This window comes from Rossellomorea sp. NPDC071047 (assembly GCF_050270195.1).
Taxonomy (GTDB): domain Bacteria; phylum Bacillota; class Bacilli; order Bacillales; family Bacillaceae_B; genus Rossellomorea.
The window spans coordinates 230,686-287,920 of sequence record NZ_JBNNJT010000005.1 but is presented as its reverse complement, the minus strand read 5'-3'; the positions used below and the strand labels follow the sequence as shown (position 1 = coordinate 287,920).

Annotated in this window: 60 protein-coding genes and 1 other annotated feature (2 of these 61 running past the window's edge); of the genes, 24 read left to right on the top strand and 36 right to left on the bottom strand. The window is 40.7% G+C overall.

What is annotated here, in order from left to right; translation table 11 throughout:
* Positions 1-528, bottom strand: partial view of a magnesium transporter gene (gene mgtE, locus ACQKFO_RS18030; protein ID WP_427600304.1) — the 5' portion only. The gene continues 816 nt to the left of window position 1, outside the view; only the first 528 of its 1,344 coding nucleotides appear in the window; its start codon is at positions 526-528; its stop codon lies off the left edge, out of view.
* A 284-nt stretch (positions 529-812) separates the two neighbouring features.
* Between mgtE and prpE the strand changes: the two genes are divergently transcribed.
* The gene (gene prpE / locus ACQKFO_RS18025) at positions 813-1,550 is read left to right on the top strand and encodes a bis(5'-nucleosyl)-tetraphosphatase PrpE (RefSeq protein WP_427600223.1); all 738 of its coding nucleotides are present in this window, start codon (positions 813-815) and stop codon (positions 1,548-1,550) included.
* A gap of 74 nt (positions 1,551-1,624) precedes the next feature.
* Here prpE and ACQKFO_RS18020 read toward each other — a convergent pair whose 3' ends face one another.
* From ACQKFO_RS18020 to ACQKFO_RS18005, 4 genes are read right to left on the bottom strand one after another with little or no spacing between them, the layout of a single operon-like run.
* Entirely contained in the window at positions 1,625-2,521 is an 897-nt protein-coding gene (locus ACQKFO_RS18020; protein WP_427600222.1) for an RluA family pseudouridine synthase, read from the bottom strand.
* An 18-nt stretch (positions 2,522-2,539) separates the two neighbouring features.
* Positions 2,540-3,337 (bottom strand): NAD kinase, encoded by a 798-nt coding sequence (locus ACQKFO_RS18015; protein ID WP_034763479.1) that lies wholly within the window; start codon positions 3,335-3,337, stop codon positions 2,540-2,542.
* An 18-nt stretch (positions 3,338-3,355) separates the two neighbouring features.
* On the bottom strand, positions 3,356-4,012 hold the full coding sequence (locus ACQKFO_RS18010) for a GTP pyrophosphokinase (RefSeq protein WP_149155210.1): 657 nt from the start codon (positions 4,010-4,012) through the stop codon (positions 3,356-3,358).
* A gap of 19 nt (positions 4,013-4,031) precedes the next feature.
* Positions 4,032-4,406 (bottom strand): hypothetical protein, encoded by a 375-nt coding sequence (locus ACQKFO_RS18005; protein WP_427600221.1) that lies wholly within the window; start codon positions 4,404-4,406, stop codon positions 4,032-4,034.
* A gap of 128 nt (positions 4,407-4,534) precedes the next feature.
* Between ACQKFO_RS18005 and ACQKFO_RS18000 the strand changes: the two genes are divergently transcribed.
* From ACQKFO_RS18000 to ACQKFO_RS17980, 5 genes are all read left to right on the top strand, one after another.
* Complete coding sequence (locus ACQKFO_RS18000; protein ID WP_427600220.1) at positions 4,535-5,116, top strand: CYTH domain-containing protein; 582 nt, start codon at positions 4,535-4,537, stop codon at positions 5,114-5,116.
* 52 nt (positions 5,117-5,168) lie between these two features.
* Entirely contained in the window at positions 5,169-5,810 is a 642-nt protein-coding gene (locus ACQKFO_RS17995; RefSeq protein ID WP_427600219.1) for a lytic transglycosylase domain-containing protein, read from the top strand.
* Between the two features lie 271 nt (positions 5,811-6,081).
* Positions 6,082-6,483, top strand: a complete 402-nt coding sequence (locus tag ACQKFO_RS17990; protein ID WP_427600218.1) for a globin — start codon at positions 6,082-6,084, stop codon at positions 6,481-6,483.
* Positions 6,476-7,342, top strand: a complete 867-nt coding sequence (locus tag ACQKFO_RS17985; protein WP_427600217.1) for a ClpXP adapter SpxH family protein — start codon at positions 6,476-6,478, stop codon at positions 7,340-7,342. The genes ACQKFO_RS17990 and ACQKFO_RS17985 overlap by 8 nt, the downstream gene beginning before the upstream one ends.
* Before the next feature lie 284 nt (positions 7,343-7,626).
* On the top strand, positions 7,627-7,815 hold the full coding sequence (locus ACQKFO_RS17980) for a hypothetical protein (RefSeq protein ID WP_324747834.1): 189 nt from the start codon (positions 7,627-7,629) through the stop codon (positions 7,813-7,815).
* Positions 7,816-7,919: 104 nt separating this feature from the next.
* Here ACQKFO_RS17980 and pepF read toward each other — a convergent pair whose 3' ends face one another.
* The 12 genes from pepF to ACQKFO_RS17920 form a co-directional block, all read right to left on the bottom strand.
* The gene (gene pepF / locus ACQKFO_RS17975) at positions 7,920-9,743 is read right to left on the bottom strand and encodes an oligoendopeptidase F (RefSeq protein WP_427600216.1); all 1,824 of its coding nucleotides are present in this window, start codon (positions 9,741-9,743) and stop codon (positions 7,920-7,922) included.
* 88 nt (positions 9,744-9,831) lie between these two features.
* Entirely contained in the window at positions 9,832-11,025 is a 1,194-nt protein-coding gene (locus tag ACQKFO_RS17970; RefSeq protein ID WP_427600215.1) for a competence protein CoiA, read from the bottom strand.
* A gap of 90 nt (positions 11,026-11,115) precedes the next feature.
* A complete protein-coding gene (gene cls / locus ACQKFO_RS17965; protein ID WP_427600214.1) occupies positions 11,116-12,621 on the bottom strand; it encodes a cardiolipin synthase in 1,506 nt (501 codons plus the stop codon).
* A 75-nt stretch (positions 12,622-12,696) separates the two neighbouring features.
* On the bottom strand, positions 12,697-13,368 hold the full coding sequence (gene mecA / locus ACQKFO_RS17960; protein WP_427600213.1) for an adaptor protein MecA: 672 nt from the start codon (positions 13,366-13,368) through the stop codon (positions 12,697-12,699).
* A gap of 360 nt (positions 13,369-13,728) precedes the next feature.
* The gene (gene spxA, locus ACQKFO_RS17955; RefSeq protein WP_032089161.1) at positions 13,729-14,124 is read right to left on the bottom strand and encodes a transcriptional regulator SpxA; all 396 of its coding nucleotides are present in this window, start codon (positions 14,122-14,124) and stop codon (positions 13,729-13,731) included.
* A gap of 299 nt (positions 14,125-14,423) precedes the next feature.
* Positions 14,424-14,996: a GNAT family N-acetyltransferase gene (locus ACQKFO_RS17950; protein ID WP_113969958.1), complete on the bottom strand. Its 573-nt coding sequence runs from the start codon at positions 14,994-14,996 to the stop codon at positions 14,424-14,426.
* A 273-nt stretch (positions 14,997-15,269) separates the two neighbouring features.
* Entirely contained in the window at positions 15,270-16,421 is a 1,152-nt protein-coding gene (locus ACQKFO_RS17945; protein WP_427600303.1) for a putative glycoside hydrolase, read from the bottom strand.
* A 284-nt stretch (positions 16,422-16,705) separates the two neighbouring features.
* Positions 16,706-17,641 (bottom strand): ABC transporter ATP-binding protein, encoded by a 936-nt coding sequence (locus tag ACQKFO_RS17940; protein WP_427600212.1) that lies wholly within the window; start codon positions 17,639-17,641, stop codon positions 16,706-16,708.
* Positions 17,641-18,711, bottom strand: a complete 1,071-nt coding sequence (locus ACQKFO_RS17935) for an ABC transporter ATP-binding protein (RefSeq protein WP_427600211.1) — start codon at positions 18,709-18,711, stop codon at positions 17,641-17,643. Before ACQKFO_RS17935 ends, ACQKFO_RS17940 begins: the two co-directional genes overlap by 1 nt.
* A gap of 19 nt (positions 18,712-18,730) precedes the next feature.
* Positions 18,731-19,756 carry an oligopeptide ABC transporter permease gene (gene opp3C / locus ACQKFO_RS17930; protein WP_299740259.1) on the bottom strand — a complete coding sequence of 342 codons (1,026 nt, stop codon included), beginning with the start codon at positions 19,754-19,756 and terminating at the stop codon, positions 18,731-18,733.
* Entirely contained in the window at positions 19,756-20,685 is a 930-nt protein-coding gene (gene opp3b, locus ACQKFO_RS17925) for an oligopeptide ABC transporter permease (RefSeq protein ID WP_427600210.1), read from the bottom strand. Before opp3b ends, opp3C begins: the two co-directional genes overlap by 1 nt.
* Before the next feature lie 169 nt (positions 20,686-20,854).
* Positions 20,855-22,510 carry a peptide ABC transporter substrate-binding protein gene (locus ACQKFO_RS17920; RefSeq protein ID WP_427600209.1) on the bottom strand — a complete coding sequence of 552 codons (1,656 nt, stop codon included), beginning with the start codon at positions 22,508-22,510 and terminating at the stop codon, positions 20,855-20,857.
* A 507-nt stretch (positions 22,511-23,017) separates the two neighbouring features.
* Here ACQKFO_RS17920 and ACQKFO_RS17915 point away from each other — a divergent pair.
* Both ACQKFO_RS17915 and trpS read left to right on the top strand, forming a co-directional pair.
* The gene (locus ACQKFO_RS17915) at positions 23,018-23,401 is read left to right on the top strand and encodes a DUF3899 domain-containing protein (RefSeq protein WP_427600208.1); all 384 of its coding nucleotides are present in this window, start codon (positions 23,018-23,020) and stop codon (positions 23,399-23,401) included.
* Between the two features lie 44 nt (positions 23,402-23,445).
* Positions 23,446-23,678 (top strand) — a binding site (T-box leader).
* A 50-nt stretch (positions 23,679-23,728) separates the two neighbouring features.
* A complete protein-coding gene (gene trpS / locus ACQKFO_RS17910) occupies positions 23,729-24,727 on the top strand; it encodes a tryptophan--tRNA ligase (protein ID WP_427600207.1) in 999 nt (332 codons plus the stop codon).
* A 121-nt stretch (positions 24,728-24,848) separates the two neighbouring features.
* Here the strand turns inward: trpS and ACQKFO_RS17905 are convergent, their stop codons facing one another.
* From ACQKFO_RS17905 to ACQKFO_RS17890, 4 genes are all read right to left on the bottom strand, one after another.
* Positions 24,849-25,598 carry a YjbA family protein gene (locus tag ACQKFO_RS17905; protein WP_427600206.1) on the bottom strand — a complete coding sequence of 250 codons (750 nt, stop codon included), beginning with the start codon at positions 25,596-25,598 and terminating at the stop codon, positions 24,849-24,851.
* A gap of 460 nt (positions 25,599-26,058) precedes the next feature.
* Positions 26,059-26,826 (bottom strand): DUF2268 domain-containing protein, encoded by a 768-nt coding sequence (locus ACQKFO_RS17900; protein WP_427600205.1) that lies wholly within the window; start codon positions 26,824-26,826, stop codon positions 26,059-26,061.
* A 99-nt stretch (positions 26,827-26,925) separates the two neighbouring features.
* Positions 26,926-28,170 (bottom strand): beta-ketoacyl-ACP synthase II, encoded by a 1,245-nt coding sequence (fabF, locus tag ACQKFO_RS17895; RefSeq protein WP_427600204.1) that lies wholly within the window; start codon positions 28,168-28,170, stop codon positions 26,926-26,928.
* Between the two features lie 44 nt (positions 28,171-28,214).
* Entirely contained in the window at positions 28,215-29,147 is a 933-nt protein-coding gene (locus tag ACQKFO_RS17890; protein ID WP_427600203.1) for a beta-ketoacyl-ACP synthase III, read from the bottom strand.
* Between the two features lie 201 nt (positions 29,148-29,348).
* On the opposite strand from ACQKFO_RS17890, the gene ACQKFO_RS17885 reads away from it, so the two are divergent.
* The gene (locus tag ACQKFO_RS17885; protein ID WP_148993388.1) at positions 29,349-29,564 is read left to right on the top strand and encodes a hypothetical protein; all 216 of its coding nucleotides are present in this window, start codon (positions 29,349-29,351) and stop codon (positions 29,562-29,564) included.
* Between the two features lie 46 nt (positions 29,565-29,610).
* Here ACQKFO_RS17885 and ACQKFO_RS17880 read toward each other — a convergent pair whose 3' ends face one another.
* The 4 genes from ACQKFO_RS17880 to ACQKFO_RS17865 form a co-directional block, all read right to left on the bottom strand.
* Entirely contained in the window at positions 29,611-29,799 is a 189-nt protein-coding gene (locus ACQKFO_RS17880; RefSeq protein WP_427600202.1) for a ComZ family protein, read from the bottom strand.
* Positions 29,796-30,764, bottom strand: a complete 969-nt coding sequence (locus tag ACQKFO_RS17875; RefSeq protein WP_427600201.1) for a BMP family ABC transporter substrate-binding protein — start codon at positions 30,762-30,764, stop codon at positions 29,796-29,798. The genes ACQKFO_RS17880 and ACQKFO_RS17875 overlap by 4 nt, the downstream gene beginning before the upstream one ends.
* A gap of 114 nt (positions 30,765-30,878) precedes the next feature.
* A complete protein-coding gene (locus ACQKFO_RS17870; protein ID WP_427600200.1) occupies positions 30,879-31,595 on the bottom strand; it encodes a hypothetical protein in 717 nt (238 codons plus the stop codon).
* Between the two features lie 22 nt (positions 31,596-31,617).
* Positions 31,618-32,361, bottom strand: coding sequence for a hydrolase (locus ACQKFO_RS17865; RefSeq protein WP_427600199.1), 744 nt, complete (start codon positions 32,359-32,361; stop codon positions 31,618-31,620).
* Between the two features lie 271 nt (positions 32,362-32,632).
* Here ACQKFO_RS17865 and ACQKFO_RS17860 point away from each other — a divergent pair, with 271 nt between their 5' ends.
* Positions 32,633-32,815, top strand: coding sequence for a DUF2929 family protein (locus ACQKFO_RS17860; protein ID WP_148968450.1), 183 nt, complete (start codon positions 32,633-32,635; stop codon positions 32,813-32,815).
* A gap of 28 nt (positions 32,816-32,843) precedes the next feature.
* On the opposite strand, the gene clpB is transcribed toward ACQKFO_RS17860, so the two are convergent.
* A complete protein-coding gene (gene clpB / locus ACQKFO_RS17855; protein WP_427600198.1) occupies positions 32,844-35,444 on the bottom strand; it encodes an ATP-dependent chaperone ClpB in 2,601 nt (866 codons plus the stop codon).
* A 160-nt stretch (positions 35,445-35,604) separates the two neighbouring features.
* A complete protein-coding gene (locus ACQKFO_RS17850) occupies positions 35,605-35,784 on the bottom strand; it encodes a YjzC family protein (protein ID WP_427600197.1) in 180 nt (59 codons plus the stop codon).
* A 204-nt stretch (positions 35,785-35,988) separates the two neighbouring features.
* Between ACQKFO_RS17850 and ACQKFO_RS17845 the strand changes: the two genes are divergently transcribed.
* Positions 35,989-36,798 (top strand): undecaprenyl-diphosphate phosphatase, encoded by an 810-nt coding sequence (locus tag ACQKFO_RS17845; RefSeq protein ID WP_427600196.1) that lies wholly within the window; start codon positions 35,989-35,991, stop codon positions 36,796-36,798.
* A 73-nt stretch (positions 36,799-36,871) separates the two neighbouring features.
* Positions 36,872-37,564: a Crp/Fnr family transcriptional regulator gene (locus tag ACQKFO_RS17840; RefSeq protein WP_427600195.1), complete on the top strand. Its 693-nt coding sequence runs from the start codon at positions 36,872-36,874 to the stop codon at positions 37,562-37,564.
* Between the two features lie 256 nt (positions 37,565-37,820).
* Here ACQKFO_RS17840 and ACQKFO_RS17835 read toward each other — a convergent pair whose 3' ends face one another.
* Together ACQKFO_RS17835 and ACQKFO_RS17830 are read right to left on the bottom strand one after the other, a co-directional pair.
* Positions 37,821-38,129, bottom strand: a complete 309-nt coding sequence (locus ACQKFO_RS17835) for a metal-sulfur cluster assembly factor (protein ID WP_044337705.1) — start codon at positions 38,127-38,129, stop codon at positions 37,821-37,823.
* 84 nt (positions 38,130-38,213) lie between these two features.
* On the bottom strand, positions 38,214-38,987 hold the full coding sequence (locus tag ACQKFO_RS17830; protein WP_427600194.1) for a prolyl oligopeptidase family serine peptidase: 774 nt from the start codon (positions 38,985-38,987) through the stop codon (positions 38,214-38,216).
* A 184-nt stretch (positions 38,988-39,171) separates the two neighbouring features.
* On the opposite strand from ACQKFO_RS17830, the gene ACQKFO_RS17825 reads away from it, so the two are divergent.
* The 3 genes from ACQKFO_RS17825 to ACQKFO_RS17815 all read left to right on the top strand — a co-directional run bounded on the left by ACQKFO_RS17825 (position 39,172) and on the right by ACQKFO_RS17815 (position 40,442).
* Entirely contained in the window at positions 39,172-39,987 is an 816-nt protein-coding gene (locus ACQKFO_RS17825; RefSeq protein WP_427600193.1) for a Cof-type HAD-IIB family hydrolase, read from the top strand.
* Positions 39,988-40,101: 114 nt separating this feature from the next.
* The gene (locus ACQKFO_RS17820) at positions 40,102-40,251 is read left to right on the top strand and encodes a hypothetical protein (RefSeq protein WP_187443328.1); all 150 of its coding nucleotides are present in this window, start codon (positions 40,102-40,104) and stop codon (positions 40,249-40,251) included.
* A complete protein-coding gene (locus ACQKFO_RS17815) occupies positions 40,251-40,442 on the top strand; it encodes a DUF3813 domain-containing protein (protein ID WP_427600192.1) in 192 nt (63 codons plus the stop codon). Before ACQKFO_RS17820 ends, ACQKFO_RS17815 begins: the two co-directional genes overlap by 1 nt.
* A 42-nt stretch (positions 40,443-40,484) precedes the next feature.
* Here ACQKFO_RS17815 and ACQKFO_RS17810 read toward each other — a convergent pair whose 3' ends face one another.
* The gene (locus tag ACQKFO_RS17810) at positions 40,485-41,222 is read right to left on the bottom strand and encodes a BsuPI-related putative proteinase inhibitor (protein ID WP_427600191.1); all 738 of its coding nucleotides are present in this window, start codon (positions 41,220-41,222) and stop codon (positions 40,485-40,487) included.
* A gap of 54 nt (positions 41,223-41,276) precedes the next feature.
* Positions 41,277-42,131: a YitT family protein gene (locus ACQKFO_RS17805; RefSeq protein ID WP_427600190.1), complete on the bottom strand. Its 855-nt coding sequence runs from the start codon at positions 42,129-42,131 to the stop codon at positions 41,277-41,279.
* Between the two features lie 187 nt (positions 42,132-42,318).
* Here ACQKFO_RS17805 and ACQKFO_RS17800 point away from each other — a divergent pair, with 187 nt between their 5' ends.
* The 5 genes from ACQKFO_RS17800 to ACQKFO_RS17780 all read left to right on the top strand — a co-directional run bounded on the left by ACQKFO_RS17800 (position 42,319) and on the right by ACQKFO_RS17780 (position 46,629).
* Positions 42,319-43,176: a DegV family protein gene (locus ACQKFO_RS17800; protein WP_427600189.1), complete on the top strand. Its 858-nt coding sequence runs from the start codon at positions 42,319-42,321 to the stop codon at positions 43,174-43,176.
* 57 nt (positions 43,177-43,233) lie between these two features.
* Positions 43,234-43,365, top strand: coding sequence for a DUF3941 domain-containing protein (locus ACQKFO_RS17795; protein WP_148968441.1), 132 nt, complete (start codon positions 43,234-43,236; stop codon positions 43,363-43,365).
* 167 nt (positions 43,366-43,532) lie between these two features.
* Positions 43,533-44,024, top strand: coding sequence for a YajQ family cyclic di-GMP-binding protein (locus tag ACQKFO_RS17790; protein ID WP_044337711.1), 492 nt, complete (start codon positions 43,533-43,535; stop codon positions 44,022-44,024).
* 69 nt (positions 44,025-44,093) lie between these two features.
* Positions 44,094-45,446 carry a CoA-disulfide reductase gene (locus tag ACQKFO_RS17785; RefSeq protein WP_427600188.1) on the top strand — a complete coding sequence of 451 codons (1,353 nt, stop codon included), beginning with the start codon at positions 44,094-44,096 and terminating at the stop codon, positions 45,444-45,446.
* 313 nt (positions 45,447-45,759) lie between these two features.
* Positions 45,760-46,629: an SDR family oxidoreductase gene (locus tag ACQKFO_RS17780; RefSeq protein ID WP_427600187.1), complete on the top strand. Its 870-nt coding sequence runs from the start codon at positions 45,760-45,762 to the stop codon at positions 46,627-46,629.
* A gap of 66 nt (positions 46,630-46,695) precedes the next feature.
* Here ACQKFO_RS17780 and ACQKFO_RS17775 read toward each other — a convergent pair whose 3' ends face one another.
* From ACQKFO_RS17775 to ACQKFO_RS17755, 5 genes are all read right to left on the bottom strand, one after another.
* Entirely contained in the window at positions 46,696-47,727 is a 1,032-nt protein-coding gene (locus tag ACQKFO_RS17775; RefSeq protein WP_427600186.1) for a LacI family DNA-binding transcriptional regulator, read from the bottom strand.
* A 146-nt stretch (positions 47,728-47,873) separates the two neighbouring features.
* Positions 47,874-49,412 (bottom strand): alpha-amylase family glycosyl hydrolase, encoded by a 1,539-nt coding sequence (locus ACQKFO_RS17770; protein WP_427600185.1) that lies wholly within the window; start codon positions 49,410-49,412, stop codon positions 47,874-47,876.
* Positions 49,413-49,450: 38 nt separating this feature from the next.
* Positions 49,451-50,293 carry a sugar ABC transporter permease gene (locus ACQKFO_RS17765; protein WP_427600184.1) on the bottom strand — a complete coding sequence of 281 codons (843 nt, stop codon included), beginning with the start codon at positions 50,291-50,293 and terminating at the stop codon, positions 49,451-49,453.
* A gap of 1 nt (position 50,294) precedes the next feature.
* Positions 50,295-51,581: a carbohydrate ABC transporter permease gene (locus ACQKFO_RS17760; RefSeq protein WP_427600183.1), complete on the bottom strand. Its 1,287-nt coding sequence runs from the start codon at positions 51,579-51,581 to the stop codon at positions 50,295-50,297.
* Positions 51,582-51,732: 151 nt separating this feature from the next.
* Positions 51,733-53,013: an extracellular solute-binding protein gene (locus ACQKFO_RS17755; RefSeq protein ID WP_427600182.1), complete on the bottom strand. Its 1,281-nt coding sequence runs from the start codon at positions 53,011-53,013 to the stop codon at positions 51,733-51,735.
* A gap of 289 nt (positions 53,014-53,302) precedes the next feature.
* Between ACQKFO_RS17755 and ACQKFO_RS17750 the strand changes: the two genes are divergently transcribed.
* The 4 genes from ACQKFO_RS17750 to ACQKFO_RS17735 form a co-directional block, all read left to right on the top strand.
* Positions 53,303-55,063, top strand: a complete 1,761-nt coding sequence (locus ACQKFO_RS17750) for an alpha-glycosidase (RefSeq protein ID WP_427600181.1) — start codon at positions 53,303-53,305, stop codon at positions 55,061-55,063.
* Between the two features lie 113 nt (positions 55,064-55,176).
* Positions 55,177-56,532 carry an MATE family efflux transporter gene (locus ACQKFO_RS17745; RefSeq protein WP_427600180.1) on the top strand — a complete coding sequence of 452 codons (1,356 nt, stop codon included), beginning with the start codon at positions 55,177-55,179 and terminating at the stop codon, positions 56,530-56,532.
* A 310-nt stretch (positions 56,533-56,842) separates the two neighbouring features.
* Positions 56,843-57,184: a P-II family nitrogen regulator gene (locus ACQKFO_RS17740; RefSeq protein WP_427600179.1), complete on the top strand. Its 342-nt coding sequence runs from the start codon at positions 56,843-56,845 to the stop codon at positions 57,182-57,184.
* Between the two features lie 39 nt (positions 57,185-57,223).
* Positions 57,224-57,235: the 5' end (the start) of an ammonium transporter gene (locus tag ACQKFO_RS17735; protein ID WP_427600178.1), read on the top strand. 1,377 nt of this gene lie beyond the right edge of the window; only the first 12 of its 1,389 coding nucleotides appear in the window; the start codon lies at positions 57,224-57,226; its stop codon lies beyond the right edge, outside the window.

Here is a 57,235-nt window from a genome sequence, read left to right as displayed (position 1 = left end):
CTTTTTATCATCATCCACTACATAAATGTAGTAAATCGTTTCAGCATTAGGCGCTTCATTCTTTAGTATATACATGGCTGATCGGACGGTCTGATTCTTGGATATGGCCACAAACTCAGTAGTCATGATACTACCGGCTGTATACTCTTCATAATGCAATAATTCTTTTATTTCTTTAGCTGATTCATCATCCATGATCGTTAAATAACTAACTACCTGGTCCTTATCAAGCTCATTTAAGACATCCACCGCGTCATCGGCATACATATTCGATAGCATTTCAGCGGCATAAGTAGGATTCATTTCCGCCAAAATATCCTGATAATCCTCTTCATCTATATCCAGACTTTCAAAAAGCTCCGCCATCTCTTCCGGAGACAGATAATGATACAGGCGGCTTCGCAGGGCTTCATCTATTTTCGAAAAAAACTTTGCTTGGTCATAAGAGTGTAAATGGACGAATTCTGAGCGAAATAAATCCAGATCTTCTTCTTGAAGGGCTCTAATGAGAAGGTCTTCATCATACATTTCTTTCTCTTGTTTATCTCTTTCTTTTGATTGATCCTGGGTTATTTCAGACATCATATACACCCTCCTTCTTATCATGAATTGTATATAGTCGTAATAATACTAGCAAATCTTATGACGAATGTCTCTTATGAAATGATAACCATCTTTAATATGGTCTGGGTTATGTACGATGGTATATTTAAATATGAATAAACATCCGCTCGATATGAAAGACTGAATCATTAATATGGCATAAAATAAGCGAAAAGAAAAGAAAAATGCCACAGGAAAGTAGGTGTCTTATGAAAATAGATATAATCGGAGACATTCATGGCTGTTATAAAGAGTTCAAAAAATTAACCAAAAAGTTAGGCTACGATTGGTCTTCCGGTCTCCCCGTTCATCCACATGGAAGGCTGCTCGGCTTCGTGGGGGATTTAACTGACCGCGGTCATCACTCGCTTCAGACCATATCAACGGTCTATAATCTGTTTGAAAAGGGAGCTCTTTACTATGTCCCTGGAAACCATTGTAATAAACTCTACCGCTACTTCCTCGGGAATAATGTAAAAATCCTGCACGGGCTTGAAACGACAGTAGCGGAACTGAGTGCCCTTCCCCGGAGTGAAAGGGACCGTTACCGGGATATGTTTCTCTCCTTGTATGAACAGTCCCCTTTATATCACGTGCTGGATGATGGAAAGCTGATCATAGCCCATGCCGGTATTAAAGAAGAACTGATCGGCAAGCAGAGTAATCAGGTAAAAACTTTTGTTCTTTATGGTGACATCACAGGTGAGAAAAATGAAGACGGTACGCCTGTCAGAAAAGATTGGGCTTCATATTATAAAGGTGACGCTTGGATCATTTATGGCCACACCCCGGTAAAAGAGGCCCGAATCGTTAATAAAACTGCGAATATCGATACAGGGGCCGTGTTTGGCGGGAAGTTGACTGCTTTTAGATACCCTGAGATCGAAGTGGTTAGTGTGGGGTCGAGCATGCCTTTTGTAGAGGAGAAGTTTCGGAGGTTTGAATGAGATGTGGAAGTGCTTGTTCCCGCACCACAAGAAAAAGAGATTCTTTTCAGTTCAACCGAAAAGAATCTCTTTTTTCATTGTCTTTCAAGCAAAATCTGCATATCCCGAGGCATCACAGCCACCAAATGCACCCATTCTTTTTTAACAGGATGAAAAAAATCCAGATTCTTACAATGAAGTGCCTGCCTTCCTATCAACGCCACGCTGCCTCCATACAAATCATCCCCTGCCAGTGGGTGTCCGATAAAAGACATGTGAACCCTGATTTGGTGAGTTCTCCCTGTTTCCAATCTCAGTTCAATATGATCGAAATCCTGGAAACGCTTTTTCACTCTATAGTGTGTCAGGGCATATCGGCCATCCTGCCTCACTTCTCTTTCAATGATACTAACCGGTTTCCGGCCGATAGGCTCTTCGATCGTGCCGATGTCCGAGTCCAGCCGACCTTCTGCAAAGGCTTCATACGTTCTCTTAATTTCCCGCCCCTTCTGCTGAAGGCTGAATAAATGATGAACATGGCGGTGTTTTGCTATTAGAACAAGCCCCGATGTATCCTTATCTAATCGAGTAACGATATGAACCGTTGAACAAATACCCGTCCTCTCATAATAACCGGCTATGGCATTGGCGAGGCTTCCTGTCGGCTCATTCTTAGTCGGAATGGATTTCATCCCCCACGGCTTATCTACTACGAGAACATCCCCATCCTCATAAATGATTGACAATGGAATCTCTTCAGCAACTAATGATCCACTCCCTTTTTCTGCAGGGAACTTCATCTCAAGAATATCTCCTTCTATAAGGTGATATCGGACATCTTCTTCTTTTCCATTAACGGTTATAGTTCCCCCATCAAACTTCACAGCAGTCAGTGTACGCTTTGAAATGTGCTGATCGATTAGAAACTCTCTCATCAGCTTCCCGTCATAGGAAGAAGGAATAACCCATTTCAATATATAGAATTTCATCATACACTTCCCAGCCTTGAATCATTCATCCGCCACAAAGGAATCGTGCACCCTCTTCCAGAACGGAAACGGACGAAAGCGGGCAAAACGGATCTTCTCATCAGCGACACGATATTGAATGCTCTTCACATCTTTATGAAGAAGGGATAGATGGTCGATGGTAACCAGGAAATCCGGCCCATTCACTGGCTTTAGCATGCATGTATGATGTGCAGGTAAAATCAAAGGTGATCCGATGGTACGGAATACACGATTATTAATGGAAGCCATCTCCGCAAATTGAATGGCTGGAAGAGACGGGTGAATGATTGCCCCGCCAAGTGCTTTATTGTAAGCCGTACTACCAGATGGGGTCGATAAGCAGAGTCCATCTCCCCTAAAACGTTCAAAATGCTGGCCTCTGATTTCCACGTCCATGACCAGGGTTCCTTCAACACTTTTGACCGTCGATTCATTTAACGCTAAGTAACGGGTTTCTTTCCCTCCATGCTGATACCGGATGATCGTTTCTAATAATGGGTATTCGATAATTTGATAAGGTGTCTTCGCTATGGCGATCACGAGCTTCTCGATCTCTTCCGGTACCCAATCGGCATAAAAGCCGAGATGTCCTGTATGTACTCCTACAAATGCTGTCTTATCCAACCGGGATCTGTAGCGATGAAAGGCATAAAGCAGCGTCCCATCTCCTCCAACCGATATGACGATATCCGGTTGATCATCATCATAGGTTAAATTAAAATCTTGGAGATAAGTCCTCATTTTGTGCATTAATGTATTGGACTTCGAATCACCTTTTGATGTAATCGCAAACTTCATTCATGTACCCCCTTCAAGTCACTGCTGATTTGGTTTAGAGCTTTTACCCCGTTGATCCTTTTCCTTTTTATTAGTAAAAATGACTTGGGCTTCCTGAATTTCTTCACGAATCAAGCTCATTTCTTCATCCAGTCTGAATGCTGCTTCAGCAGCGCTTTGAATGCGAAGACGAACTTGCTCGGGAATCTGCCCGCTGTACTTATAATTCAAAGAATGCTCTATCGTAGCCCAAAAATTCATCGAAAGTGTCCGGATTTGGATTTCTACCAGAATGTTTTTTTCTCCGTGAATCGTTTGTACCGGGTAGTCAATGACAATATGATAGGAACGGTATCCGCTTTGTTTCTTATGGGTCACGTAATCTCTTTCTTCTATAATTGTAAAGTCATTCCGCCCACGCAGCTTTTCCACAACCACATGAATATCCTCCACGAATTGACACATCATCCTGAGTCCGGCGATATCTTGCATTTCTGTTTCAATATTCGATAGCTTGATCCCTTTTTGATTTGCTTTATCAAGGATACTTGCAATCGGCTTCACTCTTCCAGTCACAAATTCAATGGGAGAATGTGTGTTATGAAGTTCATATTCTCCCCTCATCCCTTTAAGCTTAATCTTCAATTCGTCAACTGCTTGCTTGTAGGGAGCTAAAAATTGTTCCCAGTGATTCATTCTCCTCACCTCTACGCGACTACTTATCAAGAAATACGCTTTCTACCTTTTTAACCATTTCGTCACCGTAGTTCCCATTTCCTTCTATATTGGTCACAAGATAATCAAGCTCTTCAGTGAATTGATCCAATTCCAAAGAATAATCATGGCTTTTCGCAATGACTGCACTCTTTTCTTGAAGTGCTTTTTTCAATTCATCCCACATCGACTCTTCCAGGTATAAGTAAACATATTCCTCTTCATTTTCTGCTAAGTATACGAAAGCATAGCGATCGGAGTCTGCAATGATTTGACCAGCTGCCGTTGTCCCTTGCAGGAGCTCTGCTTGGTCGGTATGTAAGTATAATGTACCATTTTCAAATGTTGTGTGTTTAAATTGAACTATTTTCCTCATGCTTTTCTTCATCCTTCCATTAAACAATCAGTATCATTTTAACATAAGACAACCATTTCATCTAAACATTGAAGTTCTCTTTTATTAAAGAGATAATAGAAGAAGTATGTAATGAAAGGATGCTTGTTATGGCACAGGAAATTGAAATAGAATTCAAGAATTTACTAACCGAAGATGAATTTACGCTACTAACCTCACATTTTCATATAAAAGATGAGGATTTCTCATCTCAAGACAATCACTATTTTGATACGCCGGACTATCAATTAAAGGATAATCAATCTGCATTAAGAATCAGGGAGAAGAATGGGACTTATACGTTAACCTTGAAAACCCCTTTGAATGAAGATCTACTGGAAACGAACCAAAGGTTAACAAAGGAAGAGTCTGAATCACTCTTACATCAAGGGGCATTTCCTGAGGGTGAAGTCAAAAATGTTCTGATTTCCCTTCAAATCCCCACTGGGTCCCTTCATTATTTCGGAACACTGACGACAAGCCGGGCTGAAATCGACTATAAAGACGGGCTCCTGGTCTTCGATAAGAGTACATATTTACAAAAGGTAGACTATGAGCTGGAATATGAAGTGAAAGAGCGCAAATCAGGTGAAGTTTTATTCCTGAATTTACTGGAGGACCTAAACATTCCACTTCGGAAAACGGATAATAAAATCAAGCGTTTTTATCTGGAAAAATTAAAAAAGGATTGACGATTACCGATATAGTATATAAATATTAGTCTTCCAGAAGAGGAGTTATCTCATGAATGTTCAGCAGTTGAGAACGATGATGGAGTTGCAAGCTCTAAACAGCTTGGGTTCAGTATCTTCTGTTCAGCAAAACACTGGCGGGTCCCGTGATCTATTTCAAAAACTATTAAATCAGGCACTTAACACTAACCGGAACCATTTTAATATGAACCAAACATTAGGGGCCGTTAAAGAGGCAATGGAAACCAAAACAGGTTTCTCTGTTTCACCCCCTTCTCCCGGACTACCCGCTTTGAATAAACCGAGCCGGAATGCTCCCGAGGAGATTGATGAAATCGTCTCCCGAGCGGCCGATCACTATGGCATCCCCTTAAAACTGATTCAGGCGGTCATTAAACAGGAGTCCAACTTCAACCCAAATGCAGTCAGTCATGCAGGTGCATCCGGATTAATGCAGCTCATGCCCAGTACTGCAAGGGGGCTTGGCGTAAACAACATCTTTGATCCGGAAGAAAACGTATTCGCCGGAACGAAATACTTAAAGCAGATGCTCGATAAGTACAACGGGGACGTTAAACTGGCTCTCGCAGCCTATAACGCAGGTCCCGGAAATGTTGATAAATACAACGGCATCCCACCTTTTAAAGAAACCACTGCTTATGTAAAAAAAGTGACCGACCGCTATTTTGCATGACCCCCTCAAGCAGGCTGACCTTTACTACCTGGTCAGCCTTTTCTTATGTGTTTTCCTATTAAGACGTAAGACAAAAACTATAGTCTTATAGACCTGTATCTTTCCAATCCATCTTCATCATCCCCCGCAAGGTTCCTGAAATCGGGATAGAGATTAGAAAAAAGGCTACACTAAATTAGGAATAATAAGTTGATGTAAGGCGATTTGTTTGAGATATAAATAAATGCTTGCTAGAATAAACATACAATCTAAGTAAAAAGGAGTCATTCTTATGGTCGAGAAACCACAAATGCCTTATAATCTTATCGGCGAAAAGAAACTCTCAATGCTCGTTGAAGCTTTTTATAATAAAGTAGCCAATCATCCCGAGTTAGCACCAATATTCCCTGATGATTTAACCGAGACAGCCCGCAAACAAAAACAATTTCTTACTCAATATTTAGGAGGTCCTGCGCTTTACACAGAGGAGCATGGTCACCCCATGCTGCGCGCAAGGCATCTGCCATTTCCCATCACGGAGGAACGGGCAAAGGCTTGGTTAAGCTGTATGGATGAGGCAATGGATGAAGTCAATCTAGAGGGTCCAGTAAGAGATGACTTTTTTCACAGACTCGTATTAACCGCCCATCATATGGTCAATACAGAAACATCAAAGGGTAATAGCATTGACTAGAACAAATAGCTGGCATCACCTTAAAGGGTGTGGACGTGATAAGAAACCTCTGGAAATATATATGTTTGTTGACCCTCTTTGCCCGGAATGCTGGGCGCTTGAACCAATCTTAAAGAAATTGCACATTGAATACGGACAATACTTTCGTATTCGTTACATTTTGAGCGGCCAACTAGCATCTTTAAACATAGCGACCAAACGTAAGCAGGAAGATTTAGCCCAGCAATGGGATAAAACAGCCAGCCGTTCGGGAATGTCATGCGACGGAAGCTTATGGATAGATAACCCAATTGATTCACCTTATCTTGCTTCCTTCGCCATTAAAGCTGCGGAGCTTCAAGGAAAGCATTCGGGTATCCGGTTTCTAAGATTTTTACAGGAAAGATTATTCTTACAGAAACAGGACATTTCCAATATCGAGGTACTCAAGGAGTGTGCTCAAGCCGCCAAGCTTGATTTGAGCGAATTTATGAATGATATCAATTCATCATCTGCTTCCAAAGCATTTCAGTGTGACGTAAAGATCACATCTGAAATGGAAGTAGAAGAAATTCCTACATTGGTCTTCTTTAATGAAAATATTGAAGATGAAGGCTTAAAGATCACGGGTTTGTATTCCTACGAGGTATATGTTCATATTATTGAAGAAATGCTTGGGGAGAAACCTGATAAGCAACCTTTGCCTCCACTGGAAGTATTCATGAAATATTATCGTGTAGTGGCATCGAAGGAAATAGCGGTTGTCTATGATTTATCCATTGAAGAAGTAGAAAAGCAAATGAAAAAATGGACACTTCAGCAAAGAGTAAAGAGGCTCCCTGCAAAGCACGGAACTTTCTGGAAATATTTAAGCGATTAATTATTTCAATATATTAAAAAAAGCCTATAAACAAGAAAAGCCGATGTTGTTTCCAACATCGGTTTTTCAATACGAACAAAGGGGATGGGAGAAATTTTTCACGGTCAAACAAAGGGGTATATGTTTGCTTGTGATCAACTTCACACTGATAATATATCACGCATACACTTGTATTGGCAAGTTGTTTGTATGGTATTTCACAATATTGTCAAAAACCATTCATGTTCCCCTCCCCTCCTTCATATACATGTGAATAAGACAACTTATCACCGGAGGGAAATGATATGGCACTAAAAATAAAATACGGAATCCTCCTGCTGTTAATCCTGATCAGCTTCTTCATAAACATCCTCGGACTCATGCGCCTTGTTCCGATCTATATCACATCCCCGATCCTCTTTCTCTCGCTCCTGCTCTTCTTCCACTCCCTCGGAAACCGCAACCGCTTCAAGGGATTCAAATCAATGAAATGAGGGACGGACCTATCTTTCGAATACTTCCCCCATAATAAAACTCCCCTTAGATTTTTTCCTCTAAGGGGAGTTTATTTTTAAACCAGTAGTCTCCTGATCTTTATTTACTGTAATTTTTCAAGGAGTTCTTCCATTTCATTCAATTTTTCTTCAAAAACTTTGCATGCGTCTTCTACCGGCTTGGAGGTTGTCATATCCACTCCCGCTTTTTTCAATACTTCAATCGGATAATCAGAGCTGCCAGCTTTCAGGAAATCGATGTATCGTTCTACGGCCGGCTCTCCTTCTTCAAGAATTTGCTGACTGAGAGCGGTCGCAGCCGAGAAGCCGGTAGCATATTGATAAACATAGTAATTGTAATAGAAGTGAGGAATTCTAGCCCATTCCAATCCAATCTCTTCATCAATCGATATGTCTTCTCCGAAGTACTTCTTATTCAATTCATAATATTCTTTTGTTAAGAATTCAGAAGTAAGAGCTTCCCCTTCTTGGGCTTTCTTATGAATGAGGTGTTCAAACTCTGCGAACATGGTTTGACGGAAAACGGTTCCTCTGAAACCTTCCAGGTAATGATTTAATAGGTACAGACGTTTTTTCTCGTCATCAATTGTATTTAATAAATAATCATTCAATAAAGCTTCATTACACGTAGAAGCCACCTCGGCAACAAAGATCGAATAGTGTCCGTAAGTGTACGGCTGAGCACTGCGCGTATAATAACTGTGAACACTATGTCCGAACTCATGAGCAAGTGTAAATAGATTGTTCACATTATCCTGCCAGTTCATGAGGATATAAGGGTTGGTGCCGTATGCCCCTGAAGAGTATGCACCACTTCTTTTCCCTTTGTTCTCGACAACATCCACCCAACGGTTTTCAAAGCCTTCTTTCAGGACATTGGCATATTCTTCGCCTAAAGGCTTTAAGCCATCCAGGATCATGTTCTGTGCTTCATCATAGCTGATGTCCATCTTGACTTCCTTTACTAACGGTGTATATAAGTCATACATATGAACTTCATCCAAGCCTAATACTTTCTTACGAAGCTTTACATAGCGCTGCAGCAAATGAAGGTTCTTATTGACCGTATCAACCAGGTTATCATACACCTGTTCAGGAATATTGTTATTTGATAATGCCGCATGTCTTGCCGAATCGTAATGTCTTACGTTAGCGACGAAGTTATCTTTCTTCACTGCTCCACTTAATGTAGAGGCAAACGTATTTTCGAATTTGCCGTATGTTTCATACACTTTTTTAAACGCTTCTTCCCTTACCCGTCGATCACTGCTCTCCAGGAAACGTATGAAACGGCCATGTGTGATGTCCACTTCTTCGCCGTTCTCATCTTTAATGCTCGGAAACTCCAAGTCTGCATTGTTCAGCATACCAAACGTGTTACTAGCCGCACTGAATACTTCTGAAGCTTGAGCAAGTAGGGCTTCTTCCTCCACTGATAGAACATGAGGACGCTGGAGATTAATTTCTTCTAAAGCATGCCTGTATTTCTTCAGCTCTTCCTTTTCCTCAAGAAATCCTTGAAGCTTACTTTCATCAATAGAAAGCACTTCAGGTACTAAGTAGGCAAATTTACTCCCTAACTGTGTATAAAGACTTTTGGCACGGTCATCGAGTCCTTGATAGTATGAATTGGTAGTGTCCTGGTCATAGCGCATATGAGAATATGTATAAACCCTACCCATACGTTCCATAATTTCATCCTGGAAGGCAAATGCTTTATAAAGCTGATCTGCACTCTCTCCTAAAGATCCTTTAAACTCGTCTGCTTTACCCGTTAACTCTTTAATTGCTTTGTACTCTCTTTCCCAAGCTTCATCACTTTCAAAAATATCTTCTAATCTCCACGTTAACTTCTCCTCTACCTCTTTCCTGCCAGGCAGACTTTTCGTAGCTGTATCTTTTGACATATACATCCTCCATTCTGAAATCTACAGAAAATTCCTTATAGTTACATTCTCTCTTATCTAAGATTTTCCTGCAACAAAACAATCTTTGTTAGACCTTTTTTAATATATGCTTCCATTTATGAAAAAAATCATGCTGATGCTGTTCAAAATCCGGAAAATTGTCTGGACAATTCCATGGCTCAGAGAGCTGATATTGCCCATCCTCCTTCCTTCTGACCACCTGAATATCCTTCAAGAGAGACAAATAACCTTTTACTACTTCCTTTAGCAGTTGTTCCCCACATACAAAAGGAAGCGTACGGAATTCTAAATATCCCCTGTCCATCCTTCTTTTTATCACCTCGACTACTTTTTCCTCAGAGAAAAATGGATCTTTCTTCATACAATCCTTCCACATATAGTATTGCCACTCGATCACATGATTCTTAAAATGAATACCATGAGGGAATACAGGCATTCCAACAAATAAAGGTAAATATAAAAATGTATCCCCTTCTCTATACACTTCCCGTAAAAACAAATCGCTTTTCGCTTTATTGTAATGAAGTTTGTTATAGATCCACTTCATACGGAATTGATTCCAGTTTTTTAATAGATATGGGTGATTGACTGTAGGATGTGGAATGGACAAAGGAAGAGTGAATTGCTCGATGGGGATCCTGACAGGGGCTGCACTAATAAAAGCTGAGACTGAAACAGGTATGAGATGAGTAAATAATGTAAAGTTTCTATCTTCAGGTGAAAAATACAGAAGAAAATAATGTAATTGGGGTGAATATCGGATAAATGCTTGCTGAAATGACGGTAATTGCAGTAAGCCATTTTGCTTTACTGACACAGGTTGGGTGAGCAACCAGAATGGAGTGATGTTTTGACTTTGATATCCGCCGGTTCTGGAAAGGATGTCAGGGATGGGAATGGAAGAACATTGAATCTCAATGGCAATTTTTTTCGTTTTCGTTTTTACATAAACATCCGCGATTTGCTGAAGCTCTTTTACGTAATATTCAACCTTTACCTCTGTAAAATGATCTCTTAACCTTTCATATAGCAGTTGCTTACTAAGCAGATGTCGCGGTGACTCATGCTGCTTTCCGATCACACAATGGAACTGTGATCGATGAGCAAAATGTGGAACGTTTTGGCTTCCGACGCGAAGGTTCAATTCGGATGAACAATGAGGACAGAGAAATATATTACGTTTACTTCGTAAATTCTTTAATTCTTCTCTTGAGTAGTGGATGGTTGAAAACACTTTCTCTTGAAACAAAGCTGTTAACATAGAACACCTCCTTCAATAGTCATTCGCCAAAAATCGTGAAAATCCTTCAAAAAAAAACCTTCAAGCAAAATATCACTTGAAGGCTTCTTCTTATAATAGAGGTGACATTAAACGTGAAGTGGATTCCAATAACCGGTAGCCAAAATGTCTCTTTTGAAACTCTTCCAGCTGCAGTTCTTCCGCATCCTCTAAGTCATGTAAATATTCCTTCACAAGAGAGTCGGTACTTTCAGTTTTATATAGAAATGCATTGACTTCAAAGTTTAAGTGAAAACTTCTCATATCCATATTTGATGTCCCTATCGATGCCATTTCTTCATCGACAATGACAATCTTACTATGCATAAAGCCCTTTTGATACTCAAAGATTCGGGCCCCTGCTTCGAGAAGATCGGGGAAATAAGATCGTGAAGCGTGAAATACAATTCGTTTATCAGGCTTATGGGGAACCAGTAGCCTTACATCCACTCCACTTAAAGCAGCAATTTTAAGTGCTGAGAAAATATCTTCATCCGGTATGAAATATGGTGATGCAACCCATACGCTTTTTCTTGCCGAAGTGATCATCGAGAAGAATATATTCTTCAAAACGCTCAACTCATTGTCAGGTCCCCCTGCAATCATTTGAACCCCACCATCGTTTGAATTTTCCAATGGATCAGGGCTTAAATACCCTGGAGTCAAGAAATCGTCATTCGTCATATAATACCAATCTTGAAGAAAGATGAGCTGCAGTGTACGAACTGCTTCCCCCCTTACAAATAGGTGGGTATCCCTCCAGAAGCCAAAATGTGGGTTTTTCCCTAAATACTCATCGCCAATATTAAGTCCCCCAACAAATCCAATACTTCCATCAATAACGATGATCTTGCGATGATTTCTGAAGTTGAACTTATTATTTAGAACAGGAATTTTAACGGGACCAAACGGAACCACTTCAATCCCTGCATCTTTTAATTCAGCAATATAATCCTTTGATAATTGCCAGGCTCCAACTGCGTCATAAAGAAAGCGAATTTTCACACCATTATTAGCTCGTTCAATAAGGATATCTTTAATCTGATTTCCAATCTCATCATGACGGACAATGTAATATTCCATATGAATGTGATGCTTGGCAGTTTTTAACCATCGCAGGATTTCACCGAATGTCTCATTACCATTGGTTAGAAGCTTCGTTTCACTGGAAAAAGAAATGGCACTGTTTCCTATTCTCTGAGCAAGCTGAAAGTGCTTTTCCTGAAACAATTCGAACATTTCAGCGTTCATTTCCTTAGGGCCAGGCTCAAATTTATTGTAGGTCTCCTTGTCCAATATGTACTTCTTCTTATACATTTTCTCTTTCCGGTAGTTCCGCCCAAACAATAAGTAGAAGATAAAACCAAGGAATGGAAAAGCACCTAAAACAACTAACCATGTTAAGGTTTGAGTGGGATGACGATTCTCAAAGAAGATAAGAAATCCTATCACAATTACAGAGAAAGTAAAAACCAGGCTAATATATTTGACCATACCCGAAAGGTACTGATCAAAATAAAAAATATAACTTAACACAAGAACAGCAATAAATAAGAGGAGTCTCACTGTATTTTTCATACCTCTAACACCTTCCACTGGCTTAATGAGCTAAACAAAAAAAATACCGATTTCTAAATGAAACCGGTATGATCCTTAAGAAAAGTGTTCACTTAATGTCCCAAACACATGTTCATTAATGACTACTTTTCCATACTCTTCTAGGCGATGAACGGTCATTCGTGACTCATCCGCATATTCAAGTAGTATACTTAACATATTGTCGATATCTTCTTCCGAGAAGTGCTCTTCTGAAAATTTAACGTAAATAAAATATCTATTTTCGAATGAAAGCAGCTTTGTTTCCAAATGATCTAAAGGCATGTCTTTCATCCGATGGGATAAAGAAATAGCATCTTCAAAATCATTGAACTTCAAAGTGAAATCCAGTGCCACTTCTGCTTCTCCATCTTGCTCCTGCTTGATTTGGAAATGCTGATCCAGAAGCTCCTCTATCCGTTCATCTACAGGAAGTTCCTTGAGTTTATCCTCTGGAATAGGCAACTCAAAACGCTGACCATCCTTTGAAACCTGAGCTCTTGTAACCAGTACTTCAAGCCCTTTATCTAACGCCTGAACTTGAATCCATAGCGGTCCTTCAATTCCGAAGTCTTCTTCTTGATGAACTTCATCCATCATTTCCCAGAAGAGTTCTTCACTTCTTTCACGATTATACCAGATCTCCTCGCGGTCAAAGCCGCGATCTTCTATATCTCCGTAAGATATATAGAACTTGACCGTATTTTCATTAATGCGTTCGATTTCCAATTAACACCTCTCCCTTCTTGCATGATGTTGGTGAAGGGACTACACCCTCTGAGCAATTTTGCTCGATTGCTGGTGAAGATAGAAGATACATTTAGGTTAGTTTGTACCTTGTACTTCTATTTTATGATATAAACACTGAAAATGGAATAAAAATAACACCCATTTTTTTCTTCACAAATCCCACTATTTAACGTGTTTTTGACATTCTAGCGAATATTTGCAGAAAATTCAAGTGTTAATACTTATACTAATAAAAAAAGGGGTTGACCCGAAAGGATACGCAACGTACCTTAAAGGGTCAGCCCCTTTTTCCTTATATATTCTCAAACATTGATAATATGATGAGAATGTAAGAATCCTTTAGTTTACCATTCTTTGAGCTTCAAGAAGTTGGAACGTACGGACCTTTCTAGGTAGGAATCGTCTGATTTCGTCTTCATTGTATCCTACCTGAAGACGTTTCTCATCCAAGATGATCGGACGTCTTAAAAGACCAGGATTTTTCTGAATAAGCTCGAACAGTTCTTGAAGTGGTAAAGTTTCTAAATCTACATTAAGCTTTTGGAATGTCTTAGAGCGGGTTGAAATAATTTCATCCGTTCCGTCCTCAGTCATACGCAGGATTTCCTTTATTTCATCAATGCTTAATGGCTCAGAAAATACGTTACGCTCTGTATATGGAATCTCATGCTCTTCTAACCAAGCTTTTGCCTTACGACAAGATGTACAACTAGGTGAAGTGAATAATGTAACCACGAATCATTCACACTCCCTTAAGGAATTTTTTATATAGAGTATTTCATTTTAAACATCGCTGTTAATTAAAATAAGTTTAAATAAGAAATCTCTATTATGTATTATACATGAATTACTGTCCCTTGAACATAGTTTTAACCAATTTGTCAAATTTCCTATACATAGGTTTAACATACGCTATATTATCTCTTTCTACTAAGGGTTTACCCGGTTCAAAAAGAGCATAAACATAATATAGAACATTTTCATTTTTTCATTTAGAAAACCTTATTGCGAATAGACAATAAGGTTATTTTGGTTTAGAGATTTTTCAGTACATCTCCATCACGGTCTTTGTCTTTCTTCAAGACTTCTTCAACCGGCTGGTAAGACGCACCATAAAACTTCTTATCATTATAAGTGTGGATTAATTCGTATGTTTTCTTCATAGAATTGAAAATCAGATCTTCTGATTCGTTATTTGGAGCCCAATAAAGGATTTCCATTTCATTGATTTCATTTGTAGCGAGAGATCGACGTGCATATCCGATACTGACAGCATGTTCAAACCCTTCACGCTTGTAGAACTTTAAGCGCTTTTCAGTGTCAGTGTCATCATAATCAACTGGCTCTACTTCTAAAATAATCGCTTTGTTCTTTTCTTTTAACTTCTCGAGCAGCTTATGACCTAATCCTTGTCCGCGGGCATCCTTTGAGACGAAAAGATAATCGATAAAGATAAAATCGTCAAGTTCGGCATACATAAGTACGTGGTATTGCCCCTCATCTTTATGATAGATGTCGCTTCTTTCTTTGAGTAATGACTCAAGGTGTTCTTTTGATTTCATTTCCTCTACCGGGAAATACTGATTTAACTTTTCATACCAATGCATGGATCTACTCCTTTAAAAGAATTTTGGGTGACATTGACTAACGGGATACAATTATTTTTCTCAGAAAAAAAATGTTTATGTTAGATGTTAGTCTCATCCGTGGGATAATAAATACGGAATCACAGGCTTGATGTACCTATGAAGAGGGTAAAGTGGTTGAAAGCGGTTAATCTTACCAATACTTTAATGATAACAATGTTTGAGTATTTTTTCAAATCGAAAAGCCCCATTAAGAAAAGACCGGCCTGGATTTCCCCAGGCCGGTCTTGTCGATCAAGGTGTATAATCTACACCTTCTGTATATGTGTTACCGGCATCCCATAAAAGGAATTCTTTAATGCCTTGATCATTCAATGCTTTAATTTGCGCTTCAACTTCTGCTTTTCCGTAAGCTTTATAGTTTCCACTTCCTAACCAGGAAGCAGTGAAATCCTGTAACCATGGCCTTGAAATAGGCGGATTTTCTAATTCTGCTAACTTAGAATTTTCAAGCTTGGCATATTCAGAAACCAATTCATAAGGTTGTAGATCGGGCTTTGCAATTCCAAAGTATGGAGTCCAGTGACTTGGATAAATCATGGATGAAATCACATCGACGTTTTCAGATATCTTTGAAAAGTTCTGTCCAATCCCAGGTGCCTCTGGAAGCGTCGCTGTATAACCAAATATGTCCACAGAAACCTTGACTCCATATGGCTCAAGTTTCCCATGTGCGTACTCTACAAAGTCTGTAACGGCCTGCACACGTTTTTGTACATTATTTGAGTCTTGCTCCGCATATTCACCACCGTTGTATTGCAGTTCATCATCACGTTTTTCAAAGCCTTCAGGGAATCGGACATAGTCAAACTGGATTTCCTGGAATCCCATTTTGGCGGCTTCGATTGCAATTCCCACATTATAATCCCACACTTCTTTCAGGAACGGGTTCACAAAGGATTCACCTCTGCCATTTTTCCATACCTGACTTCCATCTTTAAAGGAAAGCTCAGGTTTCTCATTCGCCAAGACCGTATCTTTAAATACCACAATTCTTGCGATCGGATAAATCTGTTTTTCTTCAAGTTTCTTTAAAATCGCTTTAGGATCTTTAATATAAGGCTGACCTACTTTAGCGTATGGAGAAGATTCATCGGGTTCGTATGTAACATATCCGTGATCATCTTTAATATCAATGACCATGGCATTCAGATCCGTATCGTCCATTAGTTTCGTTAAGCTTTCAAATCTCGCACCACCAGCAGAGTGACCTGTAACATAAACCCCTCTGACTGCATCGGGATATTCAAATTTAAAGCCGGAATCATAGGCAAATCTTGGGGCGGGACTTGCTATTTCTTTCTTGCTTAAAGAAAGACTCCTCTTCTCGTGGGCACCCGTCCCTTCTCCTTCAGCACTCACTGTTTGGAACGGCAATACGCACATTGTGACTAAACATAAGGATGTCGCTACCTTACTCCATTTCAAAATAAACCTCTCCTCTATTAAATAAGCTATCTAGTAAAATATGTAACACCTTATACTATTCTAACAAGGAAATAACTTGAAAGAAAAGGGGTATTACTCCTAATCTGTCGAAATTTCCAAGGAAATTAAATATCTTCATTATATAGTATGATTTTCATATTGAAAAAGAATAAGAAAGACATTTATGAAGAACACTTCAATAAAAAAAGCTCCCCTCATTAAAGGGAGCTTTTTGTATGATGTTAGCTCTTGTACTGAGCTTTATACTGCGCAAACTCTTTCTCCGAGCAATACACGAAATGTCCAGGTGACACTTCACGCATTTCAAGATTATCATCCTCTGTATAATTGTGAACAGAAGGATTATATTCTTTTCTTCTGCGTGTGCGCTCATACTCTGGATCCGGTAACGGAATCGCTGATAATAGAGATTGCGTATATGGATGTAACGGGTTCTTGTAAAGGGCATCACTTGGTGCCAACTCTACTAACTTACCAAAATACATCACCCCGATGCGATCACTGATGTATTTTACCATGGAAAGATCATGGGCGATAAATAAGTACGTCAACCCTTTCTCTTTCTGAAGCTCTTGCATAAGATTTACTACCTGAGCCTGAATCGAAACGTCAAGAGCCGAAATGGGCTCATCGGCAATGATGAAGTCCGGATCTACTGCCAAGGCACGGGCAATCCCGATACGCTGTCTTTGACCACCTGAGAATTCATGTGGATAACGTCCGGCATGTTCTTTATTCAAACCAACTGTTTCAAGCAGGTCATGAACCCTCTTTAAGCGTTCTTCTTTGGAAGAAGCCAATCCATGAATGTCGATACCTTCAGCAATGATATCCGCAACCTTCATACGCGGATTCAAGCTTGCGTATGGATCCTGGAAGATCATTTGCATTTTACGGTTGAATTTCTTTAATTGTGAACGTGACTTTTTACCATGAACGTCCTCACCGTTAAAGAGAACCTGGCCGTCTGTAGCATCATACAAACGAATGATCGTTCTACCAGTCGTTGATTTACCGCAGCCTGATTCTCCAACCAGACCAAGGGTTTCCCCTTTATATATATCAAAGCTGATATCATCGACAGCTTTAACCATATTCGGTTTTCCCGGGTTGAAATACTGTTTTAAATTCTTAATTTCCAATAATTTTTCTGCCATTATGAACGAACCCCCTCAACAAGTACCGGCTCTTTATAATTAGAAGGCATTTGTCTGTGTCTTAATTTCACGATTTCAGGCGGCTCTACTTTTGGAGCACTAGGGTGCAATAACCAGGACTTCACATAATGAGTATCTGAAACCTGATAGTATGGCGGCTCTTGTTCAAAATCCACTTTCAATGCATACTCACTGCGAAGAGCGAACGCATCCCCTTTAGGTGGATTCAATAAATCCGGTGGAGTCCCAGGAATGGCAACCAGCTCCTGCTCACCTTCTGTTTCTGTTGTCGGCATGGAGCCGATTAGTCCCCACGTATATGGGTGGCGTGGATCGTAGAAAATTTCATCCACTGTCCCTGTTTCAACAATTTGTCCACCATACATTACGGCGACACGATCAGCGACGTTCGCAACAACTCCAAGATCGTGAGTGATGAAAATGATGGATGTGTCTATTTTAGTTTGTAAATCTTTCATCAACTCAAGGATCTGAGCCTGGATGGTAACATCCAATGCCGTCGTCGGCTCATCGGCAATCAGGATTTTCGGATTACAAGCAAGTGCAATTGCGATTACCACACGCTGACGCTGACCACCCGAGAATTGGTGAGGATATTGTTTAAAGCGTGTTTCAGGGCTAGGCAGACCAACAAGTTTAAGTAACTCAATGGCACGCTTTTTCGCGTCATTTTTACTCATATTCTGGTGCTTAACCAGTGGTTCCATGATCTGTTTACCAATTGTCATTGTAGGGTTCAGGGACGTCATCGGATCCTGGAAAATCATAGAGATATCTTTCCCACGGATTTTCTGCATATCCTTTTCCGGTAATTTCGCTAAATCTTTTCCTTCAAATAACATTTCCCCACCCTTGATGAAGCCAGGCGGATTCGGGATCAATCTCATGATCGCTTTCGTCGTTACGGATTTACCGGAACCGGATTCACCTACGATGGCTAGTGTTTCACCTTTATCTAAATGGAAATCTACACCTCGGACAGCCTGAACTTCTCCTCCATGCGTATTGAAGGAGACGTGTAGATCTTTCACTTCTAAAATTTTTGACATATTCATAATCTCCCTTCCATTACTTACGCATTTTCGGATCTAGTGCATCGCGCAGACCATCGGCCATTAAGTTAAAGCTTAAAATGACTAATGAGATGACAGCTGATGGCACTAGCATCATATGCGGAAATGACTGGATTGATTTGTACCCATCATTAACCAATGATCCCAGTGATGCTCTTGGTGGAGCAATCCCCAATCCGATAAAGCTTAAGAATGCTTCTGTGTAAATCGCAGCAGGCACTGTGAACATTGTGGTAATGATAACAGGTCCCATTACGTTTGGAAGTAGGTGTTTAAAGATCAAACGGTTGCTCGTAGCCCCAAGTGTACGTGAAGCAAGAACAAATTCCTGATTCTTTAACTGTAATACTTGACCACGAACGATACGGGCCATACCGGTCCAACCGGTTATCACCATGGCCATGGTGATGGAGAATATACCCGGCTCGAATATCAATATAAATAGGATAACCACAATTAAGTTTGGAATCCCTACAAGAATTTCAATAATACGCTGCATGACATCGTCGACTTTTCCACCGTAATAGGCAGAAATCCCACCATATGAAATACCAATGATAAAATCGATGATCGCTGCAAGAATACCAATATAAAGTGAAATACGGGTACCGTTCCATGTTCGAGTCCATAGGTCACGGCCTAAATCATCTGTACCGAACCAATAGTTTTCTTTAACTTGTCTTGCTTCATAAACATCAAATCCGTCAGCATCTTTTCCGTCAAATGGTAACCAACTAATCCCTGAAAGCGCTTCAATTTTTGGTGGCAGCTTTGCATGCCGAATATTTTGATCGCTAAATTTATACTCGTTCATCATTGGACCAAAAGCGGCAAAGAAGAAAATGATTGCCGTGATAATGATACCAGCAATTGCCCCTTTGTTCTTACGTAAACGGATCCATGAATCCTGCCAGAAATTTAGGCTCGGACGCGAAATTTTCTCTGACTCGTCTTCCCTAGCCTTTTGAGGTTGGAAGAGGTCTGGACTAAGTTGATCTAATTTCTTTTTGTTTGCTTCCATTATTTCTTCCCTCCAGCTAAGCGAATACGCGGGTCAATGATTCCGTAAAGAATATCCACCAAAAAGATTACACCAATGAATAAAGCACTAAAGAAGAGGGTAATCCCCATTATAACCGTGTAATCATTTGTGTTAATAGATAAAACGAATTGTTCCCCTAAACCAGGGACAGCAAAAATACGTTCAACAACAAGAGATCCTGTCATTACACCAACTGTCATTGGGCCTAAAATCGTTACAATAGGAATCAATGCATTTCTAACAGCATGCTTTACAACAGTTGCCGTTTTAGAAATTCCTTTTGCCTTTGCTAGTAAAATATAATCGGAATTTAGTATTTCCAGCATTTCAGTACGCATGAAACGTGCAATGGTTGCTACTACGAATACTGTCAGTGCTAAAGTTGGAAGGATCGTGTGTTTGTATTCACCCCATAGTGCAACCGGCAGCCATTCAAGTTTAACCCCAACATAATATTGTAGAAGTCCTGCGAATACGAAGGAAGGAATCGATATACCGAGTACAGCAAGGAATGTTGAACCGTAATCTAACCATGTGTTATGTTTGATTGCTGCAATAATTCCAATAAGTAGCCCTAAGAATGTGCCTAATACCATAGCTTGGAATCCAAGAAGTGCGGAAGGACCAATACGATCTCCAACAATCTGTGTAACAGGACGATTATCGTATTGGAAGGACAACCCCAAATCCCCTTTTGCCAACCCAACCATATAGTTCACATATTGTTCTGGCAGTGGGTCATTCAGACCGTATTTATCCAGGATGATTTGTTGTTGTTCCGGAGTCAGCCTTTCTGTGTTTTGTAGTGGAGATCCAGGTAGGAGCTTCATCAGAAAGAAAGTGGCGGTTGCAATGATAAGCAAAGTGATGATCATATAGACGATACGTTGAATTGTATATCTGACCATTCTTTAGCCCCCCTTTTTTATCTTTTTTTTTACACTTTTTATTATATCTATTATCGACAAATATTCAATATATTTTTACTTTTTTGATAATTTTCGACATTCACTGGAAAAGGAGAGCGTATGCTTGCGCATACACTCTCCTCTGAAGGTTTGTTCATCGAGCTAAAGATTACTCAATGTAAGCCCATTTGTATGATGCATCTGCACCAAATGAGTGACGTAACAGACCTTTAACATATGGACGCTCTAGGAAAGCAGTTCCACGTTGGTACATCGGGCTGATCGCTTGATCTTCGAAAAGGATCTTTTCAGCGTCAACCATTGCTTGCCAGCGAGCTTCCGGATCATCAAGAAGTTCACCTTTAGCTTGTTCGATTAACTTGTCATACTCTGGGTTAGAGTAACCCATTTGGTTATGTGCACCATCAGTCACGAACATGTCAACAAATGTCATCGGATCTGGATAGTCAGGACCCCATCCGGCGAATGAAGCGTCATAATCACCTTTAGATTCTAACTCAAGCTTTTGCTTGAATGGTTGTGCTTTGATTGAAACAGTTAGACCTTCTAAGTTTTGCTCAAGTTGTTCTTTTAAGAACTCACCGATTTTCTTAGAGCTGTCAGAGTCATAGTTTAGTAGTTCTAGTTCAATAGTATCTTTACCTAACTCTTCTTTCGCTTTAGCCCAATGCTCTGCAGCTTTATCAGGGTCGAAGCCACCGAAATCACCTACAGCTTCACGATACTCAGTACCATCTGGACCAGTAACGAAATCTTTTGGAACTAGGAAGTTCGCAGGAATAGAACCATTGTTTAGAAGAACGTCAACCATACCTTTTTTGTCATAAGCTGCATCAAATGCTTTACGTGCATTTACATTTGCAAGCACTTCATTCTTTTGGTTTAAACGAAGGAAGAATACCGCAGTATCAGCCTTTGTTTTGAAGTTTTCATCTGATTTGTATTTGTCAACAAATTCAGCTGAAAGACCAGCGATATCCGCTTTTTCTGTTTCGTATAAGTTAACTCCAGTAGCAGTATCCTTAACGATGTTAAAGTTTACTTCTTTTAACTTAACAGTTTCTGCATCCCAGTAACTGTCGTTCTTAGTTAATTTGAAGCTTTGTTCATGCTTCCACTCAGAAAGTGTGAATGGACCATTGTAAACTGCAGTGTCAGCTTCAAGACCGAATTTATCGCCTTTTTCTTCAACAAACTTTTGGTTTTGAGGATAGAAAGTTGCGAAAGAAAGTAAAGCTTTGAAATATGGAACAGCTGTTTCAAGCTGAACTTCTAATGTTTTCTCATCAACCGCTTTAACACCTAATTCTTCAACTGGAACTTCACCAGCATTTACTTTTGCAGCGTTTTTGATATCGTACATGATGTACGCATACTCTGCACCAGTGTCAGGGTTTAAAGCTTTTTGCCAAGCGTAAACGAAGTCGTTCGCAGTAACTGTATCTCCGTTTGACCATTTCGCATCACGAATTTTGAACGTGTATGTTTTACCATCTTCACTGATTTGTGGTTCTTCTGCAGCCATACCTAGTACAGCTTCATCATTTTCACCTAAACGGTAAAGACCTTCAAATACGTTGTTCATGACTTTGAATGAAACAGAGTCAGTTGCTAGAGTAGAGTCCATTGATGGGATCTCAGAACTCTCAAGTAAGTTAAGTACCTGTTCTTTCTTTTCAGCAGACTCGCCGCCTTCGCCAGATGCTCCTTCATTGCCCTCAGTTTTCTTGTCGCCGCCACAAGCAGCTAAGAAAGTACTTAGAGCCAGAAGAAGAACTAGCAAGAATGAAAACTTTTTCTTCATCTTGAAATTGACCTCCTCGTAAATCTCATATTTATTTATCTTCTAATTTTCAGAAGATTTGTTACTTATTATACATGATAGAGAAATTATTGCAATATGAATTTAACAGTTTTTTTGCAAAATTATCAGATTAGTAGGTATATTGACGTTAAAACGTTGGTATCAAAGGATTTCAGTTAAACATTTTAGAGAGTTTGTCCCATTACAATTGTTACAAATGTAAATTCTCTGGCATTAAAAGTAATGTTATTATTGGTGTTTAGTTTCAGATAAAGAGGTTTATACCGGTTATAAATATTAATATACAAGACTAAATATAAAAAATAGAATACATACTTTATTCTATTCATATTTTTATTAATATTGCTGAAGTTTCAAGCGTTTACACTTTACGCGGATTTATGTTCTCCCTGACCATACAGCTCATGATGGTTGAATATATATGAATGATTGAATTCTCTTAATGGCTTCATGTATACTTTTGATAAAAACATTTTAAGGAGAACTATGAAACGAATAAATTTTTTCTACATACTTACACTGCTGTTTTTCATCATTAGCATCGTCTCTTCTATATTTCAGGGAAAAAGCATGCTTCTCTCTATTATAGATAGCTTGTTTATTATCGGAATAACCTATGTTGCCGCAGGTTCCCTCTTGTATATATTCCAAAAAGGATTCTTCAATGGCATCGTGTATGCCCTTAAGAGATTCCGAAACAGTACTAAGCAGGGAAAGTACATTTCCCAGTTTGACGATCTGGACGAGACTAAAGAAGCCCATGAGGAATACGCAGTCAAGCGATCATTTTCCATAACCAAATCCGTTCTTATAGTCGGCTCCATCACCCTGCTTCTTTCTATTGCTTTGTCCTATCTGTTGTACACTTGAATTACACTTTTATTTTTCATATAATAAGGATATAAAATAGAGAATAGTAAGCGTAGATGAAGAGTAGTACTTTTCTATATGATTTATAGAGAGCTTGTGGCTGGTGAAAACAAGTATTCATTGGAAAGGGAATGGACTTTTGAGCTTTATTTGTGAATTATAGTAGCATATAACGGATTAACCTCACGTTAAAGGGGTTCCATGCCCGTCATGGACTAAGCTGACTCTTCTGAGTACTTAGGGTGGCACCGCGGAAATCATCCCATTCGTCCCTATCTTCAATAGGACGGGTGGGTTTTTATTTTGTGTAAAACAGGAGGAACTAAAATGAAAACAATCTTTAGCGGCATTCAACCGAGTGGTACGATTACGCTTGGGAATTACATCGGGGCCATGAAGCAGTTCACTGAGCTGCAGGAAGAATATAATTGTTATTTCTGTGTAGTGGATCAACATGCAATCACGGTAGCGCAGGATAAAATGGAGCTTCGCAAAAACATCCGCAGTCTTGCTGCACTCTACATTGCATGCGGTATCGACCCTGAGAAGTCAACATTATTCATTCAATCAGAGGTTCCGGCTCATGCACAAGCAGGATGGATTCTGCAATGTGTGACGTATATTGGTGAACTCGAACGAATGACCCAATTCAAAGATAAATCACATGGGAAAGAAGCCGTTTCGGCAGGTTTGTTGACTTATCCACCATTAATGGCAGCCGATATTCTTCTGTATGGAACTGATTTGGTCCCTGTAGGAGAAGATCAGAAACAGCATTTGGAGTTAACGAGAAATCTTGCAGAGCGCTTTAATAATAAATACAACAACATCTTTACGGTTCCTGAAGTCCGGATTCCTAAAGTGGGCGCCCGAGTCATGTCCCTTCAGGATCCTTTGAAGAAAATGAGTAAGTCCGATGTTAACCAGAAATCATTTATTACACTCCTCGATGATCCGAAACAGATTGAAAAGAAAATCAAAAGTGCTGTAACGGATTCAGAAGGTGTCGTTAAATACGATAAAGAAAACAAACCGGGAGTATCAAATCTTCTTTCCATCTATTCGATTCTTGAAGGCAGTTCAATAGAAGAACTTGAACAAAAGTATGAAGGCAAAGGCTATGGAGACTTTAAAGGTGACTTAGCTCAAGTGGTCGTCAATGCCATTAAGCCCGTGCAGGACCGCTACTATGAATTAATTGATTCTGAAGAGCTGGATGATATCCTCGATCGCGGGGCAGAGAAAGCTGATTTTGCAGCAAACAAAATGCTGAAGAAGATGGAAAAGGCCATGGGACTCGGGCGTAAAGAGAGGAAGAAAAAATAGAATTGTAGCTCAGAGCTTGCCGTATGGGGCTCTGGGCTTTTTTAATGGGACCGGTCATCATCCCCTCCCCCACAAACAAAAAACCCCAAGTCCATCACAGACTTGAGGTTTCATCCACCTATTAATTTACCTTAGGACGATTCTCCACTTCCCACAGTTTTTCAAAGAAGGGTTGTCCCTTGATTAAGTTTTCGCATAGGGTCAGATGCTTGTCCGACCAGCCAAACTGCGTTTCTTCGTATAACATTTGCCAAATTTCCTCAAAGTCCAATTCCTGGATGGTCCGGTATCGCTGTGGAGCCCATTCGGTGTACCAGTAGCGGATTTCAGCCGTGTTGTTCGAGCTGTGAAGCTGATCAAGCGCCATAAATAATAATTGCTTCAACTGTCTTTCTTTTCTTGTCAGCCCACTCATCATATAAGGGCTTGGTGAGAGAATGTGATAGGAATCCTCTCTTTTAGCCTCATGCTGGATGGCATATTGCATCGTTTCATGGCTTTCCACCATTTCATAGACGAGCTGTTCCTGTCTTGGGATCAGCCTGCTTTTTCTGATTGGAACAGTATACCCAATCGTATCCACTGCAAGTATTCCTGTCCCATCTGTGACAATGAAGCAATAATCCAGTTGAATTCGTTCATGGTTTTTTCGCAAGTAAGCTTTTTGATAGACATTATTAAGCAGTTGTTGAGGTAACTCTGATAAATCATTCTCGATGTAATGAAATAGAACAGTGTCCACTTTAATGAGAGGAACTTGATCCAATAACTCAATAACGTCCTCTTTTCTCCATTCGTGAAAATGACAGACATTGTAGCCATTTTCTTCGCCTTCGAACCAATTTACCCATACATCATGAAGATATAACATGATTGACCCCTCGCTTTGCTACAATCTTATTTGTCAATCAGTATAGGCAAATCGGTGTAAATTTATTCCTATTCAAAAAGGGTTTTATAGATAGTGATTATTTTTCCTTCGGGGGATATAGATCGAGAGCGTGATGATGAGTATCCCTAAGAGAAATAAATAGCATTCGACTCGGGTGGATACGAAAAGAATATAGTCTGAAAAAGTCATTCCGGTGGTGAGAAGATTTAAATAAATAATTAAACTCACTCCTCCTGAAACAGCTAGTCCAAACCCGATAAACAATAAAAACATTCGAAACACCATACCTTCCGCCTCTATCCTCGCATTTAGAGATTTAGCTCGTCCATTCTTACTATAGTTTATGAGGGTAAATGGAAGATATGACGAAATTAGGCTCCTATTTTCATCACCTGCCTGCTATGCAGAAAAATACCTGACTGATTCGCCCCCCATTCTCCTATGGCAAAAAGGTTGATGATGCTTTCCCTATTAGGGCTAGGGTTGTTGCATCCTTCTTCTTTAAATAATTTTCAACCAGGTAATAACCTGCAGCATAACCCAGCATGTTAGGATACGATTTCTTACCAAGAAGTAAGTGATCGTGAAGGGGACTGCTTCTTCTTACATCCAAATTAGGCTGTATCCATTTCTCGTAATAACGTGACATTTCTTTCTCTTCGTATGCCTTTGTCCAGGAAGCTGAGTATTTTTCTCCACAGTACTCTTTAACGGCATGTTCTGCCAGTCCTTCAAAAATGATGGAATCCAATAAGGTATATTGTGTGTCTTTTTTGTTTAGTAATTTCATTCTGACACAGTGATGGTATTCATGCACAAAGAGAGCTTCGTACTCTTTGGGATCTTCCTGTTCTGTTATAAAAAAGAATATCTCGTCTTTAAAGCATACACCTGACTTTTTCATTGACGATTGGAACATACCTCTCTTTTCCTGGACGGGAAATAAGTAAATCGGAACATTAGGGCCATTCCATTTCCGTTTATACTTTTTTTCATAAAGGGAAAAGCGTTCCCATATGTTATGTTCTTTCATCTTTTCGTAAATATCTTCGGCATGATGTGATGATTTGTACATTCCATGCCTCATAAGGTATTGATAAAACGATTTTTGATCGTCTTTTCCGTTTATTGTATTCTTTAAAAGCTCTAAAGGCTTATGAATGGACTCCACCAGCCATTCATCAGTAGGAGCAACGGTCACCTTCATCCCTCTTTCCTGGCTTTTTATCATGTATATGTAAAGGAAAGAGAGTTCACAACAAAAAACGAGCCTGCTAACGTGTTAGCAGACTCGTTCTCACTCATGTTAATTATTATATTTTTTAAAGACGATCGTGGCATTATGGCCACCGAAACCTAATGAGTTACTCATCGCCACATTCACATCCTGTTTTCTTGCTTCGTTCGCTACATAATCAAGATCACAATCCGGATCTGGTGTTTCTATATTGATTGTTGGAGGTAATACGCTGTCTTTCATCGCGAGTACTGTGAAAATCGCTTCCACTCCCCCTGCTGCCCCCAGAAGGTGACCTGTCATGGATTTCGTTGAGCTCATGGCTAATTTATAGGCATGTTCCCCAAATACTTCTTTCACTGCCATCGTTTCGTATTTGTCATTGTAAGGGGTGCTTGTTCCATGAGCATTGATGTAATCCATTTGCTCAGGAAGGATTCCACCGTCTTCCAATGCCATTTTCATGGCTCTTGCCCCGCCTTCTCCAGCCGGTGCAGGAGCCGTGATATGATACGCATCTCCCGTACAACCATAGCCTACGATTTCAGCATAAATCGGTGCCCCGCGTTTCAGCGCATGCTCAAGCTCTTCCAGAACAACGACCCCTGCTCCTTCTCCCATGACAAATCCGTCACGGTTTGCATCGAATGGTCTTGAAGCTTTTTCAGGATCGGTATTCGTCGATAGAGCTGTGTTTGCACAGAAGCCCGCTACTGACATCTTTGTAATCGGTGCTTCTGCCCCACCGGAAACCATGACATCTGCGTCTCCGCGCTGGATGACTTTAAATGCATCTCCAATCGAATTTGTCCCTGTCGCACATGCAGTCACTGTACAAGAGTTAAAGCCCTTTGCTCCCAGCATGATGGAAACTTGTCCAGCAGCCATGTCAGGAATGATCATTGGAACGAAGAATGGACTTACTCTGCGATATCCCCGCTTTTGAAAGGTTTCATATTGCTGTTCGAACGTTTCCATTCCACCGATACCCGAACCGATCCACACGCCGACACGGTGAGCGATTTCGTCTGTAATGTCGAGCTTGGAATCTTTGACAGCCATTAACGATGCTGCAATCGCATAATGAGTGAAGCGATCCATTTTTCTCGCTTCTTTTCTCTCGACACCGAAATCCTCGATATTAAAATCTTTCAATTCTGCTGCCACTTTGGCTGGATAATCATCTGAATTTAAGCGCGTTAACGGACCTACACCCGTTTTCCCTGCTAAAATATTTGCCCACGTTGATTCAACATCATTCCCTAACGGGGTAACACTTCCCAATCCTGTTACTACTACACGTTTCTTGTTCATTTATTCCATCTCCTTTGTCTGCAAGTTATAGAAGAGAGTTCTATTTATTTGCCCCAGCGCATGATAATGGCGCCCCAGGTTAAACCGCCGCCGAATCCTACCATGACGACTACATCGTTTTCTTTCACTCTTCCCGCTTCCAAATCTTCCACTAAAGAAACAGGGATAGAAGCTGCTGAAGTATTCCCGTATTTATTTACAGTTTTAGACATCTTCTCAATCGGCAATTCCAATCGTTGTCTTGCCGCTTCCATAATACGGATATTGGCTTGGTGAGGAATTAAGAAATCAACATCTTCTTTCTTCAAACCTGCTTTTTCAATGACATTCACACTCGATTCGCCCATTTGACGAACAGCAAATTTAAAAACCTCGCGTCCATTCATGATGATGTTTTCTTCCTGGTACAAATGCTTTGCACCCGATCCGTCTGCGCCTAATTCAAAGGCAAGTATTCCCTTATCATCCGGCACCGGCCCAAGTACCGCTGCACCTGCTGCGTCCCCGAACAGAACAGCCGTATTCCGGTCATCCCAATCTGTGACTTTAGATAACTTTTCAACTCCTACAACGAGTACATGCTTATACGCACCATTGTCGATAAACTGCTTTGCCGTAATCATACCATACATAAATCCGGCACATGCAGCACTTACATCCATGGCCGCCGCTCTCTTTGCTCCTAATCTATCTTGAAGTAAGCAAGCTACAGATGGAAATGGCTGGTCAGGTGTCACCGTGGCCACAAGGATCAGATCAATTTCCTCTGCTGTAATATCTGCATCAGCAATGGCCGATTTTGCTGCTTCAAACGCCATGTCTGATGTGTCTGTTTCATTATCTGCTATTCTTCGTTCTTCGATGCCTGTTCTTGTACGAATCCATTCGTCAGATGTATCCACCATTTTCTCAAGATCTGCATTGGTTACGATTTTCTCAGGAAGGTAACGCCCAATTCCAATAATTCCTGTATTCATACCGGCATTCCCTACTTTCTTATTTTATATTTTTTCTTTTATACTTAAGTTTATTATCAATTGTTATGACTTGGTACTAATTTTATCGAAGATTTCTACTTTCTGCAATTATTTTTTCTTTTCCCCTTCTTCTACGCGTTTGACTATACTCGTACAACCCTCCTTTTCATAGGTTACATAGTAAGTGGAGGGGGTGAGAATATGTCTGAAGAAAAGAAGCTGCATCCATTTGATAGGATGATGTACGGAGGAAGGACCCGTAAAAAAGAAGAGGCTCCTTCTCAGGAGAAGCGTGAAGGCAGCAATGAAGAAGGATCATTACTCGATGGAATTCATTCCATGATGAATTCCATCGATGACTTAAAACCACTCTATAAGAAAATCAGTCCATTATTAAAGCAATGGAATATAAAATAAAAAAAACGGTTCATTGAAAAATTCAATGAACCATTTTACTGTACACTTACTCTTTATGTAAGGCATCCTGTTTGCCTAATTCATAGGCTTCACTCATGACTTGTGTAAATAGCGTCATGAATGGTTGCAGCATTTCGGGAGTGAAGTCAACACCCGCTTGATCCAGTTGCTCTTTTGCTTGTGGGAAGTACTTCATGGCAATCTGCATGAATTCCATCGTTTTGTCTTGATTCATTGCTTCGTTTCCTTTCCATTCGGCAATTTGCCTGTTTCGATGTAGGTTTGAACATGTTGCTTTATCTCAGCTTTAAAATCTTCAGGAATGACGGGACTAAATTTACCCATGGAAATGACTCCGTCCTCAAAATCAAATTTGAGGTTACCAGAATCGAGTTCGTCTTTCGCAAATCTTTCCGCAACTATACTATACAGCTTATCTGCATGCTGCACAGTACTAGTTAAAACCGTCGATTCCCCTAAATCAGATTGATCCGAGACATAGCCAATGGCATAGAGACCCTTTTCCTTCAGCTTTTCTATTACAGCTACATTATAGCCGTCACCTGCAGGATATACAACATCGACACGTTGATTCATTAATCCCTCCAACTTTTCGAAGGCGATATCTTGATCATTCCAGTGATTGGTGTACTCGACAATGAGCTCTGTTTCACTATTTTGGTATTTCACTCCATCTATAAACCCTTGAACCTCGGGCTGCCATTCAAATGCAGCAATCACCCCGACTTTATTCGTTTTGGATTGATAGGCTGCTGTCATGCCTCCGAAGAAGCCCATTGCATAGCCCTTAAATTGTAGGCTTGTTGTATTATCCTCTGTTGCATTCCCATTAAAGCTTACAAAATGCATGTTGGGATAATCACCGGACAGGGTGTTAAATATCCCGGCATATTCACTTCCGTGGCCAAACACTAAGGTAACTTCATCATCACTATACTCTTTTACCGCTTGTTTAATTGATGTATCATTTCTTATACTCTCTTTATAGAAAACGTCTGCATTGTAATCGGATTGAATCTTCAATAATCCCTTGTAACCTTTTGTTCCCCATACCCCATCGCTTACAGTTTCCGGTACCAGTAAACCAACTTTTTCTATTTCAGCGCTGTCTCCTGCTGAACAACCACTTATTCCAATAAGAAATACAATCATGAAAATGGTGTAAAATTTCTTACTCATATGCAGCAACTCCTTTAAAGCCCGTGCAGCATCTATAATAAAGAATCAATAGAAAATTATTACATCATATTTATTTTACCCTCATCCCTATCCACAAGGAAAGAAAAAGTTTTCTTATTCCTGAATTTCATGCAAATGAATGCCCCTTAATTGTTCTTTGATGACAGATTCATGAGATTTGGACGGCTTGACAATAAGTTCTTTTCCATTTTGTTCAGCATCCCTTCTGACGGGAGAAAAAGACTTCTTTGTTACGTACGATAATGCTTCATTCCAGCTTTGATTCGAGAGTGCTTTCAACTTAAATATTCCTTCTGTATTGGATGAATGCTTTATTATAGATCGGGCAGCGTCCTTTACATAAATCGCTCCACTGGGGTCATCAATGTATGGAAAGTCTCCATCTTCTCCATTTAAAAGTTGAGCGAAAAGAAATTCTGTAGGCTGGTGAATTCCGTACAGAGTTGGAAGGAAGAATACGGTTCCTTCTTGGCATTTTTGATCTCTGTCCAGATTGGAATAGATTCGAATGATTGAGAGGGGTTGTTCAATTTTTGACAACAGCCCTTCTACTTCTGACAAATAACTTACTTTATTCTCTCTTCTCTGATCATAGTATGGAAGGAACACCCTGCATCCTGATTGAATTTCCTTATCCCAGTCTTCATAAGGAACATATTGAATGTTTGAGTTCCTTCCAATTCCTAACCACTTATCCTCTGTTTCTTTGGATTCATCCACTGCCGTTACGGTCCATCCATTTTCAAGAAGGGCATCACAAAGCTCAAATCCCAAATACTGTTGTGCGGCAAAAACGAATGCATGATTCAAGTCAATCACTCCAATGTGTTTGTTATAACTCTTTCTCATGTAAAGAAAAGTATGAGGCAAACTTCCTACCCAGAGAAGCACGTTTTTCAGGAAGTACAAAGAATAAATCCGTTGACGTACCTTTTTCTAAACGCTCCGTATATATATCTTTTATGAGAGTGAATTGATTTTTATAACGATTAAGAGTCGTTGATTGAACAATGTAAAGGGGAATCGAGATGTTTTTAAATACTTCGTAGTTCTTCGATTGTTGACTGATGAAGGATTCGCACTCTTCCTCTTTCAATCGAAACGTGTGTGCGAGTTCTTTTATTACCTTTTTATAAAAGAATTTCTGTTCCTTCTCTTGTTCCAGGTGATCATATAAAGACACGCAAGGCGCAAGCATAACTGCACTTCTAATGTCCTGCTCCATTTTTGGATAGAGGTTTTTCAATACCAAGGCCCCCATTCCTTCGGCCAATATATGAATCTTTCCATTAATGATTTCATTTCGTTTTACATGCTGATAAAGTCGTTTGGCTAACTGCACGGCTTGATTGCTACCCCAATTCGCTCCGTAAAGATTACTATAATACACAATGTATCCTTTGGCGGTCAGTTCTTGAATCCACTTATAACGTGCCTCATGTTGAACCCAAAAGCTGCTCTTATCATCTACATAGTGATGGGAATCTCCTATTACCATTACAGCGAATCCATTTGGGCGTTCAGGATAATGAATCATGCACCACTCTTGCTCTAATTGAAACAATCGCTGATACATTAGAATTTCTCCTTTTACATAGTAAGTCATTATAGTTTATGTAAGGAGACAACATTGGTAAGGGAGATAGCCCAAAGAAACTTTGATATTTGCAAATTTAGTTAAATAACAGAGTATTGCTAAAGGTTTTCACAGGTATATGATAAGGTTTACATTTCACAGATTAGTCATTTATTAATTCATGAACCTGTGGTAAGATAAAAAAGATTGAAATTGGTTAGAACACTCTAATAATCTATTAGTTGATTACATAGGAATGAGGTGACTTGACGTGAGATTTTTCTGGATGTTTTTCTGGGCATTTGCTCTGACTGAAATGTTAACTTACGTTGTAAGTTCAATGAATGGAACTGCTTTTCACTTTGAAACAGGATTGATTATATCGGTTTGTGTAACGGTATTAGTATTCCTTATCACGCTTGTTATACCAAACGAGCCAGTCGAAAAGCATTAAAAAAAGCAGCCAAATCCGGCTGCTTTTTTTATTTACTCTTAATGATCGATAAACCATTCTCCCCACTGTCGATGGTGATGGTTTCATTTGACCCGATATTTCCAGCTATCAGTTCTCTTGCCAGTTTGGTTTCGATTTCTCTCTGCAAGTACCTTTTTAATGGGCGTGCACCATAAACTGGATCAAAAGCTTCCTGTGCTATAAATTCTCTTGCACTTTCCGTTAATGACAATGAGATATGCTGATCTTCCACTCGGTTTTGCAAGTCTACTACCAGTTTATCGATGATTCCTTTTATATTCTCGATACTCAATGGTTTAAAGAGAATAATGTCATCGACACGGTTAAGGAACTCCGGTCTGAAAGAGGAACGAAGCTGACCCATGACCAGGTTCTTCGTTTCTATATCAATTTCCTCTTCCCCCTTATTCCGTTCTAGAAGATGAGAAGATCCGATATTAGAGGTCATAATGATCACTGTGTTCTTACAATCAACGGTCCTGCCTTGAGAATCGGTTATCCTCCCATCATCGAGCATTTGCAGAAGAATATTGAATACTTCTGGATGAGCTTTCTCAATTTCATCAAGTAGGATGACCGAATACGGTTTGCGTCTGATCGCTTCTGTCAGCTGCCCCCCTTCTTCATAACCAACATAACCTGGAGGTGCACCAATCAATCGTGAAACCGCATGCTTCTCCATGTATTCAGACATATCTATCCGAATGATCTGTTCCTCACTATCAAATAGCGTATGGGCAAGTGTCTTTGCAAGTTCTGTCTTCCCTACTCCCGTTGGACCTAAGAAAATGAATGAACCAATTGGACGGTTCGGATCTTTAATACCTGCTCTTGCACGAATAACGGCGTCACTCACTAATTGAACAGCCTCATCCTGCCCGATCACCCTTTCATGGAGGATGCGATCAAGTTTTAACAGCTTCTCCCGTTCACCTTCTACAAGCTTAATGACCGGTATCCCTGTCCATCTTGCTACAATATTTGCCACTTCTTCCTCCGTCACTTCTTCACGCAGCAAGCGCCCTTCCTGCTCTTTCATCATCTCCTGTTCAACAGCGACAAGTTCTTTTTCCATAGCGGGAATCCTGCCGTGACGAAGTTCGGCAGCTTTATTCAGATCATAATCACTTTCTGCTTCTTCAAGTGAACGCCTGAGCTTCTCCAGCTCTTCCCGCTTCTCCTGTACGATCCCGATGCTTTCTTTCTCCTGCTGCCATTTTAACTTCATCGTATTCGCTTTTTCCTTCAGATTACTTAAATCTGCACGGATTCGATCCAAGCGTTCAAGACTGGCAGGATCTTTTTCCTTATTTAAAGCAGCTTCTTCAATTTCCAGCTGCATCACTTTACGCGTCACTTCATCCAGTTCAGATGGCATCGAGTCAATTTCCGTCCGGATCATCGCACATGCCTCGTCGATTAAGTCTATTGCTTTGTCCGGCAAGAAACGGTCTGATATATAGCGATCGGAAAGTTTTGAGGCTGCCACAATGGCCCTGTCATGAATATTTACTCCATGATGAATTTCAAATCGTTCCTTTAAGCCTCTTAGAATAGATATCGTGTCTTCCACATTCGGTTCCTGAACGAGCACCTGTTGAAAACGTCTTTCCAAAGCGGGATCCTTTTCGATGTACTTACGGTATTCATTGAGAGTGGTTGCACCTATGCAATGAAGTTCTCCCCTCGCAAGCATCGGCTTTAAAATATTCCCCGCATCCATCGCTCCTTCCGTTTTCCCTGCACCAACAATCGTATGGAGCTCATCAATGAACAGAAGAATGCGTCCCTCACTCTTTTTCACTTCCTGCAATACCGCCTTTAAGCGTTCCTCAAACTCACCCCTGAACTTGGCACCTGCAACTAAAGAGCTCATATCCAACTCGAAGATGGATTTATCCTTCAAGCCTTCCGGGACATCTTTTCTGACAATCCGCTGTGCAAGTCCTTCAACGATGGCCGTCTTACCGACTCCAGGCTCTCCTATGAGGACAGGATTATTTTTCGTTTTACGGGAAAGGATTCGAATCACGTGGCGGATTTCACTGTCCCTGCCTATGACTGGATCTATTCTTCCCGATTTCACTTCCGCAACAAGATCTCTTCCATACCTTTTCAAAGCCTCATATTTCACTTCAGGATTCTGTGTCGTCACCTTGCTCCCTCCTCTGATACTCACAATGATCTCCTTTAATGCTTTTTCTGTCACATTATGATTTGTTAAGTAAGTCGTAATCGGGTGGTTCTTTTGATTGAATAATCCAAGGGCAAGATGTTCGATCGAGATATAATCATCTTCCCATTCAGCCTTTAATGCATCACTATCTTGCATGAGCTGATGGATATCCCTTGCGAAAAATCGGCCATATTGCAGACCATCACCCTCAACAGAAGGAATACCGTTTAACTTGTCATCAATCCAATTCTTAAAGTCCCCTGCATCTATACCTGTACGATCATAGATGGTTCGGATAAAACTGTCTTCTGAACTGAAGAGTGATTTCCACAAATGAAAAAGGGTGATATCTGTATGTAGTCTTTCTTTTGCGGTCTCTCCCGCCAAAACCAATCCTTCTTGAATGCTGTGAGTCATATTATCAAAATTCATCGTGCTACACCTCGCATTTTGACCTTTATTGACCTTTTCATCTATTATATATCTTACAGTGGAAAAAGGAAAAGAAAAAGGAACAAGGAGTGCATCGGATAGACGTCACCATCCTTGCTAAGGTCGGTTGTCGACACGGCATCCTTGTTCCCTTGTGGGGTTAAGGTTTTCTCTTATACGTCCATAGACGATTATGGTTGGAGTTTTCAGGAAATCTGTCTCCCGCATTTAATCGAAGTTTCTGCGGATTTTTCACCATACTTCCAGTTTCACCAATTTCGATATATTCTCCATTATTAGGTGCTTTTTCTCCAGCTTTGAACTGTCGTGACTGGCCCATTCCTACCCCTCCTTCTCGAAGCGATGCTTCCTTACTATTTTTCTACAATGCCGAGCATTCATGCATGCCAGATGAAGGATATCAGAAGGCTTTATATGATAAACAAGTTACGGTTCGGTTAACATTTGGAAAAAGGCTTTACAGTCTTTCCCTTTATGGTGTTAAATTAAAAACTGTGGAGAAAAAAAGCTTGGAGGAAACACAATGGATTTTTATCTGATTATGAAATACTTATTTTTAGGGATTTTTCAAGGGTTTACTGAACCAATCCCGATTTCATCGAGTGGGCATTTACTATTAGCCCAGCATTTCCTTGGAATCAAGGATGCTACCCTGACATTTGAAATCCTGGTTAATACGGCTTCATTAGTGGCTGTACTCATTATTTACCGTGAAGATATCATGCGCCTGATCGTGAATGGCTTAGGCTATTTCAAACATAAAACACCTGAAACGAAACGTGATTTTCATTTCATTGTTTACTTATTGATTGGTACGATCCCTGCCGGGGTGATTGGTATATTATTCGGAGACGTGATAGAGGAACATTTAACATCTGTTATCACAGTAGGAATTACACTTATCATTACCGGTATTGCCCTATGGTTAATCCGTAATCTTCGAGGAAGAAAAAATGATGGCGACTTAAATGTGAAAGACGCTATCGTTATCGGACTTGCACAGGCAGTAGCCCTTATTCCTGGAATCAGTCGTTCAGGTGCAACCATTGTTGCTGCAATGGCAAGCGGGATGAAAGCTGAAACGGCATTACGTTTCTCTTTCCTGCTCTATATCCCTGTAAGTGTCGGGGTTATGGTATTTGGAATAAGTGATTTGATCAAGGATCCGAATCTTGCTTCAATGGCCATTCCTTACTTAGTCGCTTTCATTGCGTCACTTATTGCTTCATACTTCTCACTAAAGTGGTTCATGAATATTATGGCTAAAGGAAACCTGAAATATTTTGCCATTTACTGTGCCGTTGTCGGAGCTGCTGTTTTAATTTTCGCCTAAATCCCTTCTATCTGTCTGTATCCTTTGGTAAGCTTTAAAGAATAAGACATTACGATGGAAATGATGTGATCTCATGAGTGAAAATCTAGAAGTTCCTTCGGGGATTAAACAATTATTTTTTGAGAAAAATAAGTTAAAAACCGTAAAAAAAGGAACTTTCCTGTTTCAAGAAGGGAAACCTGCTCAGGAGTTATACTTAATCAAAAGCGGTCGAATTCAGATCAGCAAAGTGATTCCTGATGGCCGCGAGTTGTCATTACGTATATGTTCAAGTAATGATGTGATCGGGGAGTTAACGTTATTTACGAAAGAAGCTTACTACATGCTCAGTGCTAAGATCCTTGAAAATACAGAGACCTATGTACTCCCAAAAGAAGTCTTTGAAGAAAAGCTTTCGGGTGATAACAGCCTCACCATTCAATGGTTAAAATGGATTCAAATGCAAAATCAGCAAAATCAAACGAAGTTTCGTGATCTCGTTCTTCATGGAAAAAAAGGTGCACTCTACTCGACACTGATCCGTATGTGCAATAGCTATGGAAAAACCGTTGAAAATGGCATACTGATTGATTTTCCGTTAACCAATCAGGAGTTGGCCAATTTCTGTGGTTCCTCAAGGGAAGTCGTGAATCGGTTGTTGAGTGAATTGAAGAAAGACAATGTCCTGGTGTGGGAAAAAGGATATATCACGATACTTGATTTGAATTTTCTCAAAGCTGAAATCGATTGTGAGAACTGTCCGGTTTCGATTTGTAGGATTGATTGATGACAGGATGCATGAAAAAAGCCGAGGATGCAGGTAGAGATACTGCATCCTCGGCTTTTTCACCTGTCCAGCACCGGCGGCTAGACCCTCGAGGTCATAAGTCAAGCCTGCCAAGAAGGCAAAGAACGCCTTTCCGGCAGGCTCGTCTTATGCTTGTCGGGTCTGACCAAGCCGCCTCCGCTTTTCTATTGTCCAGCTCCAGGGGCTTGGGGCTCGAGGTCATAAGCCCCAGGGCGAGCCCCTTCCGCTTTTCTTGTTACCTGATCCCCAATGCAATCTTAGCATAGCGGGACATGTTGTCTTTGCTCCATGGCGGATTCCAGACGATATCCACTTCTGTTTCTTTGACTTCCGGAATGTCACTTAGGGCTGTTTTCACTTGATCGACAATGGTACCAGCCAGCGGGCATCCCATTGAGGTAAGTGTCATAGTGACCGTTGCTTTACCTTCTTCATCAAGATCCACGTCATATACCAGACCTAAATTGACAATGTCTATTCCTAATTCAGGGTCAACCACCTGTTCCAGTGCCCCCATCAAATTATCTTTAAGATCCTGATCCATGTTAACACTCCTTTACAATATATGCTTGTTTCATATCTATATTCAGTACTCATCTTAACAAATAAACAGGCGTAAGACAAAAGGTTAGGCTGATAAATGCTTCTCAAACCACTCAACAAGCTTTAACACGCCTTCTCTCGTTACTTTATGATCGGCTTTATCATCTTCTATAAATAACAGGTTATCTTCCTGGGATTCATAGTATGGCAGGATGCTCTGGTAGAATTCTTGTGTCAGGTTGAATGGTACGACTTTGTCCCGTTTTCCGTGCCAGAACATCAATGGTCTGCCACTAAGTTTTTCAGGCTGAAGACTTAAGTCATAATGAGCCAGTTCACTTAACATGTTTTCTATCTCTTCTTCGCTGAATGGAAGTTCATATCCCAATGATTCAACTTGGGCCAACTGGGCTTGAGCAAACTTCACATATGTAGGATTCCCCATCAGCGAGACAGCAGAAGAGATCCATTCATATTGAGTCAAAGCTCCAAGAGTGACGATACCACCCATTGAGGTCCCTGCAACTCCGACACCATTATGAACGAGCAATCCATTTTCTTCAAAATGACCTTTAATAATCGATAATTCATGAATCGTATTTAAGACGATCTTCCAGAATACTTGCCCTAATTGATGCTCTGATTTGCCTGTCGAACGTTCTCCATGCTCTAAACAATCGGGAAGAATCACTCTAAATCCTTTTTCCGCAAGATAGTAGGCGTAGTGTAAATTATGCTCCTTCGCACTTGTAAAACCGTGAATGAAAAAGCATATCGGGACTTGCTTATCTGCATCTTCTTCTTTTACAAGGTGCAGGAACGGAATGCTTTGAATGGTTGATTTATCAACTAAGATCATGTGTGGTCTCTCCCTCCTGAATGCATTTCACTTTACTATGATATCCTAGATTTGGTAGTATGTATAATATTTAAATCGTAAGCGTTTGTAAACATTTTTTAAATGATCTGAAGCTGAGGTAGACAACTTTCTATGTCTAGCGCTAGAATTGCCTTAATACCAATAAGATTGGGGATTTGTATTCATGAACGCACAAGATAAACATCTGATTGTTCTGGATTTAGACGGAACACTATTAACGGATGAGAAGAAAATCTCATCAAAAACCCACGATATATTAAAAAAAGCACGCATGAAAGGGCATGAAGTGATGATTGCCACAGGCAGGCCTTATCGTGCGAGTGAATTGTATTATCAACAATTAAAGCTAACTACCCCGATAGTAAATTTCAACGGTGCTTTTGTGCATCATCCAATTGATGATTCATGGGGAGTGTATCACGAGCCGATGGATTTAAAAGTGGCTAAACAAATCATTGATGCATGTGATGATTTTAAATTCCGTAACATTGTTGCCGAGGTGATGGATGATGTGTATCTGCACTATCACGATGAAAAGATCATCGATGTATTCATGATGGGCAATCCAGCGATCTCAACTGGTGATATCCGAAAAGTACTTTCCAATCATCCTACTTCCATGCTCATTCACGCTGAAGAAGAAGATGTTCCAGAGATTCGTGCACACCTGGATGATGTTCATGCAGAATTGATTGACCACCGCCGCTGGGCAGCACCGTGGCACATCATCGAAATCGTTAAATCAGGATTGAATAAAGCAGTCGGAATAGAACGAGTTGCTTCATCTTTAAATATTCCCCAAGAACGGATCATTGCATTCGGGGATGAAGATAACGACCTTGAAATGCTTGAATATGCAGGTACCGGAGTCGCCATGGGGAATGCCATTGACCCCCTGAAGGATATTGCCAACGAGGTAACATTTTCGAATGAAGATGACGGGATCGGGCGCTACCTGCAAAAACGATTTGACCTCTAAATCAGAACGTTTTTGGAAGCTGTGGGTATATCTTCTTAAAGTAATCCACTACCACTTGAGCCATACTAAAAAGGAGCGCATCATGCGTTCCAACTTGCAAAAGGGGTGGTAGTGATGGGTAGAAATAAATCTAAACGATTTGTACAACAAGGTAAAATCGCTGTAACAAAACATGATGAACGTATTCCGTACCATCTGACGTATGCTGAAGCAGAAGCTAAAAAGCTTGCTTCACATGGCGAAGGGCTAGGGGGAATGGAGTAATGAGTAATCCATTATTCCAACAGGCCCGAAACGCGGTTCAGTCCGCCCAACAAGCATGCAGTACGGGAGAAAACGCTCAAATGTCCATTGATAAAGCGAAAAACGCGTTGTCCTCTGCTTACGCTAACTCAAATGTCGAAGAACAAAAGCAGCTTCATGCTCTTCAAGATGAGTTAAACCGCCTGTCATAAAGAAAGAACAAGGGTTGTCCAAAATGGGCAACCCTTGTTCTTTCACGGAATGGAGATGACATATCGGTGAAGAATCTTCCCATCCCCTTTATCCCGCTCATATAGACTTATAAACGCCTTCTCTCCACTACCTGATAGCTCCGGAAGTATGATTGTAAAATCAGTCCAGTTAGGCGCTTCTTTATTAACCTTGAATAATGTTTCTTTTAGGAGCACTCTATGTCCGTCCTCTACCGAATAATAAAAGCTGCCATCTGATACCCTGGCTCGACCTGTGATGGTAAAACGCCCTTTCACCTCACGTACGGCTACCCCTCTAAAAGACGGATTTTCTTCAGGAACAGAGAATGAATCCACAGCTCGCATAGGATGATCAAATCCACTCATATCCTCTCCCATAAGCTGCGCTTCAATTGTATAATGCCCTTTTGGGACACGCTTTCCTTCCTGTTTGTAATCCCATGTTTCTTTCCAAATCTTCGTTTCACCCTTTTTCAACATAAGGTTGTGGAACGCCTGGAGGAATGATTTCCCCTGACTGTACCGATAGACCACTTGACCTGCTTTGTTTTTGATCCTAAAGTCAAACATCTGACTAGTAGGGAAAGTGATCTTTTTATCCCCTTCACTATTATTATAAAGTACGAGCCTGATCTGAGTTTCTTCTTCTCCCGGAATAGATTTCACAGAAAAGATCAGAGGTGCCTTCTCTGCTTTCATCGGAGAAGGCACACTAAAGAGCATGAAAGAACTAATAAGGATATAAACAAATGCCTTCAAGGTGATACCCCTTTCTATTTAAGTTCACCTCTAGTATTTGTTAATATTAAGAATCTAATCTCTTCTAAAAAATCCGAATATCCCAGTCGTTTGCACGATATTGGTAAAGGCGTTGGGGTCTACATCTTTAATGGTATGTTCAAGCTCGTAAAGTTCATAACGCGAAATGACAATGATCAACATTTCCTTATCTTCACCGGAAAAAGCCCCTTTTGCAGGCAGAGTCGTGATTCCCCTGACAAGCTTAGAATGAATGGCTTCTCTTAATTCATTGGATTTCTTTGTCACAATCATCGCTGTGAGTTTTTCATGGCGTGTATGGATGGCATCAATGACACGGGTTGAAGCATATAACGTCACTAACGTATACAATGCTTTTTCCCACCCATACAGAAACCCTGCAGAAGTAATGATGACCGCATTCATCAGGAAGAAATATGATCCGACAGGTTTATCTTTCATTCTGGAAAGAATCATGGCAATAATGTCCATCCCTCCAGTGGATGCACCCCATTTTAACGTGATTCCAACCCCCACAGCGGCAATAACCCCGCCAAAGACGGCGTTCAGAAGGATATCAGGAGATAATTTAATCACAGGAATCACTTCAAGGAATAAAGACGTCAGAAATACAGAAATGAAGCTATAAACTGTAAAGGAACGACCAACTTTAAGCCACCCCAGAATCGTCACAGGAATATTTAAAATAAATAATAAAATACCTGTTGAAATATTGAATGGTGCAAATTCTTTTAGCACACTGGACAATAACTGAGCCAATCCTGTAAAACCACTTGCATAAACATTTGCCGGTATCAGGAAAAAATTCATCGCAATGGCACCCAGCACAGCCCCTACTAAAACTACGAAAAACTTCTTCGCTTCTAATTGAACATGATCTCTCGACATTGACAGACCTCCCACTTCTAGTTGTTATTTTCTATGTTCCACAATTCATCTTAACTAAACTAATCCCGATAATCATCTTTTAAGAAGATAATGATACTTTTTACCTTAAAACCATACTCTATGGATTGTTATTTGAATGAAATATAGCTAGACTAAAGCTATATAGAATAATCAAAGGATGATTAGAATGACAGTAAAATTATTTGCTGATAGTGCGAGCGACCTTCCTGCTGCATTTTTCAATGAACACAACATAGAACTGCTGCCACTGAAAGTACATATTGATGGTCAGGACTACGAGGATTTGGTCACCATCGAGCCGAAAACCGTATTCGACAAAATAAGGGAAGGACATATGCCAAAAACGTCTCAAGTATCACCGGATTTTTTCATGAAGAAGTTCACAGAGCTTGCAGAATCGAATCAATCCGGTATCTACATTGCCTTTTCCTCACAATTGTCAGGGACGTTTCAAACGGCTGTGATGATTCGGGATCAGGTAAAAGAGGAACACCCCTCTCTTGATTTGACCATTATCGATTCAAAGTGCGCTTCACTTGGCTACGGATTGGTTGTAATGAAGGCTGCTGAACTGCTTCAGAATGGTGGGACTAAAGATGAAATTATCGAAGCATCCCGTTTCCACTCAGAGCATATGGAACACCTATTCACCGTAGAAGACCTTGAATACCTGGCAAAAGGCGGAAGAGTATCAAAAGCATCAGCTTTTCTTGGAGGATTGCTAAACATCAAGCCTCTCCTTCATGTAGAAGATGGAAAGCTTGTCCCGATTGAAAAATTGCGTGGGAAAAAGAAGCTCCTCAAACGAATTCTCGACTTGATGGAAGAACGGGGCGAAGATCTCTCCAATCAAGTGATCGCCATCAGTCACGGAGACGACGAAGAACTTGCCCTTGAAATGAAAAAGCTCATCCAAGAAAAATTTTCACCGAAAGATGTATATATCAGTATTATTGGATGTGCCATAGGTTCTCATACAGGCACAGGCACTTTAGCCATATTTTTCTTAAACGAACACTCATAAACTCCCCTCTCCTTCCTCATACTATGAGAGAAGAATATACTCGAAGGGAGAATTACTATGCCACATACATCTGATAACGAAAAAAAGGCAAGAGACAACAACGCCCTGCGCCAGGAAAAAAATAAGATCAAAGAAGTGAATCGTAAAGCAGGGAAGAATCAGTTTTCTAAGAAGACGGATCATTTGTAAGGGATTGCCTTGGGCAGTTTCAGGCTTGGATACGAAAAAGTGCCAGTTCTTTATAGAGCTGGTGCTTTTTATTTTCTCTAAAAATCCCCCCAATGCATTCATAGAAGTTGTATGCACCATCAAAGGTTGTCTATAATGAAAGAGATAATACTATGGAGGGGTTACATATGGCAAAAGAGAGTTCATTTGATATTGTATCGAAAGTGGATATGTCTGAAGTGAGTAATGCGATTCAGATTGCGTTGAAGGAAGTTCAAACACGATATGACTTTAAAGGAAGTAAGAGTGACATTAAATTAGATGGAGAGGAAATCGTTCTCGTATCTGATGATGAATTTAAAATGAATCAGTTAAAGGATGTTCTTCTAAGCAAACTCATCAAACGTAATGTTCCTGTGAAGAACCTTGACTACAGCAAGCTTGAAGGGGCATCCGGCGGAACCGTTCGTCAGCGTGCGAAGCTAGTTCAGGGAATCGATAAAGAAAATGCAAAAAAAATCAATACCATCATCAAAAACTCCGGCGTAAAAGTGAAGAGTCAGGTGCAGGATGATCAAGTACGGGTCACTGGAAAAAGCAAGGATGATCTTCAAAAAATCATCGCTGCGATCCGTGAGGCGGATCTTTCTATCGATGTACAGTACGTAAACTTCCGATAATCCGGTTTTTCAAAGAAGTCTAATGGGTACAATATATCCATTAGACTTCTTTCATTTAGGAGGAAAAACATGAAGAAAAAAGTCATCATTATTGGGGCGGTCGGCGGCGGTGCCACCACTGCTTCACAAATTAGAAAACTGGATAGTGAAATAGAGATCATTCTTCTTGAAAAGACATCCTATCTTTCATACGGGGCATGCGGAATGCCTTATTACCTGGGTGAAGTCATTAAAGACCGTGAAAGCTTGTTTGCAGCGACTCCTGAAAAATTACATACGAAAAAAAACATCGATGTCCGCATGCATCATGAAGCGCTAAAGATTGACCGTGATAAAAAATCCTTACTTGTAAGGGATCATGACAAAAACCAGGATTACGAAGAAACATATGATTACCTCGTGCTTGCAACAGGGGCTTCCCCCTTTATCCCTGACATACCGGGACTGGATAAAATCCCGGCTTTCCATCTTAGAACCGTTGAAGACATGGATAGGATCAAGCAATTCGTTGAAACCTCGAAGCCAAAAGTCTGTACCATTATCGGCGGGGGCTACATAGGAGTCGAAATGTCCGAGAACTTCACTCATTTAGGGATTAAAGTCAACCTGGTTGAAAGATCGGAACATGTGATCAGTGTGATCGATGAGGAGACTGCCCTCAAACTGCAAGAGCATATAACAGAGCAAGGTGTGAGGCTCTACACGAAGGATGGGCTTAAAGAGGTACTTCCGGAGTGTACCCTGAAACTGGATAGCGGAAAAACGTTTCAGTCTGACTTCATCCTCCTTTCGGTAGGTGTGAAGCCTAATAACCTTCTTGCTAAGGAAGCCGGGTTATCAACAGGAGAGTCTGGTGGTGTCGTCAGTAATGAGTTCATGCAAACTGACGACCAATTTATTTATGCAGTCGGAGATGTGGTAGAGTCCATCGATTTTATTGACGGGACCCCGAAGCAGGTTCCCCTCGCATGGCCTGCCCATCGACAAGCATACATCATCGCAAGACACCTATCAGGAAGCCCTGTACCTTTTAAGGGGATGCTTGGAACTGCTATTGCGAAGGTTTTTGACCTTTCCATTGCATCTACCGGATTAGGTGAGAAGGAATTAAATGAAAAGGGCTATTCATATAAAACATCCGTGCATAAAGGAAAGTCACATGCTGGCTACTATCCCGGTGCTCATGATGTGTATGTAAGAGTCCATTTTTGTCCTGACACAGGAAAGCTTTTTGGAGGAAATGTAGTCGGCGGCGAAGGAGTAGACAAACAAATCGACGTTCTTGCCACAGCCATTTACGGAGGTCTGACCATTACCGAACTCCAGGAAATCGAAACCTGCTATGCCCCTCCCTTCTCCTCTCCCAAAGGGTTGTTGAACATGATCGGCTATAAAGGTGCCGGGTTGAAGGAAAAAGAATAAATGTAGGCAGGCTTCTCTCGGGAGGAGCCTGTTTTTATATTAGTATGCACTTAATAACTTTGATGATGGATAAATCTGTTTAACGGCTGGATTCTTTCCGGTTTCGGCCGGATTAGCCTCAAAAATGGCTGGATTTATGGGAATTTCGGCCGGATTACCCTAAAAACCGGCTGGATTTCCTTCAAAATAACTGCATCACACGACTAATAAATCGATAAAATTGCTAAATCTCCCAAAACAAACACGTTAATAATTATTTTTTCCGGGTAAACACTATCCTAAGATAACCTAAATCATCAAAGGAGTGTTTTCATTGTCACAACAACAAAATCAGAAGCAAACGTTCCCCCCTCAGCACCAGGATCATCAGCCCGGCACAGTGGATGAGATGAACCCCCAACCGATTCATACGGATCAAAATTATAAGGGGAGTGGAAAGCTGGACGGGAAGGTCGCACTCATTACCGGAGGGGACAGCGGGATTGGACGATCGGTCGCATGGTATTATGCCAGAGAAGGCGCCCATGTCGCGATTTCTTATTTAGATGAACATGAAGATGCGAATAAAACGAAGGAATTGGTAGAAGCAGAAGGTGTACGATGCATCCTGCTGTCAGGTGATATAGGAAGCTCGACGTTTTGTAAAGACATCGTGAGCAAAACGATTTCTGAATTCGGGAAGCTTGATATCCTGGTGAATAACGCTGCCGAACAGCATCCTCAGGCAGGTCTTGCGGATATAAGTGACGAGCAGTTGGAGCGTACATTCAAAACGAATGTATTCTCTATGTTCTACTTAACAAGAGCAGCTTTGCCACATCTTAAAAAAGGAGCTTCCATTATCAATACGGCTTCTATTACAGCTTATAAAGGTAATAAGGATTTGATTGATTACTCTTCTACTAAAGGGGCCATTGTCAGTTTCACCCGATCCCTTGCAGAAAACATTGCATCCGATGGAATCAGGGTTAACGGCGTGGCACCTGGCCCGATATGGACCCCGTTGATTCCGTCCACCTTCAGCTCTCAAAAGGTATCTCAGTTTGGAGCGAATACTCCACTGGGACGTGCTGGTCAGCCGTATGAGTTAGGACCTGCATACGTATACCTGGCAAGTGAAGATTCAAGCTATGTATCTGGACAAATGATTCATATTAATGGCGGCACGGTTATTAACGGATAAATGAAAAGCGACTGAAATAGATGAATCTCCAATTAGTGGAGATTTCAACGTTTCAGTCGCTTTTTATTATGATTTCACTTTCCGCTCACTGCAAGAGCATCTTGTCACGAGCTGATGCGGGACGATGATTCTCTTGATCGGCTCTTTCGGGTTCTCAATCTTTTGGATCAGGCTTTTTGCTGCCTCATTTCCCAGATTGAATATGTTGATATCCACAGATGTGAGCGGCGGACGGGACATTTCAGCCAGCAATACATTGTTGAAGCTCACAATGGAAATGTCTTCAGGAACACGGATGCCCATTTCATCCAGTGTGTTCAGTACCCCTAATGCCATTAAATCATCGGCCACTACCAGAGCCGTTGGAGGTGCCTCTAATTGCATCAGTTCATTAATGGCTTCACGACCTCCTTCACGAAGAAATTCTTCATGAATGATGTACTCGTCCTTCATGTCTATCCCGGCATTACGCAAAGCCTTCTCATAACCTAATAGACGCTCAACGGTTACCACGAGGTTGAGGTCTCCACCTATAAAGCCGATACATTCATGACCAAGCTCCAGGAGATAATCGGTTACTTCCTTCGTTGCCCGGTAGTTGTCATTATCCACATGAGTGATCTCTTCACAATATTTATAGGGCTTCCCGACGACGACAAATGGAAAACCTCGATCTTTTAGGTAGTTCATCACTTTATCTTCCACTTTTGAGTACAGAAGGATGATTCCGTCCACTCTTCCCCCTTGCACCATTTGGACGACACCTTCATAAATTTCTTCTTCGGATTGACCTGTGGACATCTGAAGTGCGTATTGTTTTTCCTGCGCCCCTTCACTTAGCCCTCTTAAAACTGTCGGAAAGAAAGGATTTTGTGAAAAAGTACTAGCCGAACCTGGTAATACAAGTCCCAATACTTGAGTGGATTGATTTGCCAAGCTCCTTGCAATGAAGTTAGGATGATATCCTAATTGCTCCATCGCTTCTCTTACTTTTTGCTTCGTTTTCTCGCTGATTCTTGGATTGTTTGCAATAACACGCGAAACCGTAGATGGAGCTACGTTTGCAAGCTTTGCAACATCCTTGATGGTGACAGCCATTCATTCCACCCCCCTCTTTGAAAATCGTACCCTCTTAGTTGTAGAGGGCTCCTTTATTCTATTTATTACGGTAATTAAAACGCTTCCATTTCGGTATTCTTAAAAATCAGGAATTGCAGGGCTCCTAGACTGAACCCCGCATCAAATCATGACTGTTTTTTCTTCCTTCCTCGTTTCCATACAAGATAAATAAAGAGTAAGAAGAGGACATATACAGTGCCAAGTGCCAGTAAGTAAGGATAATTCAATCCACTCTTCTGTTTAAGGGAATAAACCTCAGATTCTTCACGATCCACTACGATCGTATAGTTTCCATCCTTATCAATACGTACCAGGTCTGCGGTTAATAATCCTTTCAGCTCACTATTTTCCGCTAATTCTTCTTGACTCAATTGAACCTTTTGAGATTCACTTGTGTTGTTTATGGCGATCACGAGCGTTTGATCCCCGTACGTACGCTTAAATATTCCCATACCGTCTTTTTCATAGATGGGTTCTATCGTCCCTCTTGTTAGGGCGGGGTAATCTTGTCGAAGCTTTCCTAATTGAGTGATGTAATCAATCAATTCTTCATCTGCCCTAAAGTTCATAAAACGTCGATTATCCGGGTCATTTCCACCATCTACGGCTATCTCTGATCCATAATAAACGATCGGGATCCCTGGAGTCGTATACATATACGTTAGAGCGAGTTTCCACCTGGTACCCGGGAAGAGCTTCTCTTGAACGAGCAATCTCGTAAACCGTTCCATATCATGGTTATCGATAAAAGTCCCCATTACGTAAGGATCGTCATAGTATGTTTCGTTGTATTTCCAGAAGTTAAAAAGACGATCCATCGATGTATCCGGCTTTTGGAATACAGAACGCATCTCTTCTGCTTGAGGAAAATTAACAAATCCATCAATTCCTACATCATTATACTTTGCTATCTTCTGGGGGTCGCGATCGAACACTTCACCAAGAAGATAGAAGTCTTCTTTGACTGACTTAACCTCTTTGCTGAAATCAGTCCAGAACTCTTGTGGTACGTGACGAACAGTATCCAATCGATATCCGTCAACATCTGTCTCTTCGATCCACCATTTCGCGGCGTCAAATAAGTAGTTTTTCACTTCCGGATTTTCTGTATTTAAATCGGGAAGATCATATAACCACGCATTTTGCAGACTTTCTTCATTATCGAAGTTCATCGGCTGATTTTCATGAAACCAGTCCGATTTTTCAGGGTCATTCACCCAAGGGTGTTCGGGTCCGACATGGTTCACAACGAAGTCCAGCATCACTTTCATATCACGTTTGTGTGCCTCATCTACAAGCTTCTTAAACGTGTCGATGGATCCAAAATGTTCTTCTGTCTTATAGAAATCCGTAATCCAATACCCGTGATACCCAAGTGGTTGATTATCAAAGATCGGGGTCAGCCAGATGGCGGTAAATCCCATATCCCTAATATAATCCAGCTTATCAATCACACCTTGAAAGTCCCCGCCTTGATAGGCTTTAGGATCTTTGGTATCCACATTCTTATCGTTGCTCGTATCCCCGTTATTAAAGCGATCGACCATTAGAAAATAAATGGTCTCATCCTGCCATTTTCGTTCTTCTTTTTCAACTGCACCTACCGGAAGGGCGTAAAAAAGAAGAAACGGGACTAAAATGAGAGATAATACTCTTCTTTTCATCTCCGCTCCTCCTAAAACTGTTAGTAACGCCTATAAGATTATCCTTTTGTACCCCCTGCCGTCAATCCTGAAACGAAGTATTTCTGGAAGAACAGGAATAATAGGGCAATTGGTACGGCAATTAATACAGATCCAGCAGCAAATGTAGTAAATTCAGCTCCGAATTGTTTTGCTACCATATCATAAAGGGCAACCGGTAATGTGTACATTTTTTCTGAACGCAATAAGATACTGGCAATGATAAAGTCCGCGAATGGTGCAATGAATGAGAACAGAGCAACTACCGCGATGATCGGTTTCGCAAGTGGCATGACGATCTGGAAGAAGATTCGTAAATGTCCCGCTCCGTCCATCTTAGCTGATTCATCGAGCTCTTTCGGAATTGTATCCAGGTACCCTTTCATTAACCATGTATTCATTGGAATCTGTCCACCAACATAGACAAGAATCAATCCAATATGTGTGTCCAACAGATCTGTTAATAGTGCTAAAACGAAAATCGCAATTAATGCAGCAAAGTTAGGTATCATTTGGAGGATAAGAAATGTCATTAATCCATTCTTACGACCGGTGAAGCGGTAACGGGAGAATGAATATGCCGTTAAACTGACCAGTAAGACCGTAAGTGCCATGGTTGATAAACTGACTTTTATCGAGTTCCAGTACCAAAGCAGATAATTACTTTGTTCCAGATCGAATAGTTCTTTATAGTGTGCCAATGTTGCATTCTTGGGAATGATGGATGAACCGGATAAACTTTGACCTGGGTTGAATGAAGATCCGATGATCCATGCAACCGGGTAAAGAATGATGGCAAACATAATTCCGATGGCTGCGTATGAAAGTGTTAAACGTATGAGTTTCTGTCTCTTCATATTCATATTACATCATATCCTCTTCTTGGAATGATTTCGTTCTCTTGAACTGCCAGATCGCTACAGTAATAACGATGATGGATAATAATAATGTGATGGCAGCGGCTTTCGAATACTGTGCGGATGTCATAGTCAGACTGTAGATCCAGGAAATCAGAATGTCCGTTCCACCTGCATTTTGTCCTGTCAGGGCAGGTCCTCCGCCATTGAATAAGTAAATGACGTTAAAGTTATTAAAGTTAAATGTATATTGGGTAATGATGATTGGCGCCGTTGCAAAAAGGACGAGGGGCAACGTAATGTTCTTGAATTTCTGGAAAGCCGATGCCCCGTCCACCGTTGCTGCTTCATAAAGCTCATCGGGAATCGATTGGAGTACACCCGTTGTCATTGCAAAGATGAATGGGAAGCCTAACCAGGCTTGAATACCGATCAGGGCAATCCGTGTATACATCGGTTCCGTCATCCATGGTAAACCTTCAATGCCGAAGAATCCTAAGATATCCCTGTTAATCGTTCCGAAGGACTCATTGAACATTCCTGCGAAAACCAGGATGGAAACAAAAGCCGGGATGGCCCAAGGTAAGATGAACACAGTACGAATGATTGCTTTTCCTTTTAAATCTTTTTGATTGACCAGGATGGCAAGGAATACACCCAGTGCAACTTGAAGCGTTGTGGCACCGAACGTCCAAACAAGAGTCCAGGCTAATACGGTAATGAATGTTTCTCTCCAAATATCAATCTTGAAAATATCAACAAAGTTTTGGATCCCTATCCAGTCGACTAATTTAGCCGGCGGTGAGTGATACAAATCATAGTTTGTAAACGCCAGTAATATCACAAAGATGATCGGGAAGATGACTACGAATACAAGTAGTAAGAACCCAGGAGACATAATGAGATAAGGAAAGCCATTGTCTACTAAATTTCGATATTGTTCCCGAATCGTACTTAGCTTCTCTCCCCTGTCTCTCTTTTCTCCGTTTTTATATGCGTCCCGAAGATTAAATAAGTAGAATCCGATTCCGAAGATTGATACGATGATTGCCAGGATTCCATATACCATTAAGAAAATGGAATGATCTCCGTATGAGATGTCGGTCCCAAGCGTTGTAATCCCCCATAATCCGTAGCCGATCAAATCTCTGAAGACAAGGATAAAAGCGGCTGTCATGATCAGGAAGAATCCGCCTTTTAGAAACTGTCTATGATACATCTGACCTAATCCAGGGATTAGGGAAAGGGCCAGTGCTGTTTTTCTTGTGTTTTTTTGATAGGATTGTTGCTCCATCCTATATTCCCCTTTCTACGTTCACAATTTTGATAAGCTTCAAGAGCTTTTTAAGAAAAGAAGTCTTTTTTTCCTTAAAAAGCCCTTGAATAGGTCTTTAAAAGGATAGCAGTACCTCTCATGTATGAGAAGGTACCGCTATGTTTATTCATTAGTTTGAGTGATTGGCATCAATGTTTTCTTGAATTTGCTTTACAGCTGCATCAAGAGCCGCTTTAGGTTCTTGTTTGCCTGTCACAACGGTTTGAAGTGAGTCAGCCATTGGTCCCCAAACTTCTCCCATTTCAGGAATGTTTGGCATTGGAACCGCATATTGAGATTGCTCAGCAACCGCTTTTGCTCCTGGGTTTTCTGCGATCGCAGGATCGTCGATCAACCCTTGGTTCGTTGGAACTTCTTGAGTTTGTTCAAAACGTAATTTCGCATATTCATCTTGAGTGATGAATTCGATGAATTTTTGAGCCCACTCTTTATTTTCAGAGTAGCCTGATACGTGCCATCCTTTAACACCCATGAATGTTTTCATTGGCTCACCGTTTGGAAGTTTAGGCATAGCAGATACACCAATATCGATTCCAGCATCTTTGTAACCTTGGAAAGACCATGGTCCATTCATGACTGAAGCAACTTTCCCTTCACCAAATAGACCGTCCATTGCAGATCCACCATTTTCACCAACGATACCTTTAGGGAATAAACCTTCTGTGTACCATTTTTGAATATATTCCGTACCTTCTACAGCACCTTCATTGTTTAAACCAAGATCTTTCGCATCTAATGCGCCATCATTTTCAGCAAATACATATCCGCCGAAGCCACCGATCGGTGCATGAGCGAAGTAGAAGTTATCCCAAAGAGCTAAGAAACCGTAGTTTCCATCTTTCGTAAAGTCTTTTGAGAATGTGTACACTTCATCCATTGTTTTTGGAGCTTCTTCCATTAACGCTTTATTATAAACGAATACCGGCGTTTCAGAGGACTTTGGAAGACCATATAGCTTTCCATCATAGCTCTGTGCCGTCATAGAAGATTCAGTGAAACGCTCTTCAACGTCTCCTTCAACTTCTAAAGCAGCGATATGACCTGCAAGTGCAAGCTCACCGATTTGGTCATGTGGTAATGTTAAAACGTCTGGACCAGTTCCAGCAGGACCGTCTAAACGTAATTGTTCTTTCATCTTAGTAGCCATTTCGACTTCTTTCACTTCAACTTTAATGCCAGTTTCTTCTTCGAACTTAGCACCTACTTCATCCAGCCATCCAGTTTTCTCTTGATCTTCCCAGACAACCAGTTTTTCAGGTTTGTTTGCATCGTCAGCTTTTTTCTCTCCGCTGTCGTTGTTTCCTGATCCTTCTTCACGATTAGGACCACAAGCAGCCAACGCCCCTAGTACAAGCATGATTACCATCAATAATGATAACGCTTTTTTCATCTCGACCCCTCCTAAGTATGGTAAAAAACGAGCTTTCCGTTAGACTGAACAAACGTTTGCACTTACTATGACTTAATCCAAAAAGATATCGCTTACATTCTTTGTGAAAACGATTGCACAACCTACTTCTTATTATACAAACTAAATCTGCTTTGACAATACTTTTTTGAAAATTTTTTATGTTTGTCAGAGAGATAAGTAAACGCTTTAATAGAATGACGGCCCATCATTGACAACATTGTTGGTTTAGAATACTCTTTATATGGAATGAAAAAGAGGAGGATATACGATGCTACTGGAAGCCATTTATCATAGACCAAAAGATAACTATGCATACGCTTGCACAGAAAACGAATTACACATACGGATTCGCACGAAGAAGAATGATGTAGACAACGTCACACTCCTGCATGGAGATCCTTATCAATGGGAGGACGGAAAATGGATTTATGATCGTAAGGAGATGGTTTTAACCGGGACTGATCAGCTGTTTGATTATTGGTTCGCTCCCATCTCCCCACCTTTCAGACGTCTTCGTTATGGTTTCCTTCTTCATGACGAAACGGAAGAAGTCTTTTATGGAGAAAAAGGATTTAATGGTGCTCCTTCTACTGATATTGGGGATTACTTCTGCTTCCCCTTCTTGAATACTATCGATGTATTTCAAGCACCGGCTTGGGTTAAGGATACTGTATGGTATCAGATCTTCCCGGAGCGGTTCGCAAACGGGAATACAGAGAATGATCCTGAAGGAACACTGGCCTGGAATAGCACAGAGCCCACTCCCACCAATTTCTTCGGAGGGGATTTAGAAGGTGTGATCCAGAACGTTCCTTATTTAAAAGAGCTTGGGATCTCCGGGATCTACTTTACACCCATCTTTAAAGCCCATTCCAATCATAAATACGACACAATTGATTATTTCGAAATCGACCCGCAGTTCGGGACGAAGGAAACATTGAAGGAATTAATAAAGGTCTGTCATGAGAATGATATTAAAGTCATGCTGGATGCGGTCTTTAATCATAGCGGCTTCTATTTTGACCAGTTCCAGGATGTACTTAAGAACGGTGAGGACTCCCCTTATAAAGAATGGTTCCATGTAAACGGATTTCCTTTGGATATTGAAAGTAAGCCGCCTAATTATGACACTTTTGCATTCGAACCTTCCATGCCGAAATTAAATACTGAAAATGAAGATGTCCGCAATTATCTATTAGAGGTTGGCCGGTACTGGATAGAGGAATTTGATATCGATGGATGGCGTCTGGATGTTGCAAATGAGGTCGATCACCACTTCTGGCGTGAATTCCGCAAAGAAGTGAAGAATATAAAGCCGGATCTATATATTTTAGGAGAAATTTGGCACGATTCAATGCCATGGTTACGGGGAGATCAATTCGATGCGGTTATGAACTATCCTTTCACGACAAATCTATTGAATCTATTTGCGAAGCGAACGATATCCGCATCACAATTTGCAGAGAATATGACCTCTGTCGTTCATATGTACCCTAAGAACGTAAATGAAGTTAATTTCAACCTTGTCGGAAGTCACGATACACCGCGTGTATTAACAGAGTGCGGCGAAGATATCCGGCGCGCTAAACAAATTTACACGTTCATGCTCACTTTCACTGGCACACCTTGTATTTACTATGGGGATGAAATCGGCCTGACTGGTGAACAGGACCCGGGGTGCCGTAAGTGCTTCCCTTGGGAAAAAGAACAGCATAACGAAGAACTGTTCAGTCATATTCAGAAACATATCTCCCTTCGCAAGGAGTATCCACTGTTAAGCAATGAAGGTAATTTGACATTTTTACCAGGAGACCTTCATGAACAATGTCTTTCCTTCACTAAATCAGATGGAGAAGAAACCATTTTTGTCCTCTTGAACTGTAGTGAAGAATCAACCACCTACTCTCTTCCTTTTGAATTAAAAGGAAAGAAAATCACAAATCTGTGGAGTGGTGAAGATTTTGCCGCTGAAGCAGATTCCATTGAAGTGTCCCTTGAAGGGTATGGATTTGCCATCCTGAAATTTTAATAAAGCTTAGTTCGTAACAAGCGGGACTACACCTCTTCGGTTAGTCCCCTTATCTATTTAAATCGATCAGAATGACCAGGTCCCAATCCCTGGCCAGCTAAAGGAGAAAATCTATGAGCAAGAATCAAAAAAACATGACCCTCTTCGCCTTGACTTGGCCGATTTTCATTGAAATTTTTCTCCATATGCTGATGGGAAATGCCGATACGTTAATGCTAAGTCAGTACTCAGATGACTCTGTTGCAGCCGTCGGGGTTTCCAATCAGATCCTTTCTCTCATTATTGTCATGTTTGGATTTGTCGCAACAGGTACTGCCATTCTCGTTGCTCAGCATCTGGGAGCCCGGGAGGACCGATTGGCTGGAGAAGTATCCATCGTTTCCATTGCCATTAACCTGGGATTCGGTCTCTTCCTTAGTATCGCCCTTGTCTTTTTCAGTGAACCGATCCTGCTTTCAATGGATCTTCCCGGGTCTCTGATGAATGAAGCCTCTTCTTATTTAAAAATCGTTGGAGGATTCGCCTTCATCCAGGCATTGATCATGACAGCCGGTTCCATCATGAGGAGCTATGGCTACACGAAAGACGCCATGTACATTACAATCGGTATGAATATCATCAATGTAATCGGAAACTATTTATTTATCTTTGGTCCATTTGGTGTTCCTGTTTTAGGGGTGGAAGGGGTAGCGATTTCCACGATTACTTCGAGACTTATCGGATTTATTGTGAGCATCATCGTGATTACTAAACGAATTCCAAGCGCTCTTCCAATCAAGAGGCTTTTTCGTTTACCAATGTCTCATGTGAAAAATTTACTTCGCATCGGCATTCCTTCTGCAGGAGAACATTTATCTTATAATGGTTCACAAATGGTCATTACGTATTTCATTGCAAGTATCGGGACGAACGCATTGACCACCAAGGTGTATGCCCAAAACCTGATGATGTTTATCTTTTTATTCAGTGTAGCGATCAGTCAGGGAACTCAAATTATCATTGGTCATATGATCGGGGCGAAACAATTTGACAGTGCCTATGAACGGTGTTTGAAAAGTTTAAAGATTGCTATCTTCATCTCTCTTATCATGGCCGGAATTTTCTCTATCGCAGCGGAGCCGCTGCTGAGAATATTTACAAATAACGAAGAAATCATTTCTCTTGGTAAAACATTAATCTATTTGACCATCATTCTAGAACCGGGCAGAAGCTTCAACCTTGTCGTCATAAACGCACTAAGGGCAACAGGCGATGTGCGCTTCCCAGTTTATATGGGGATTTTATCCATGTGGGGAGTAAGCGTTACGCTCTCCTATATACTCGGAATCTGGTTCGGTCTCGGACTTATCGGGATCTGGATCTCCTTCATTGCCGATGAATGGCTCCGGGGCATCATCATGCTCAAACGCTGGCGGTCCAAAGTATGGATCCATAAACGATTTGTTCAAAGTGATAAAAGTACAATTTAGAGGGACGGACCTTCTTTTAGGTAGTTGCGAATCTTGAAGCAAGTCCAAATGACCGCCGCCACGATCCCTCCTTTTATAAAAAGAGTCAGCTCACAATCGAGCTGACTCTTTTTTATCCAAATGAAAACGCCTCCACCTCCGCATGTTAAGTTTTTTTACATAAAAACGCTTTCATAACAAATTACCACTTGAACTTTTATTATTTTCTGAATATGATAAATAATATAACTTATTCATGTCACAAAACCTAACATCTAAGAATCAATTTATTCAAGAATGAAAGAACAAAAAACAATAGGAGGAAAACACAATGAAAAAAGTAGAAGCGATTATTCGTGCAGAAGCATTCTTGTCCCTGAGAGAAGCGTTATGCCTTCGTGGATTCAGTGGGCTAACCGTATCAGAAGCAGCTGGCTGTGGAAAACAGAAAGGAAAGCAAGGGATTTTCAGAGGGAATAAATTCGAACTGCAGTTAGTCCCCCGTGTAAAGGTGGAAATGATCGTCGACGATAGTCAGGTTGAAGACATCATTGATCTCATTGTTGAGCACTGCAGTACCGATACCGTAGGAGACGGGAAAATATTCATCTATCCGGTCGAGGATGTCATTCGCATCCGTACAGGTGAGCGGGGAAAAAAAGCCGTTTTATAGTCACTTCTTACTTGACTCATTCATTTTGGAGGGATACCATTGATTAAAAAA

What these genes read in the sequence shown, in the direction of transcription:
- ACQKFO_RS17905 (WP_427600206.1), bottom strand. Translation starts at nt 25,598, where the DNA reads ATGTTATATCTTCATGATGTATGGGTAAATTGGTTCGAAGGCGAAGAA.
- ACQKFO_RS17835 (WP_044337705.1), bottom strand. Translation starts at nt 38,129, where the DNA reads ATGGATCAGGATCTTAAAGATAATTTGATGGGGGCACTGGAACAGGTG.
- ACQKFO_RS17805 (WP_427600190.1), bottom strand. Translation starts at nt 42,131, where the DNA reads ATGTCGAGAGATCATGTTCAATTAGAAGCGAAGAAGTTTTTCGTAGTT.
- ACQKFO_RS17890 (WP_427600203.1), bottom strand. Translation starts at nt 29,147, where the DNA reads ATGAATACAGGAATTATTGGAATTGGGCGTTACCTTCCTGAGAAAATC.
- ACQKFO_RS17970 (WP_427600215.1), bottom strand. Translation starts at nt 11,025, where the DNA reads ATGTTAACAGCTTTGTTTCAAGAGAAAGTGTTTTCAACCATCCACTAC.
- ACQKFO_RS17950 (WP_113969958.1), bottom strand. Translation starts at nt 14,996, where the DNA reads ATGCATTGGTATGAAAAGTTAAATCAGTATTTCCCGGTAGAGGAAATG.
- ACQKFO_RS17830 (WP_427600194.1), bottom strand. Translation starts at nt 38,987, where the DNA reads ATGATCTTAGTTGATAAATCAACCATTCAAAGCATTCCGTTCCTGCAC.
- ACQKFO_RS17750 (WP_427600181.1), top strand. Translation starts at nt 53,303, where the DNA reads ATGCTACTGGAAGCCATTTATCATAGACCAAAAGATAACTATGCATAC.
- ACQKFO_RS17885 (WP_148993388.1), top strand. Translation starts at nt 29,349, where the DNA reads ATGTCTGAAGAAAAGAAGCTGCATCCATTTGATAGGATGATGTACGGA.
- ACQKFO_RS17940 (WP_427600212.1), bottom strand. Translation starts at nt 17,641, where the DNA reads ATGGCAGAAAAATTATTGGAAATTAAGAATTTAAAACAGTATTTCAAC.
- prpE (WP_427600223.1), top strand. Translation starts at nt 813, where the DNA reads ATGAAAATAGATATAATCGGAGACATTCATGGCTGTTATAAAGAGTTC.
- ACQKFO_RS18010 (WP_149155210.1), bottom strand. Translation starts at nt 4,012, where the DNA reads ATGAATCACTGGGAACAATTTTTAGCTCCCTACAAGCAAGCAGTTGAC.
- clpB (WP_427600198.1), bottom strand. Translation starts at nt 35,444, where the DNA reads ATGAATTTTGATAATATGACTCACAGCATTCAAGAAGGATTGGTTTTG.
- ACQKFO_RS18000 (WP_427600220.1), top strand. Translation starts at nt 4,535, where the DNA reads ATGGCACAGGAAATTGAAATAGAATTCAAGAATTTACTAACCGAAGAT.
- ACQKFO_RS17745 (WP_427600180.1), top strand. Translation starts at nt 55,177, where the DNA reads ATGAGCAAGAATCAAAAAAACATGACCCTCTTCGCCTTGACTTGGCCG.
- ACQKFO_RS17935 (WP_427600211.1), bottom strand. Translation starts at nt 18,711, where the DNA reads ATGTCAAAAATTTTAGAAGTGAAAGATCTACACGTCTCCTTCAATACG.
- ACQKFO_RS17825 (WP_427600193.1), top strand. Translation starts at nt 39,172, where the DNA reads ATGAACGCACAAGATAAACATCTGATTGTTCTGGATTTAGACGGAACA.
- ACQKFO_RS17795 (WP_148968441.1), top strand. Translation starts at nt 43,234, where the DNA reads ATGCCACATACATCTGATAACGAAAAAAAGGCAAGAGACAACAACGCC.
- ACQKFO_RS17770 (WP_427600185.1), bottom strand. Translation starts at nt 49,412, where the DNA reads ATGAAAAGAAGAGTATTATCTCTCATTTTAGTCCCGTTTCTTCTTTTT.
- ACQKFO_RS17775 (WP_427600186.1), bottom strand. Translation starts at nt 47,727, where the DNA reads ATGGCTGTCACCATCAAGGATGTTGCAAAGCTTGCAAACGTAGCTCCA.
- ACQKFO_RS17815 (WP_427600192.1), top strand. Translation starts at nt 40,251, where the DNA reads ATGAGTAATCCATTATTCCAACAGGCCCGAAACGCGGTTCAGTCCGCC.
- ACQKFO_RS17900 (WP_427600205.1), bottom strand. Translation starts at nt 26,826, where the DNA reads ATGAAGGTGACCGTTGCTCCTACTGATGAATGGCTGGTGGAGTCCATT.
- ACQKFO_RS17920 (WP_427600209.1), bottom strand. Translation starts at nt 22,510, where the DNA reads ATGAAGAAAAAGTTTTCATTCTTGCTAGTTCTTCTTCTGGCTCTAAGT.
- ACQKFO_RS18015 (WP_034763479.1), bottom strand. Translation starts at nt 3,337, where the DNA reads ATGAAGTTTGCGATTACATCAAAAGGTGATTCGAAGTCCAATACATTA.
- ACQKFO_RS17800 (WP_427600189.1), top strand. Translation starts at nt 42,319, where the DNA reads ATGACAGTAAAATTATTTGCTGATAGTGCGAGCGACCTTCCTGCTGCA.
- ACQKFO_RS17790 (WP_044337711.1), top strand. Translation starts at nt 43,533, where the DNA reads ATGGCAAAAGAGAGTTCATTTGATATTGTATCGAAAGTGGATATGTCT.
- ACQKFO_RS17875 (WP_427600201.1), bottom strand. Translation starts at nt 30,764, where the DNA reads ATGAGTAAGAAATTTTACACCATTTTCATGATTGTATTTCTTATTGGA.
- trpS (WP_427600207.1), top strand. Translation starts at nt 23,729, where the DNA reads ATGAAAACAATCTTTAGCGGCATTCAACCGAGTGGTACGATTACGCTT.
- ACQKFO_RS17995 (WP_427600219.1), top strand. Translation starts at nt 5,169, where the DNA reads ATGAATGTTCAGCAGTTGAGAACGATGATGGAGTTGCAAGCTCTAAAC.
- ACQKFO_RS17865 (WP_427600199.1), bottom strand. Translation starts at nt 32,361, where the DNA reads ATGTATCAGCGATTGTTTCAATTAGAGCAAGAGTGGTGCATGATTCAT.
- ACQKFO_RS17980 (WP_324747834.1), top strand. Translation starts at nt 7,627, where the DNA reads ATGGCACTAAAAATAAAATACGGAATCCTCCTGCTGTTAATCCTGATC.
- ACQKFO_RS17840 (WP_427600195.1), top strand. Translation starts at nt 36,872, where the DNA reads ATGAGTGAAAATCTAGAAGTTCCTTCGGGGATTAAACAATTATTTTTT.
- ACQKFO_RS17850 (WP_427600197.1), bottom strand. Translation starts at nt 35,784, where the DNA reads ATGGGCCAGTCACGACAGTTCAAAGCTGGAGAAAAAGCACCTAATAAT.
- ACQKFO_RS17945 (WP_427600303.1), bottom strand. Translation starts at nt 16,421, where the DNA reads ATGTGCGTATTGCCGTTCCAAACAGTGAGTGCTGAAGGAGAAGGGACG.
- ACQKFO_RS17765 (WP_427600184.1), bottom strand. Translation starts at nt 50,293, where the DNA reads ATGAATATGAAGAGACAGAAACTCATACGTTTAACACTTTCATACGCA.
- ACQKFO_RS17845 (WP_427600196.1), top strand. Translation starts at nt 35,989, where the DNA reads ATGGATTTTTATCTGATTATGAAATACTTATTTTTAGGGATTTTTCAA.
- ACQKFO_RS17740 (WP_427600179.1), top strand. Translation starts at nt 56,843, where the DNA reads ATGAAAAAAGTAGAAGCGATTATTCGTGCAGAAGCATTCTTGTCCCTG.
- ACQKFO_RS17915 (WP_427600208.1), top strand. Translation starts at nt 23,018, where the DNA reads ATGAAACGAATAAATTTTTTCTACATACTTACACTGCTGTTTTTCATC.
- ACQKFO_RS17755 (WP_427600182.1), bottom strand. Translation starts at nt 53,013, where the DNA reads ATGAAAAAAGCGTTATCATTATTGATGGTAATCATGCTTGTACTAGGG.
- ACQKFO_RS17990 (WP_427600218.1), top strand. Translation starts at nt 6,082, where the DNA reads ATGGTCGAGAAACCACAAATGCCTTATAATCTTATCGGCGAAAAGAAA.
- ACQKFO_RS17820 (WP_187443328.1), top strand. Translation starts at nt 40,102, where the DNA reads ATGGGTAGAAATAAATCTAAACGATTTGTACAACAAGGTAAAATCGCT.
- ACQKFO_RS17760 (WP_427600183.1), bottom strand. Translation starts at nt 51,581, where the DNA reads ATGGAGCAACAATCCTATCAAAAAAACACAAGAAAAACAGCACTGGCC.
- opp3b (WP_427600210.1), bottom strand. Translation starts at nt 20,685, where the DNA reads ATGGTCAGATATACAATTCAACGTATCGTCTATATGATCATCACTTTG.
- ACQKFO_RS18020 (WP_427600222.1), bottom strand. Translation starts at nt 2,521, where the DNA reads ATGATGAAATTCTATATATTGAAATGGGTTATTCCTTCTTCCTATGAC.
- ACQKFO_RS18005 (WP_427600221.1), bottom strand. Translation starts at nt 4,406, where the DNA reads ATGAGGAAAATAGTTCAATTTAAACACACAACATTTGAAAATGGTACA.
- fabF (WP_427600204.1), bottom strand. Translation starts at nt 28,170, where the DNA reads ATGAACAAGAAACGTGTAGTAGTAACAGGATTGGGAAGTGTTACCCCG.
- ACQKFO_RS17785 (WP_427600188.1), top strand. Translation starts at nt 44,094, where the DNA reads ATGAAGAAAAAAGTCATCATTATTGGGGCGGTCGGCGGCGGTGCCACC.
- pepF (WP_427600216.1), bottom strand. Translation starts at nt 9,743, where the DNA reads ATGTCAAAAGATACAGCTACGAAAAGTCTGCCTGGCAGGAAAGAGGTA.
- cls (WP_427600214.1), bottom strand. Translation starts at nt 12,621, where the DNA reads ATGAAAAATACAGTGAGACTCCTCTTATTTATTGCTGTTCTTGTGTTA.
- opp3C (WP_299740259.1), bottom strand. Translation starts at nt 19,756, where the DNA reads ATGGAAGCAAACAAAAAGAAATTAGATCAACTTAGTCCAGACCTCTTC.
- ACQKFO_RS17880 (WP_427600202.1), bottom strand. Translation starts at nt 29,799, where the DNA reads ATGAATCAAGACAAAACGATGGAATTCATGCAGATTGCCATGAAGTAC.